The organism is Nocardioides sp. NPDC023903, assembly GCF_040639295.1.
Classification (GTDB): domain Bacteria; phylum Actinomycetota; class Actinomycetes; order Propionibacteriales; family Nocardioidaceae; genus Nocardioides.
In genome coordinates this window covers 1-57,671 of sequence record NZ_JBEZZS010000033.1, presented here as the reverse complement: position 1 = coordinate 57,671, position 57,671 = coordinate 1, and the positions used below count along the sequence as shown (strand labels likewise).

Below are 57,671 nucleotides of genomic sequence, written 5' to 3'. Positions count from 1 at the left end.
GGTCTCTGTGCTCCACAACGCTGCTCATATGGTCAACGCAGCCCAGCAGAGACATGGCGTGGCAAAGACGCACGTGCTGATCATTGTCCAGAACCTTCCCGTGCCTTTGGACCGACGTGTCTGGCTGGAGTGCCAGGCGCTGGTCGCGCGCGGTTACGAGGTCAGCGTGATCTGCCCGAAGGGCCCCGGCGATCCGGGGCGGCAGCAGCTCGGCGGCGTACGCATCTACAAGTACCGGCCCGCACCGCAGGCCAGCGGCGTGCTCGGCTATCTGCTCGAGTTCGTCTACTGCTGGATCCGCACGGCGCTGCTGGCCAAGAAGGTCTGGCGGGACCGCCCGTTCGCGATCATGCAGGCGTGCAACCCGCCCGACACCTACTGGCTGCTGGCCCGCATCTGGAAGCGCCGCGGCGTCCGGTTCGTCTTCGACCAGCACGATCTCAACCCCGAGCTCTTCCTCTCCCGGTTCGGCGCTCCGACGTCCCTGTCCGGTCGCGCCCAGCTGGCTGCGCTGCGCTGGCTCGAGAAGCAGACGTACGCCACCGCCGACCAGGTCATCTCGACCAACGAGTCCTACCGGAAGGTCGCGATCACCCGCGGCGGGATGGCCCCCGCGGACGTGACCGTGGTCCGCAGCGGACCGGACACCTCGGTGATGCGCCCGGTGCGGCCTCACGACGCGGCGCCCAACGCGAACCGACACACTCTGGTCTACCTCGGGATCATGGGTCCCCAGGACGGCGTCGACACGGTGCTGGAGGTCATGGAGGAGCTCGTCCACCGGCGCGGCCGCAGCGATGTCGACGCGGTGCTGATGGGCTTCGGCGATTGCCTCGAGGACCTCAAGCGCCGCAGCACCGAGCTGGGCCTCGACGATGTCGTCACCTTCACCGGGCGGGCCGGCTCGGCGCTGATCGCCCAGCACCTCAGCGCCGCCACCGTCGGCCTGTGCCCTGACCTGAAGACGCCGCTCAACGACGTCTCGACGATGAACAAGACGATGGAGTACATGGCGTACGCCCTGCCGTCGGTCTCCTTCGACCTGGTCGAGACGCGGGTCTCCGCCGAGGACGCCGCGCTCTTCGTTCCCTCCGGGGACGTGGCCGCGTTCACCGACGCAGTCGAGTCGCTGCTGGACGATCCCGAGCTGCGGGTCGAGCTGGCTCTGCGGGCGCGGGAGCGCGCGGCGAAGGTGCTCGACTGGGGCCCGCAGTCGGCGGCGTACGTGCAGGTCTACGACTCCATGTGCGCGATCGGCGAGGCGCCGGCGGCGGTCGACGGGTTCGAGTACGTCGATCTGGACGATCCGGACGCGCTGCGCCAGTTCGTGCTCACTCGCGGACCTGCGGTGACGTAACCGATTTGGGGTATATGACCCCGACTTCGGGACCGCGGTCCACGCGGATCCCCTTGGATGGCTCCTTGTGCTGAAAATAGGAGCCATCGGCTCCTAGAATCTAGGAGTCAACCCCACGTGACCCCAACTGTACGGATGCTCGGCACCCGTGGCGTGCCCGCAGCCCACGGCGGTTTCGAGACCGCGGTGGAGAACATCGGTCTTGACCTGGTCGACCGCGGCTGGCGCGTCGTCGTCTACTGCCAGGACGACGAGCCCTCCGCGGATCTGCGCATCGACTCGTGGAAGGGCATCGAGCGCGTGCACGTGCCGGCCCGGCACGACGGCCCGCGCGGGACGATCGAGTTCGACGTCGGCGCGGTTCGGCACGCCGCCCGAGAGGCCGAGCAGGACGGCAGCGTGTGCGTGACATTCGGCTACAACACCGGCGCGCTCAACGCGGTGCTGCGCTCCCGCCGCGTCCCCAACATCATCAACATGGACGGCATCGAGTGGAAGCGGGCCCGCTGGTCGGGCCCGGAGAAGGCGTTCCTGTGGACCCAGGAGCGGGCCGCCTGCTGGCTGGGCGACCACCTCATCGCCGACCACCCCGAGATCGCCCGACACCTGGCGACCCGGGTGCCGGCCGAGAAGATCACCACGATCGCCTATGGCGCGCCGCGTGTTGTCGACGCACCGGACTGGGCCGTGCTCGATCACGGGCTCGAGCCGGGTTCCTACCTCACCCTGGTCGCCCGGCCGGTGCCGGAGAACAGCATCCTCGAGGTCGTCCGGGCCTTCTCCAGCCGCCGCTGGGGCCGGCAGCTGGTCGTCCTGGGTGACTACGACCCCGCCGACGACTACCAGCGCGCCGTCCTCGAGGCGGCCAGCGACGAGGTCGTCTTCCTCGGCGCGATCTACGACACCGACATCGTCTCCGCCCTCCGCTTCCACTCGGTGGCGTACGTCCACGGCCACCAGGTCGGCGGCACCAACCCCTCCCTGGTCGAAGCGCTCGGCTGCGGCAACGCCGTGATCGCCCACGACAACCGCTACAACCGCTGGGTCGCCGACGAGGCCGCTCTCTACTTCTCCGACGAGGCCGGCGTCGTCTCCGCGCTGGAGCGGCTCTTGTCCGAGCCCGAGCTGGCGGCGTCGCTGTCCGGCCACGCCCGCGCCCGCCACTCCGCCGAGTTCACCTGGAGCCGGATCACCGACCAGTACGAGCAGCTCATCCGCGCCCACCTGCGCTGATCCGTCCTAGACGTCGGTGGCGATGTCCGCGGTCGGTGGAGCGGGCTCGCGGGCGGTGTAGGCGCGGTAGGCGAGGACGCAGGCGACGGTGAGGACCGCGGCGGTGACGGCACAGGCTGTGAAGAGGGTGTGCCACTGGTTGTGGTCCGCGGCCGGGCCGGCGATGACGGCGGCGATGGAGCTGCCGATGAAGAGCGAGGCGGCGAAGCAGGCGACGACGGTGCCGCGGGCCTCGGGGACGATCGAGGTGGCCCAGGTCTGCAGCGAGGTGTGCAGGAAGGCCCAGGTGATCCCGAGCATCACGACGATGCCGATGATGGTGGGCACCGAGACCGTCACGGTCGCGGCGGCGTACCCGGCAGTCAGGGCGATGCCTCCGATCGCCATCAGCGCCCAGCGCGGGAGCCGTCGGGTGAGAGCCTTGAGGACCTGCGAGGAGAGCAGGACCGCGATGCCGTACGCAGCCGCCGCCAGCCCCGCTCGCGCCGCATCGACCCCTTGGGCCTGCAGCGCGGGGGCGAGGAGGGTGAGTACGCCCAGGACCAGGCCGCCCTCGACGAAGACGAGCAGCCCGACCACCAGCACCCAGCGGTTGCTCAGCGCCGCCCGGAACGATGCCTTGATCCCGCTGCTCGTGGCCCGCGGCGGCTCGGCGAGCGAGCGCAGGCCCCAGGCGCTGATCAGCGCCACGACCGCCGGCACCGCGAACACGACCCGCCACCCGGCCAGCTGACCGGTGATCCCCGCCGCCGCTGCCGCCAGCGCCGTCCCCACCGCCATCGCGGCCATCAGGTCCGAGAGCGCTCGTTGCCGGTGGGTCGCGGAGACGGTGTCCCCCACGTACGTCAATGACGTCGGCACGATCGCCCCGAAGAACGCTCCCGCAACGACTCGCACCACCACCAGGGTGATCAGGTTGGGGGCCGCCGCCGAAACCAGCCCGGCAATTCCCGCCCCGACGAGCGCACCCTGCATCAGTCGCACCCGGCCGAATCTGTCCGAGAGGGCGCCCCACAACGGCTGACAGAGTCCGTACGCCAGGTAGTAACCGCTCGCGATCGCCACTGCCTGCCCGACCGAGACCTCGAACGTTGCTGCGACCAGGACCAGGATCGGGCTCACCACGAACCTGTCGAAGCTGCTCACGAACGAGGCTATGGAGATCCAGACCGGTGGGCGCTGTGGGGACGAGTCCGGGGTGTGGGGCACTCGGTCAGGTTAGTAAAGGACTGGTGTCTCCGTTGGTCGAGCTTGTCGAGACCTCCCTTCTCCGATGGTCGAGCCGCCGGAGCCGCTAGGCGGAGGCGTGTCGAGACCAACACAGGAGCCTCCGGTGGTCGAGCTTGTCGAGATCTCCCTGCCGGAACGTCTCGCCCAAGGCCGGTGAGGGCCGCCGACCCGACTTCGAGGGTCTCTCGATCTGGACCGGCGTCAAGGACGCCCTTCGGGCGCCGGCTTTGCCGGCCGCCTTCGGCGGTCCTGGACTCCGGACCAGATCGAGAAAAGATTTGGCTGGCTATCGGGGCGGCGGCCCGGGTGTGGCGCAGCGGATTCTTGTTTGGGACGGGTGAGGTTGATGCGGTGGAAGGGCGGCCCTTCGGGCCACTTACCATCCACAGGATCGAGGCCGTTCGCTCACCGCGAAAATAGCGTTTGACCTGCATATATAGGTGGTCTCAAGGGGGCTTCGGGCGTAGAATTAGAGCTATCACAGCACACCTCTGAAGGGGAGATGGCGATGAGTCTCGGCCGCTCGATCGACCACTGGGGCACCAACCCCGGCGACGCGATCGACGCCGCCTTGAAGGCCATCGAGACCGCCCTCCAAGAACTCCTCGCCACCGACCCCACCTACTGGCCCACCGGGCAGAAGAAGGACCTGCTGGAGCGGCTGGAGAAGCTCCAGGCCCAACAAGCCGCGTTGAAGCTGAGGGTGCTCGCCTCTTCCGGCGACATCGCCGAGGAGACCGGCGCGAAGGACGCCTCCGGGTGGATGCGCACTGAGCTGCTGATCGACAAGGGCGAGGCCCGCTCGCAGATCAAACTTGCCACCAGTGTCGCGAAGTACGAGCTCGTCGCCGCCGGTCTCGCCGAGGGTGTCGTGTCCCAGGACAAGGCCCGGGCGATCACGAAGGCGCTCGACAAGATCGAGGCCGACCCCGTCGCCAGCAGCGAGGACCTGATCCTGGCGGAGAAGCTCTTGATCGACTACGCCACCCACCTGACCGCCACCGAACTCCGGATCGTCGGGAAGCGGATCCTGCGGGAGGTCGATCCGGTCCGGTTCGAGGACGCTGAGGCCAAAGCCCTCCTGGCTGAGGAGGAGCGTGCCCAGCAGAAGACCGTGTTGCGGGTGTGGGACAACCACGACGGCACCATCGGCTTCGACGGGGTCCTCCCGACCTCGATGGGGAGGAGGTTCAAGCGGCTGGTCGAGGCCTGGGCCCAGCCCCGCAAACAACAGCTTGTCGCCAAGGGTGCCCCGATGCCGCCGTGGGAGCGACTGATGAGCCAAGGCTTCGCCCGGCTCCTCGAGACCATGGACCCGGCCGCGTTGCCGCGTCACGGCGGTGACGCGACCACGGTCAATGTGGTGATCAGCCTCGAGGAGCTCCGCAAGGACCTCGGGATCGCCACCCTGGGCTACGACGAGACCAACGGCACCACCATCTCGGCCGCGGAGGCCCGGCGGTTGGCGTGCAACGCCACCATCATCCCCTGGGTCCTCGGGGGAGACAGCGAGGTCCTCGACGCCGGCCGAGGCAGCAGGTTCTTCCAGCCCATCCAACGCAAAGCGCTCCGGCTCCAGCAGAAGTGCTGCCAAGCCGAGGGCTGCGACATGCCGCCGGAATGGTGCGATGCCCACCACCTAGAACCATGGGCCGCGGGCGGAAGACAAACCTCAAGGACGGTGCCTTGTTGTGCCCGCACCATCACCGCCTGGCACACAACCCCGCGTACATCCATAAGCGACTACCCGACGGCACGATCCGGTTCACCCGTCGCCCCTGACCAATGGGACCACCGTGCACACCGGTCTGAGCTGACGCTTCGACAGGAGCATGACTACGAGAGTCAGCGCGGTGAGGCCGGCCGCGACCCATACGGGCGCGAGTTCGCCCACTCCGGTGGCGAGTCCGAGCGCGCCGAGAACGGGTCCTGCTGCGGCTCCGACGTTGAGTGCAGCGGTCGCGTAAGAACCGCCCATCGTCGGTGCGCCCAACGCGGCGTAGAGCACGCGCGCGATCAGGGTGCTGCCCACGCCGAACGACAACATCCCCTGGAAGAGGACCAGGACGACAAGGAGCGCGGGAACCGACGCGAACAGGGCTAGCGCGATCCATCCCAACAGCAGCAACGGGCCGCCGATCGCGAGCACGAGGCCCGGGCTGTTGTCCGACAGTCGCCCTGCGAGCGTGACACCGAGGAACGATCCGATCCCGAACATCACGAGCACCACGGAGATCCATGCTTCCGTCAACCCTGCCGTATCGGTCACTACCGGTGCCAGGAAGGTGAAGGCCGCGAAGGTGCCACCGTTGACCAGCGCGCCGAGGATCATTGCGAGGAGGAGACGGTGCGAGCGCAGCTGGCCCAGCTCGGCGCGGAGACTCGGCGAACCGGTGCTGGCATCGGACCGGCTCCGCCTGTCCGCGACGCCCCGCAGGATTCCGATCGCGGCGGGCACGCACAGCAGGGAGATGGCCCAGAACGTCGTGCGCCACCCGGCCGCGGCGCCGAGCAACGCTCCTGCAGGAACGCCGGCGACCGTGGCAATCGTCGTACCTGACAGCAGGATTGCAAGGGCGCGCCCCTTTCGGTCTTCGGGCACGAGCGTGGTTGCTGTAGCCAGAGCGACCGCGAGGAAGCCTGCGTTGGCGAGGGCGCTGAGTACGCGGGCGGCGAGAAGGAGGGAGAAGACGGGCGTGACCGCGGCGATCACATGGCATGCGGCGAACAGAAGCAGACAGACGAGCAGCGCCGCCCGCGGGGGCCAGCGGCGGGCGAAGGCAGCCATCAGCGGCGCGCCGATGACCATTCCGATGGCGAACGCGGAGGTCAGCAGACCCGCGGTACCGACGGTGACGTCGAGATCGGTGGCGATCGCGGGCAGCAAGCCCGCGAGCATGAACTCCGAGGTGCCCATGACGAAGACCGCCAGGGCAAGCATGTAGAGGGCGAAGGGCATCGAGTACTCCGAGGTGAGTGGTCAGAAGATGGTTCTTCTGGTCACCACGGCCAGCGGACCGGAGGATGCCGAACGGGCCCGCGCTGATCGCGGGCCGGCGTGCTCAGTCGTTCACGGGGCTGGCGGTGTGACCGGCAGCCCCTGACCTGTCTGATTCGGGACTCGACATGCCCCAGATGCTAACCCAAGCGCTTCAGGGCAGCAGCGCAGCCCGGAACGCTGCGGCGTGGAGCGATGCAGACTCCGGCCACTCCCGCGCGGACAGATCGGGCCGACCGCCGGGCGGGTTGGCGGTAACTGCCTTCAACGCACGCTCGAGGTCTTCGATGGTGAGGGTGCCCTCGAACAGGTGGAGCCAGCCTTCGCCGACCTCCTCGGCCAGGCGACGGTTGACCTCGTTGTCGGGGGCGAGGACCGGGGTGTCGAGGGAGAGTGCGAGCAGGAGGGCGCCGGAGTTGTGCATCGCCTTATAGGGCAGTACGACCAACGTTGCGGCGGCGATCTCGGCGGCCAGGGTGGCGTCGTCGGCGTAGGTCAGGTCGGCGCTCACCCGGGCATCGGCCGCTACCGCGGCGCGGACCTGGTCGGCGAGGGCGGGGTCGGAGGGGGAGCCGACCAGGCGTACGTCCAGGTCTGCCTCGGGGCTGTCGGCGACCGCCTCCAGGAGCTGCTCGACGCCCTTGTAGGGCTTGATCAGGCCGAAGTAGAGCACCCGCCTCTCGACGGTCTCGACGGGCCCGACTGTCTCGGTCAACGCCTCGATGACCGGCTCGAACCAGTCGCGGTAGTGGGCGTGGACGATCGTCGAGGTCGGTACGTCGAGCGGGGGAGCGGTCTGGTCGGTGAGCCGGATGACGTGCCTGGTGCGGCGCTCGAGGGCGTCGAGGAGCCGATCGTCCCAGCGGCTCAGGCCGTCGGGTCGGACGAGGTTGTGCCAGGTGCGTACGACCGGTGTCCCGGTCAGTCGGAGCCGGATGATGAACGCAGTGGTGAGCAGGCGGCGGGCGAGCCGGCGCAGCGGCGTACGTGCCGAGGTCAGCAGCAGCTCGGGCCAGTGCACATGGAAGACGTCGTAGCGGCCCACGATGGCGCGGGCGAAGCCGAACAGCAGGACCTCGGTGTCGTCCCGCCGGTCCAGGGTCTCGACGAGCTGGACGATGTAGGGGTTGGTCGTCGCGCGCAGCTCCCGGGCCGATTCCAGGACCCGGACCGGCCGGGCGCGGCGCCCGCCGCGCAGCCCACGCAGGACCGCGGAGACCGGTCGCACCGGGTGCAGGAGCTGTCGGCGGCCACCTCGCATCAAGATCTCGTACGCTGCCCCGAAGGCTCCACGACGCCAGGCCCGTTGCCGCTCCCGGCTGAGCCAGGTCCGCGCGAAGAGGGCACGGTTGCGGATGTTGAAGTAGTAGTAGGCCGGCGACTTGGCGCGGGAGCCCTCCGCGCGCTGGGTGCCGCCGCCGGAGTGGATCGCCGTGGCACCGTCGATGACCGCGACCCGGCCACCGAGCGCCTGGACCTGGGCGCACAGGTCGACGTCCTCCCAGTAGAGGAAGTAGCGCTCGTCGAAGCCGGACAGCCGCTCCCACAGCTCCCGGGTGACCGCGAAGCAGGCCCCGGTGACCCACGGCAGCGTCTCGGCTTCGGGGTGCTCGGCGCGGCGCCGCCAGGGGCGCATCATCCCGGTGTCGAGGTCGAGATCGAGGCCCGCGGAGGTGACCTCGCCACCCGCGCCGAGCACCGTCGGCCCGGCGAGCAGGAGCGGCTCGGCGTCGACGGCGGCCATGAGGCGTACGGCCGACTCGGCGTCGATCGTGGCATCCGGGTTGAGGAAGAGCAGCACCTCGGCGCCCTCGGCCAGCGCAGCCGCGGCGCCCAGGTTGCAGCCGGCGCCGAAGCCGGTGTTGGTGCCGGGGAAGACGCCGGTCCAGCCTTCGCGGTCGCAGAGGGCTCGGACCGCGTCGCGATTGGCGTCGGTCGAGTGGTTGTCGACCACGACGATCTGCGCGGGCCGGAGCGCGGCAGCGACCTGGGTCGTGTGCCGCTCCAGCAGGGCGGGATCGCCATAGCTGACCACCACCACGGCCAGCCGGGAGAGCTCGCTCACGACGAGACCTCGACCGAGCCGTCGAGCACGCGCAGCTCACGCCACCACTTGCGCAGCGCGATGGCCAGCGCGGCGGCGTTGCAGACGAAGACCAGGGCGTAGATCCAGGAGAAGACCACCCCGAAACCGAGCAGTACGAACATCCAGCACTGCGCGCCGTAGTCCATCGGCAGCAGCGCCCACTTGCGCAGCGGGTTCTCGTGGACCGCCATGGGCGACCCGGGAGGCTCGGTCATGGGGGCCGGGCGCAGCGTCGGCATCAGGATCAGCCCGAAGTACGTCACCACAGCAACCACCTCGAAGCCCAGCGGCACCAGCAGCCACCCGTCGGTGACCGGACCGAAGCGATACCAGGACACGAGCACAGCCAGATGCAGGCTGGCGGTCTTGAAGCAGTCGATGGTGTGGTCGAGCCACTCACCCGAGCGCGATCCGCCGCCGCGCAGCCGGGCGAGCTGCCCGTCGGAGGAGTCGAGCACATAGCCCGCGGCCAGCAGCACCGCGACCAGGATCCCGGTCCACCAGCGCGGTTCGACCAGCGCGAGCACGGCCAGCCCGGCGGCCGAGAGCGTCGCGCTCACCGCCGTCGCCTGGTTGGGGCTCGCACCGACGGTGTGCGCCGCCGCGGCGACGACCCTGCCGGCGGGCCGGTTGACGAGCCGCGAGTAGGCCGCGGTGTTGAGCGAGGGCTTCTGCGCCTGAGCCAGTGCCTCCAGATGTGCACGGAACCCGCCTGGGGCGCGTTCGGCGCCGGTCGCGGCCATGCTCGATCCTGTTTCGCTCATACGTGGGGGTTGGACATGCGGACCCTAGATGAGCCCCGATCGGCGCAGGGCACGAAGAGCGTCCACTCCCCAGATCTGGGTAGGACTTTGTCAGGACCTTCGGCCCGGGTCGTCCCGGTGACATACCGTTGCCCATCATGCGTTTGTTGGTCGCCCACCCGTCGCCGGACGTCTACGGTTCCGATCTTCAGCTGGTCGAGACGGTGCGTGGGCTGCACCAGGCGGGGCAGCGGGTCACCGTCGTCGTACCCGAGCACGGACCGCTCCTCCCGCTGCTCGAGGCGGCCGGTGCGAGTGTCGAGGTGATGGCGTTCCCGGTGCTGCGCAAGGCGTATCTCAGCCCCACCGGGCTGGTCCGGCTGGCCGCGGCGCTGATGGTCTTCTGGGTGCGTGCGGCGCGGCTGTGGCGGCGGGTCCGGCCGAGCCGGCTGCTGGTCAACACCGTGACGATCCCGTGGTGGATCGTCGTCGCGCGCGCGGCCCGGGTCCCCGTGGTCTGTCACGTGCATGAGGCTGAGGACGACCAGCCGAAGCCCGTACGCCTGGCCCTGACCGCTCCGCTCCTGCTGGCCACCCGCGTGGTGGCCAACTCGCGGGCTTCGCGCGACGTTCTCGTGCGCACGGTGAAGGTGCTGGAGCGGCGTACGACCGTCGTCTACAACGGGGTGCCGGGGCCGGAGTCAGTGGCGGCCCGCAGCCGGACGCCGAACGAGATTCTGCGGCTGGTGCTCGTCGGGCGGCTCTCGCCGCGCAAGGGGACCGACGTGGCTCTCGATGCGCTCGCCGAGGTGCGCCGACGCGGGATCGACGCCCGCCTGCGGGTGTGTGGGTCGGTGTTCGCGGGCTATGAGTGGTTCGAGCAGGAGCTCCGCTCTCGTGCCTCAGACAGCGACCTCGCCGGCAACGTCGAGTTCCTCGGTTACGTCGCCGAGCCCGCCCGCGAGCTCGAGCGGGCCGACGTCGTACTGGTGCCGTCTCGCGTCGAGCCCTTCGGCAACGTCGCGGTCGAGGCGCTGCTCGCCGAGCGGCCGCTGATCGCGAGCCGCGTGCAGGGGCTGGCCGAGATCGTGACCGACAGCGAGACCGGGCTCCTCGTGACCCCTGGCGACGCGCACGACCTCGCCGACGCGATCCAGCGGCTCGCCACCGACCCCGCCTTGGCAGCCGAGCTCGCCTCCGCCGGCCGCAAGGACGCCGAGGAGCGCTTCGGCGCCGAGCGCTACCGCGAGGAGATCGCGGCCGAGGTCCTCGGTTGAGCGTGGAGGACACCGAGCGACGCGGCCTCGGCAGGAGCGCTGCCCGCGGCGGGATGGTGGTGCTCGGCGGCCAGGGCGTACGCATCCTGGTCCAGATCGCCTCGGTCGTGGTGCTGTCTCGGCTGCTCACGCCGCGCGACTACGGCCTGGTCGCGATGGTGCTGGCGGTCGTCGCGGTCGCCGAGATCTTCCGCGACTTCGGGCTCTCGACCGCGGCGGTCCAGGCCGAGGTGCTCACCCGGGCGCAGCAGACGAACCTGTGGTGGCTCAACACCGCCCTGGGCGTCGGCCTCGCGCTCATCGCCATCGCGGCCGCCCCGCTCGTCGCAGTCCTCTACGGCGAGCCGGCCCTGACGACCCTGACCGCCGCGATGGCGGGCATGTTCGTCCTCAACGGCATGGCCGCGCAGTATCGCGCCGACCTCACCCGCCGGATGCTCTTCACCCGGCTCGCCGCCGCCGCAAGTCTGGCGCCGCTGGTGGCCCTCGGGATCGCGGCGTACGCAGCGGCCAACGGCGCCGGCTACTGGGCCCTCGTCGTCCAGCAGCTCGTTCAGGGCGTTGTCGGGCTGGTGGTCGCCGGCGCGTTCGCCGGCTGGCTCCCCGGCCGTCCGCGACGCGGCGTCGAGATGGGCGGATTCCTGCGTTTCGGCTGGTCACTGGCGGGTACGCAACTGATCAACTACGCCGCCAGCAACATCGACTCGGTCCTCATCGGCACCCGCCTGGGCGCCCACGAGCTGGGCACGTACAACCGCGCCTGGCAGCTGCTGATGAACCCGCTGGTCCAGCTGCGCAGCCCCACCACGACGGTCGCGTTGCCGGTGCTGAGCCGGATCCGCGACAACCCGGCGTTGACCCAGCGGTTCGTGCAGCGCGGGCAGGTCGCGCTCGGCTACAGCCTCGGCGCCGGGCTCGGGCTGGTGGCGGGCGCCGCGGCACCGGTCTGCGCGCTCCTGCTCGGCCCGGGCTGGGACGTCGCCGGCATCGTCGCCCTGCTCGCCTGCGCGGGCCTGTTCCAGACGCTGGCCTACGTCGGCTACTGGGTCTACCTCGCCCACGGGCTGACCACGGAGCTGCGCCACTACACCCTGGTCGCCTCGGTGCTGAAGGTCCTCTGCGTGCTCGTCGGAGTGCGCTACGGAGTCACCGGCGTCGCGGTCGGCTACGCGACCGCCCACCTACTGGAGTGGCCGCTGTCGCTGTGGTGGATCTCCCGACGCACCCGACTCCGGGTCGGCCCTCTCTACCTCGGCGCCGCCCGCATCCTGCTGGTCGCCGGGGCGGTCGCCGCCGCTGCGTACGCCACCGCCCAGGCCCTCCACGGGCAGCACCCCGCGGTGACGGTGCCGGTCTGCGTGGTGGCCGCGGCCGCGGCGTACGCGCTTCTTCTGCTCGTCCCGCCGATCCGCCGCGACGTGATGGCGCTGGTGGTGACCGTGAGGGGCGCGCTGGCCCAGAAGGTCAGCCGCGGCTGAGGGCCACCGGACGGCCGGAGTCGTCCCAGACGTTGCCGGAGTGGCTGACCTTCGTCGATGAGGGTCGGATGATCGCGCAGCCGTCGATGCGCTGGTCGCTGAGGAACCGGTTGTCGTGGATCTCCACGCCGCGGATCGGGCCGCGGCGGGTCTCGGCGATGTTGACGGTGCAGCCGCCTCCGCCGAGCAGGTTGTCGCGGATCGTGACCCCGCTGACGTCGTTGATGCTCTGGGTGATCTGCACCCCGGCGTTGTAGGCGCCGGTGAACCGGTTGTCCGCGATCGTGATGTTGCTGCCACCGATGATCTGGATCGAGTCGTCGTGGGATGCGCCGTCCTGGTACGGATCGTTCTCGAAGTGGTAGTTGTCGTGAAACCAGTTGTCGCGCACGGTCACGTTGCTGCCGGTGATGTGGACCTGGTCGGTGACGTGGTGGATCTCGGAGTCCTCCAGGGTGAAGTCATGGCCGACCACGCCGTTGACGCCCGGCGCGGCGTTCTCGGCCAGCACCTCGACGTTGCTGACGAGCATCCCCGCGCCGTTGCCGTTGTTGTTGGAGATCCCGGCGGTCTCCGAGCCGGTCGGCACGATCACCTTGGTGTTGCGGATCGTCACGTTCGGCGCCTCGACACTGACCCGGCCGTGCACCTCGAGGTCGTCGACCACCTTCCCAGGGGTCCTGATGATCAGGTCGCCGCGGTGGACGCGCAGCTTCTTCTTCGGAGGTACGCCGGTGTCCCTCGACCCTGGAGCGCCGCCCGCCGGCGGTGGTGAGCTCAGCGGCTCACCCTCGCGCGGTCCTTGCTCGCCCGGCCGATCGCCGGAGCGGTTCGGCTTCCCCGAGTCCGTGGGCCGCTTCTTCGGATCCGCACCGTCCGAGGGCTTGGCCGAGCGCGTCGAGGAGGCAGAGGGAGTGACCGACGGGGAGGGGGACGGTGTCAATGTCACCGGCCCGCCGAAGTCGTCGGGTGGCAGCTCGCCGTAGTTCCTCTCCGCATGCGGCTTGGGCTCCTCGGCGGGGCCGTTGGTCAGCGCGTAGGTCGAGGTCAACGCGACCACGGTGGCAACCGCGGAGATACCAAGGAGAAGGACCCGGGACGGGACAGCCAAGAGACGTACGCCTTCCTGTGGACTCTGCATCCAACTGATCGTGTGGGAGTCTGCCCCCTGAACCCCGCAGTTTGCGAGCGTTGGGTGCTTGCGTCGCCACACATACCCGATTCAGGGGATCGAGCACGTGACCGGGCGAGTTTGTGGTGCGGCGGCGCGGTCGTCTCGGTCATCGAAGCAGCCTGTCACCTGAGTCGAGGCGCTAATCGGAGGGCTGTTGAGGGCGTAGGCGACGTCACTGGACCGTGCTGAATCGTGGCACCGATTGCCACAGACTGGTAACGGAAAGCGGATTCACCAGATGTATGGATGCCCCCCGGGGCTAGCGTCTGGTTTCGCTAAACCGGCTCGGGACCGGAGAAGCAAGATTCGCTGGTCCGATCGCCATTTGGAGGCGCCGCAATGTCCCGGGTTCTCGGTTTTGTCCTGTCGTCCTTCCTCCGCGCAACTGCTGGCACGTTGGTGCTGACGCTGGTCGCGGGTCTGTTCGCACTTGCGGTGGTGTTCACACCGTCTTCGGCTCAGGCGCGGTCACTGTCCGCGAAAGATGGCTTGGCCGCCGGCTCGATCGCGCAGGCGATGGCGTTGGCGGCAAAGTCGGGTGAGCCTACGACAGTCGATTCGTTGACGACCGAAAACACCTTGGTGACGGCGACGCCTGAGGGTCCGTTGCGGGCGGTGGTGTCGTTGGAGCCCGTGAGGGTTCGTGAGGGTGGCGATGGCGACTGGGTCGACATCGAGACGGACCTTGTTGACGGTCCGGATGGGATGTTGAAGGCTGCATCGGTCAATGGCACTGTCGTCGTCTCTGACGGTGGCGCGAAGGGGTCGGTCGTTGCGTCGTACGCCCCGTTCCGAGCAAAGGGCTCTGAGGGCGACCGTGCGGCGTATGAGCTGCTCGCGCCGTTTGACCTGCCGGAGCCATCGGTGGATGGTCCGGCCGCTACCTATGTCGATGTGATCCCCGGCGTCGACATGGTGGTCGAGGCGAAGTCAGCGGGATTCTCGTACTTCTTTGTGGTGAACACCCGTGCGGCGGCGAAGTCTCCGAAGTTGGCGGAGTTGCGGATTCCGTTGCGGTTGAATGGCTTGAAGCCGAAGGCGTCAGCTGGTGGCACGGCGTTTGTGGACGACGATGGCCGTCGGGTGGTGTGGTCAGGCACGCCGATGATGTGGGATGCCAAAGGTGGTGAGGTCGCTCGGGACTCGGGTGAGGAGGCCACGGATGGTCCGGCCCCGTCTGATCAGGTCGCTGTGTTTGATGCGGTGGCGTCGGCCACGGAGATGGTGCTGAAGCCGGACGTGTCGTTGCTGGCCTCTAAGAAAACGACACTGCCGGTGGTCATCGACCCGGCGTCTTCTCAGCCGGCACGGAACGGTTGGACCGCAGTGTGGTCCAACTACCCGACGAAGTCGTTCTGGCAGACCGAGCACTCGCTGGGTGCAGGATATGAGGGTTGGGAGCAGAACAAGAAGGTCCGTTCCTACTTCCGCTTCCCGATCACTTCCGCGCTGAAGGGAACCCGTGTCCTGTCGGCGGCGATGAACGTCAAGCAGGTCCACGCGGCGCAGTGCGCGGAGCACCCGACCGATGTGTACCGCACAGATCCGATCGGCACAGCGACGACGTGGGATCGGCAGCCGGCACGTGGTGCGCTGCAGGACACTAGGTATTCGTATGCCGGGTGTGGATCCGGTTCGAACTGGGTCGGCTGGAACGTGAAGTACGGGATGCAGAACATCGCGGACCAGGGCGTTTCGTCGGGCACGTTCATGATTCGGGGGAGGGACGAGTCGAACAAGTACGCGTGGAAGCAGTTCGATGATGACGGCGCACATCTCGAGATCAGCTACATGCCGTACCCGAACACCTCCACGACGTACTTGAAGGATTCTTCGGGGTCCGTAGCGTGTGGCAGCTCGACAGATCCGGCAATCGTGACGTCGACCGACATCCAGTTGGGTGCGAAGGTGTCGATCCGGTCGGCGACTGACAAGCTGTATGGGGCGTTCCGAATTGAGAACACCGGCACCGGCGGCACGGCATCTCAGGTCGCGTCCACGGGTAAGGAATCGGGTGAGATCTCGTGGGTTGCGAGGACGGTGTCGAACGGGCACAAGTATCGGATCTATTCGCGTGCCCGCGTCTATTTGAATTCTGCGAAGTCGTCGTACCTGGAGTCGAAGTCGACTGCCGGCTGGTGTTACTTCCGGGTGGACACCTCGGCTCCGAAGGCACCGACTCTGACGAGCAGCAACTTCCCTGAGTGCGCCGCTGAGGCGTCGCCATCGACGTGTCCGCACACCGGCACTCGTGTGGGGGGCACGGGCACTTTCACGGTCGATGCACCAGATTCTGACGTGGTGAAGTACCAGTGGTGGGTCGTCGGACCGGCGTCGGGTGAGCCGACGTCCAAGACGACGGTCACTACCACAGGCGGTGCCGCGAAGACGTTCTCGTTTACGCCGAAGAAGACGGGCTTGCGAAAGATCCAGGCCCAGGCCTTTGATGAAGCGGGCTTTGGTGGCGCGGCGAAAACGTATGAGTTCTACGTCGCAGCGAACGCACCTGTAGCGGACTGGACCTTCGACAACGAGGCTGCGCGTGGCGCGAACACGGGTCGTGACCCATCGACCGGAACGTTGACGTTGGGTGGCGCGACGATCAGCAACTTTGGCCGCGCCGATGACGGACTGAGATTCACTGGTGGAGCCCCGTCAACGACGACGGTTGCTGGTGTGAGCACGACGCAGGACTTCTCGGTGGCAGCGTGGGTTCGCGTGTCGACGTCCGAGTCAGCGACGCTGGTTGCGGGCAAGTCCGCAACGGGAGACGCGTTCGAACTCGGCTTTGACTCCAGTTCACGGAAGTGGGTGGCGGGCCGGCGCGGTAGCACGGAGACACGGTACGCATCCTCGAGCGCAGTCGCGGATGTCGGCCAATGGGCGCATCTGGCGGCGACCTATCAGGCTTCGACGAAGACGGTGACGCTGTACGTCAACGGCGTGAAGAACGGAACGGTCGTATATACAACAGCCGCAGAGACTGTCACCGGTTGGCAGTTGGGCTGCGGTAACTCGGCGCTCCCTGCGCCTGGGTGCGTGAACGGGATGGTGGACCAGGTCGGGATCTGGGATATCGCGATCGGTGCGCCCGATGTGGACGCGCGGCTCAAGCTTGATTCTGAGACGCGTGAGGAGACCTCGACCGTAGCGGACTGGGACATGGCCGCCGACACCTCGGCGTCTGGGGTGATCACGGACCGTTCCTTCGGGTCCAAGCTCTCGGTTTCTGGCGCGGGGTCTGCCTATCTGGCCGGCGCGCTTGATGGTGCTGCGACGGTTCCGGCCTTGACATTGCCTGGTGAAGCGGGACAACAGGTCAAGATGACCTGGTCTCCGGTGGCATCTTCGACCTCGTTCACTGTCGGCGCGTTGGTACGGATTCCCGATGCCAGCCATGCGGCTGTGATTGCTCAGCAGGCGAGTGCGAACACCGCGGCGTGGACGCTGGGATTCCGACCAACCGACGACGGGGTCATGCAGTTCTACTTCCGGATGGCTGCCTCTGATTCGGCTTCGGCTGGCGTGTCCGAGGTCCGACTGAATGTGGACTCGCTCAATGACTTCAACGCGGTGACCGCGGTATACGACGCGACGAACAACGTCATCAAGCTCTATCTCAACGGTCAGGCGTTCGCCGATGATGACGGCAGCGAGTTCTCGCCACGGGCCGAGGACGCGTTCACAACTCCTTGGCAGGCTCGAGGTGCGTTCAGCCTCGGGAACGGCACCGTCAATCAGTCCTTGGGAGGAACCCAAGCACCGTTCGAGGGTGATATCGCCCGGATCAAGCTGTTCGCCGGTGCTTTGACTGCCGACGCTATCGAGAAGGGAGAGGACGGAGTCACGCCTCCCTTTGAGGCCCCGGTCATCCCGCCGCTTGATACCGCGAAGGTCCTCGATGTCGACTTCGCTGATGGTGTGATCAACGAGCGAGTTGCAGGTCTGGCGGCACGGATCTCGGGTGCACCCGGCTTCGGCACCGACGGGACGGTGTCCTCTGCGGGGCCGACCAGCGTGATGCAGGTTGATGGTGTCAGTGACGCGATCTCGTTCGCGGTTGACCCCTGGGCGCAGATGAGTGGTGGGTTCACGATGGAGTGCGTCTTCAAGATCGAGACGACCCTGCCAGTCTCCAGCGAGCGGGACCTGTGCTCGAACAAGGAAACCGGCGGGTTCGGGATCTATGTCCAGGGCTCCGAGCTGCGCACCAGCGCCTATATCGGTGGCGCCTACCAGATCGTGTCCACGCCTGCAGAGTCCGACCGCTGGTATCACGCCCTGTCGGTGTGGGACGGCACGACCTTGGTGTTCTACGTCAACGGGGTCCGGGTCGGGGAGACGGCTGCGGGGGGTGCTCTGGGTGCACCGGCCACGACGGCTAGAAGCTTCGTGATTGGTGGCGACTCCGCGCCCAACAACGCTGTTCAGTTCCCGTCCCCACCGGCGTCGTTCGCGCACGTAGCGGTGTATTCGCGGGGCGTGTCGGCCTCTGAGGCAACCACGATGGCTGCGAGTTGGAAGACGCCGCCTCCTGCCGATGCGGTGGTGGCTCCGCTCGAGGCGACTAAGCAGCTCGACGTCGACTTCGCTGGAAGCGTTCCGAACGAACGCGCTCAGTCACTTGAGCCAAGGCTCTGGGGCACACCGGCTTATTGGACCGACGAGACGATCATTTCCGAAGGGCCGACGCAGGTGATGCGGGTCGATGGTGTCGACGACGCGGTCTCCTTCGAGAGCGATCCGTGGGCCGAGCTGTCCTCTGGGTTCACCTTCGAGTGTGTGTTCCGGATCGAGACGACGTTGCCGGTCAGCAGTCAGCGTGACCTGTGCTCGAGCAAGGAGAACGGCGGGTTCTCGATCTCTGTTGAAGGCTCTGAGATCCGCGCGGCGGCACATATCGGTGGGACTTACCGGAGGGCTGCGATGCCGGCGGATGCTCCGGCTGTCTCGAATCGCTGGTATCACGTGGCTTCGGTGTGGGACGGCACCACGCTGGCGTTGTACGTCAACGGGACGCGGGTTGCGGAGACTGCGGCGACGGGCCCGTTGACGCCGCCGGCCGAGGTCGCACGGAAGATCATGATCGGCGGCGACCCCGGTGCTGGCGGAGGAGTCTCCTTCCCTGCCCCGCCGGCGTCGTTTGCTCACGCAGGTTTGTATGCGCGGGCTGCCTCGGCCACTGAGGTCGCTGAGATCGCGGGGAAGTGGGAGACGCCGGATGCTCCGGTCGTTCCTCCGCTCGAGACCACGAAGAAGCTTGATGTCGACTTCGCCGGCGATACACCGAACGAGCACGCCCAGGGCCTACCGGCTCAGGTTTGGGGTGCGCCCACGTATTGGACCGATGACCAGGTCTCAGATGGCGGTCCGATGCGCGTGATGCGGGTCGATGGTGTCGACGATGCGGTGTCCTTCGCGGATAACCCGTGGCCTGCTCTTGCAGGTGGGTTCACCTTCGAGTGTGTGTTCCGGATCGAGACGACGTTGCCGGTCAGCAGTCAGCGTGACCTGTGCTCGAGCAAGGAGAACGGCGGCTTCGGGATCTCTGTCGAAGGTTCTGTGATCCGTGCGGCGGCATATATCGGTGGCGCCTATCGGAGGGCTGCGATGCCGGCGGATGCTCCGGCTGTCTCGAATCGTTGGTATCACGTCGCCGCGGTGTGGGACGGGGCCACGCTGGCGTTGTACGTCAACGGGACGCGGGTTGCGGAGACTGCGGCGACGGGTGCGTTGACGCCGCCGGCCGAGGTCGCACGGAAGATCATGATCGGCGGCGACCCCGGTGCTGGCGGAGGTGTCTCCTTCCCTGCCCCGCCGGCGTCGTTTGCTCACGCAGGTTTGTATGCGCGGGCTGCTTCGGCCACTGAGGTCGCTGAGATCGCGGGTACGTGGAACACCGCACCCGCTGCCGCGCCAAACCAGGAGGGCGCCGGCTAACCCGGACTGCGCCGTGGCTCCCGCAGTGGTCGCTCGTCGAAGGGGCGAGCGACCACGGGAAGACCCAGCCCTGAACCAGCCCGAAGAACGTTCGCCCCATCAGCCCTCCTTTTCTGCTCGCTTGGCTTGATCTCGGAAGGACCCCACGCATGGCATTCAGCAACCGACCCGACGGCGAAAAATCCGCAACCCAACGACACAGCGTCAGTTACCGGATCGGCGTTTCGCTGATGCGTCACGTCGGTCGCGGTAAGGCGCGGCGGCGTGGGGGTGTCGGGCTCGCGATCACGGGTCTCGCCGCGAGCCTGTGCGTCACGTTGACCCTGCCGGCCGCAGCAGCGCCAGCAGGGTTCGACAAGCCGAAGCTGGAGGCGACCAAGCCGGTCAAGGTCACCGACCACCAACCGGTCAAGAAGTCCGGCCTGACAAAGAAGCAGCAGGCAGACGTCGTCCGCGCCCGAGGAGCCGGGAAAGAGAAGGTCACCTGGCCGGCGGCGAAGGCTGCCAAGCTCGCGGCGCCAGCCACAACGGCGTCCGACCACGCCAGCGCTGCGGCGAGTAGTGACAGTGGCGCCGACTCCGTCTCGGCGGACCTCGGCCCGGTCGAGGTCTCCGCCGGACCTGATTGGACGGACCTGAAAGCCGAGGTCGTCGCACATGCTGAGTCCGCAAAGGCAGGCGTCGATGGTGTCGCGGTTCGCCTTGCCCCCACGACGGCGCAACAGCAAGGCGCGGAGGCTGCAGCCAGTTCCGACAAGTCGAGTAAGAAGTCGATCAAGGCCGCTTCGGTCGAGGTGCGGTTGGACTACACCGCGATCGAAGCCGCCCATGGTGCCGACTGGGCTGGCCGGGTCTCACCTCGGCTGTATCCCGAGTGCGTCCTGACGACTCCGGAGAAACAGGCCTGCCAGGACTTCACGACCTTGGGCGCAGACCGCGACACCAAGACCAAGTCGATCACCGCAGAGGTCCCGGAGGCCGGCTTTACCGATTCGGGCGTAGTGCTGTTCGCCGCGACGAGCGCATCTGCGACCGGCTCTGGTGACTTCGGCGCCACCCCTCTCGCGGCTTCCTCGTCGTGGTCGGTTGGAGGCTCATCGGGTGGATTCTCTTGGTCCCACCCGTTCACGTTGACGGCACCGGCAGCAGGGTCAGCGCCGTCGCTGGCGGTGGAGTACTCCTCACAGACGGTCGATGGGATGACCTCGACCACCAACAACCAGTCCTCGGTGCTGGGGGAGGGCTTCGACCTGTCTCAGGCCTTCATCGAGCGCTCCTACCTGGTGTGTGACACCGACGGCCGCGACAACAAGGCCGACATGTGCTGGAAGAGCGACAACGCCACCCTCGCGATGGCGGGCGCCGGCGGGGAGTTGGTCAAGGCTGGAGACGGCACGTGGAAGCTCACCAACGATGACGGCACCCGGGTCCGGCGCATCGCGACCGCTGCGGACTCCACGAATACGCGCGTGGAGAGCAACGCCACGTTGGCAGCAGCAAACCCCGACAACAACAACGAATACTGGGAAGTCACTCGCCCCGACGGCACCCGGCTCTACTTCGGTCGTTCCCGGGTTCCTGGTCAAACCGAGCCAACGAACTCGGTGTGGACGACGCCGGTCTACGGCAACAACGAGGGCGAGCCCTGCTACGACGCCTCGTCGGGCTCGGAGAGCTTCTGTGCGAAGCAGGCTTGGCGGTGGAACCTCGACTATGTCGTCGACACGTCCGGCAACGGCACCGCCTACCGGTACGCCGAAGACGTCAACCATTACCGCCGCAACAACACCACCCCGACCGAGTACACCCGAGGTGGACGCCTGACCCAGGTCGACTACGGCCTGCGCAACGGCGCCGACGGCGGCACCACCAACGACACCCCGCCCTATCGAGTCGCGCTCAACTACGCCACCCGCTGCTTGGCGACGACCGGATGTGAGACCTACACCCAGTCGAACTGGCCCGACACCCCGTACGACCAGCTCTGCGCCGCAGGCGCGGAATGCACCGGCAAGGTCTCGCCCACCTACTTCACCCGCCACCGGTTGAACACCGTTACGGCACATGCCCGCGTTGGAGGCGCCTACACGCCGGTGGATGAGTGGGCATTCGACTACACCTGGGTCAATCCCGACAACCAGCAGGAAAGCGTGCTGTGGCTGAGCAAGATCACCCGCACTGGCAAGGCCGGCGACGGCGCTGACATCACGCTCCCTCCGACCACGTTCAGCTGGTCCAGTCACGACAACCGCGTCAACACCGCCGCTGACGGGATCTCCCCGCTCACTCGCTACCGGCTCCAGGGCATCACCACCGAGACCGGTGCCCACACCTCGGTGTTCTACAGCGACCCGAACTGCACTCCTGGTGACCTGCCCGCTGCAGCCGAGTCGAACGCGCGGCGCTGCTACCCGGTGAAGTGGACCCCCGAAGGGGTGACCCAGGAGCGCACCGACTGGTTCCACAAGTACGTCGTGACCCAGGTCGACCAGATCGACCGCACCGGTGACGGTGACCCGATCACCACCTTCTACAACTACGAAGGTGGCGCCGCATGGGCCTACAACAACTCCCGGCTCGTCCCGGAGAAGTACCGCACCTGGTCACAGTGGCGTGGCTACGAAACAGTCCGGACCACGACCGGTGACCCTGATATCACCGACACCCAAACTCAATCGGTCGCGACCTATTTCCGAGGCATGGATGGCGATCGAGCCAACGCTGACGGGGGCACCAAGAACGTCACCGTCGCCGACTCGACGGGTGTCTCTCATGCCGACAACAGCCACTTGGCTGGGACCGCCCTGGAGACCAAGACGCTGACCGGCGCCGGAGGCGCGCTGCACACGAGCACGATCAACCAGCCCTGGGTCCACGTCACCGCCGGCAGCGGTCTGAACTCGGCCGCGTTCACCGGCACAGCCACCACTCTGACAAGGCAGGCGTCTTCGGCTGGCGGTTACCGCACCCGGCAGATCGACTACAGCCACGACAACACCACTGGCGTTGTGACCCGGGTCTCTGACCTCGGCGATACCGCGGTCTCGACCGACCAAACCTGTACCGCGACCGAGTATGTCGGCACCCGGACAGTCGATGCGGCTTGGATGGTCGGGTTCGCGTCTCGCCAGGTCACCTCCAAGGGCGCCTGTGGCGTTACCGCTCTGAATCCGTCCGAGGCCAACACGATCTCCCACACCCGCACCCGTTATGACGGCGGCACCCAGGGCCAAGCCCCCACCAAAGGCCTGCCCACCGAGACGGACCGTGTGAAGTCGTTCAACACCACGCCGGCGCCGGTCTTCCAGACCACCGCGACCAGCACCTTCGACGCGTACGGACGCCAGGTCAGCGTGAAGGTGCCGGCAGGCAACGGCGCGACCAGTACCGATACAACCGTCTACACCCACACCGCTGACGGGACGCTCGCGAGCGTCGCGCAGACGCAGGACTCGACCGGCAAGGCGTTCAAGACGACCACCTCGTACACGCCGGAGCGTTCGATGGCGGTGAAGATCACGGACCCGAACAGCAAGAACACCTCCGCCGCCTACGACGCTCTCGGCCGGACGGTGTCCTTGTGGAAGACCAACCGGTCCGCCTCCGCCACCCCGTCGGTCAAGTACAGCTACAAGATCAGCCCCACCGAACCGATCGCGGTCACCACCAGCACGTTGAACCGGCTCGGCGACGGCTACCGGGTCAGCACTGAGATCTACGACTCCCTCCTCCGGCCCCGCCAGACCCAGACCGCATCACCCGGCGGGCGCCTGATCACCGGTGTCCTCTACGACGCTCTCGGCAACGCTGACCGGTCCTATGACCGGCTCTTCACCACCGGCACCCCGACCGACACCATGGCCGACGTCCTTCTAGGGACGGCCTCGCACTCGGTCAAGACCGGCTTCGACGGCCTTGCCCGACCGACCAAGGTGACCGAGTACAGCCACACCGACGAGCTCTGGTCGACCAACCTCACATATGCCGGTGTCGACAAGGCAACTGTCGACCCGCCTCAAGGGGCACCCACGACGACCGGATACACCGATATCCGCGGTCAGCAGATCAAGCACGTCGAGCACGGCTCCACCGATGCCCGGGACCTGACCACGACGTACGACTACGACCTGGCCGGGCAGACGGTCGCCATGCACTCACCCGCGGGCGAGTTCGAGTGGGACTACGACCTCAGGGGCCGCAAGATCTCCCAGTCTGACCCCGAGGCCGGCACCACCAGGTTCACCTACACCGAGAACGACCTCCTCGCCTCGACGACCGACGCACGTGGCAGAGCAACCTCCACGATCTACGACCAGCTCAACCGGTCCACTGCCCATTATGACGGCACGACCGCCGACGCCACGAAGATGTTGACGTCGTGGACCTACGACACCCCGATGAAGGGCCTCCCGAGCTCGACCAGTCGCTATGTGGGCGGCCAGAGCGGCGCGAAGTTCACCCACACCATTGCGAGCTACAACACCGCGTACAACGTCTCGTCCGAGAACTTCACCGTCACAGGCGCCGCCACCGGCGACGAGACGCTCACCAGCCTCGACAACGGGCTCCCCGCGTCGCTTTTGCATCAGGTCCAATACAACGTCGACCAGTCCGTGTCGATCGACTACGTCCCCGGCGTCACCGTCGGCACCACCAGCGTGCTCGCCAAGGAGGCCGTCGACTACACCTACGACGAGCTCGGCAACCCGATCACGATGGGCGGGACGAACTGGATCGTCCAGGACATCGACTACGACGGCTGGAACCAGCCATCGGTCATCCACCTCGGTCAAGGCCCCGGCCAGTCGCTATACCTGTCCAACAGCTACCAGGAAGCCACTGGTCGACTGACTCGGACACTCGCAACCACAAGCCTGTCCGAGACCGTCGTCTCAGACCACCATTACACCTACGACCCGGCGGGGAACCCGACCAAAGACCACGACCGCGCCAACGGTGACGCTCAGTGCTACACCTACGACGATCACCAGCGTCTCGCCGTTGCATGGACGCCTGCCGACGCAAACTGTGAGACCGACCCGGCCACGGCACTGCTCGGCGGACCGTCGCCTTACCGCCAGTCCTGGACCTACACAGGCAGCGGCCTGCGCAAGACACAGACCAGCTACCTGCCCGCGGTCGGAACGACGACTCCGGCCAGCGAGGTGACCGACACCTACACCTACCCGGCGGCGGGATCAGCGCACGCGAACTTCCCGACTGCGGTCACCCGCACTAACACTGCCACTGGCGAGGCCATCGAGACCAGCCCCTATGACGTGGACGACGCCGGCAACACGACCGCTCGTCCAGGTGCGGTTGCAGGCACCACCCAGGATCTGACCTGGAACAGCGAAGGCAACCTCGCTTCGCTCACGGTCAAGGGCGACGGCCCGGATAAGGCGACGACGTACGTCTACGGTGCCGACGGCACCCTTCTGGTCAAAGACTCGCCGTCCGAGAAGACCCTGATGGCCTTCGGCCTCGAGATCACCGTCGACAAGACGGCCAGTCCGTGGGTCACCTCGGCGGCGCGTCACTATGACACTCCGGTTGGTCAGGTCGCGGTCCGTCACAGTGACGGTTCGCTGGACTTCCAGATCCCAGACGCTCACGGAACAGCCCAAACCAGCCTCGACGCCGCCAGCCTTACTGCGACGCGGCGCTACATGACCCCGTTCGGTGAAGACCGAGCGACGATCACGGGGGCGGACCCGGACGAGGAAACCGACGCCTGGCCGACCAGCCGCGGGTTCTTGAACATGCAGGTCGACGACAACACCGGGTTGACCTCGGTCGGTGCGCGGCAATACGACGCCGGAATCGGCAGGTTCATCTCGGTCGATCCACTCCTGTACACCGCTGACTCATCCCAGGCGCTGGGTTACGTTTACGCCAACAACAATCCGTTGACCTGGTCTGATCCGACCGGGCTGGGCCCCACCTGCGCGTCAGATGCAGGTGGCTCCGCTGGATCATGCGGCTACGACGGCAACCAGATCACCTGGTACGACAGCGACGACGACGGTGACTGGCACAACACGCCAGGTACCCCAGGCCGAGACACCGACCCGGATGGTGCCAAGGGCACCAAGGGAGGGACGAAGAACGTCTCCGGCGAGCAGACCGGCCCGACCAGAGAAGAGCTCGAAGCAGCCGAAGAAGCAAAGGCGACCCTGAACCGTTCGATCGGCGAGGTTGCTCTCAAGGTGGGCTGGGAGGTCCTGAAGGACTTCATCGGCTACAACGACCTGGTCTCGTGTCTGGACAAGGACTACAAGGCCTGCGTTGGTCTGGTGCTCGGGAGTATCCCGTGGGGCAAGGCATTCAAGGCTGGTAAGGCGCTCTACAAGATCGGGAAGGCTGCTGCTGAGTTCATCGGACAGCAAAAGGCGGCCAGCAAGCTGCTAGCCACGATGCGGTCGAAGTACTCGCCAGGCTGCAACTCGTTCACCGGTGACACTCTAGTGCTCTTGGCTGACGGGCGACGGATCCCGATCCGGGATGTACGCATCGGTGACCGGGTGTGGGCGACGAACCCGGTGACTGGGGTGGAAGGTCCGCGCCCGGTGACCAACTTGATCCGGCATTCGGGCCCACACACGATGGCGTCGGTGCAGACCGCGGACGGCCGCTGGATCGACGCGACGGACAATCACCCGTTCTGGGTCGACAACAGGGGGCCGGGAGCGTGGGTGCCAGCAATCGATCTCGCGGTTGGGGATCTGCTCCAGACCAGGGCGGGAACGCGGGTCCAGATCACAGCGGTGAATGTTTGGGCCGGTGATCTGACGGCTTACAACCTGACGGTTGATGGGATCCACACCTACCACGTCGGTGTCGGCGACATCCTCGTTCACAACACCAACAACGACGCCTGTGATCTCTCCTCTGTCGACTGGAACAAGCAGGAGAAGCACTTCCCAGGGCATCCAAACTTCCTGCCGGGACGCAGCACCACGACGGAGGACCCACGTGTCCTTGCTCGGAAAGCTGGCACGGGGACCCAGTTGGGTAAGGCGCCGGTGGGAGAGCCGGGGTCAAAGGAACGCGTCGATTACGGCGAGGTCATCGGAAAGTACGCTGACCGCGGCACGGGCGAACTCACGCCGACCACCGTTGCGGTCCTTCATTACAGTAAGAACGGCGTACACGCAGTTCCTGCGCGACCGAACGGATTGGGCTGATGGACTTCAGGGTCAGTGTCCTTCTTTCGATGCAGCGAGCCCTTTGGGACCTCGTGACGCCGAACCTCCGTGGCGTGGCAATTCGGATTGCCCCGGTCCGCGTCGAGGCGCGGTTTCTGCTGGAGAACGAACCGACAGATGAGGACCTTGAAAACATTTCAGAGGCGGAGACGGCCATGATGGCCGACGTCCGGAACGACGTGGCGGTCTCCTTCACCGCATCATGGGTCCCGAACTCATTGCCGCGCGACCTAGAACAGAGCGAGGAGTGGGTCTACCTCCGCAAGGAGTCGTGACATCAGTGCGATTTAGCTGGTGATACTCGGAGGGCCGCCGCCTCAGGGGGCACCGCTGTCTTCGTGACTGTGCATCGGGGTGGTCACGATTGAGAAGATCGTGACCTCGGTGTCGGCCAGGGACGATGCGGGAGTTAATACCGCGCAGTTGTGCGGGGACTTCTTGGTCCAAGGTATACCCGATTCAGGGGATGGGGGGCCGATTAACGGGAGGAACACCGCGCATGTCCGCGACACTGCCGTGTCGCGGCCGAGGTGGCCGCCTTGTGCAGGGATGGATGATGACGCGGATTCACGACAACTGGCGTCTGCTGGCGGCGGGTGCAGTCGCAGCTGTTCTCGGGGTGAGCAGCCTGGTCATGTCGGGAGGGGCGACGGCGGACACGGCTCCGATCGACCCGGAGCTGCCGGAGACGGTCTCGGCCGACGTACTCCCGACGGTGCAGATCAACGGGGTCGCCTGGAAGCAGGTGATCGTCGGCGACATCGTCTATGTCGGTGGCAACTTCAGCTCGGCCCGTCCGGCGGGCGCCGCGGCCGGCTCCGATGAGACGCCGCGGTCCAACATGCTCGCCTACCGGCTCTCGACCGGCGAGCTGATCCCCGGCTTCGCGCCGAGCTTCAACGGCCAGGTCAAGGACATGGCGCTCTCGCCCGACAAGACGCTGCTCTACGTCGCCGGCAGCTTCACGCAGGTCAACGGGGTGAACCGCTACCGCGGCGCCGCGATCAACCTGGCCACCGGCGCGCTGGCCAGCTTCCGCCCGATCTTCAACTCGACCACCAACGCGGTCGCGGCGACCGCCGACGCGGTCTTCTACGGCGGCGTGTTCACCTCGGCCGACAACACCGCGCGTACGAAGCTGGCCGCCGTCCGGCCGGGCGACACCGGCACCCAGCAGCTGCCGATGAACCCGACGGTCTCCAACGGTTCCGTGCAGGACATCGTGGTCTCGCCCGACGGCGCCGACATCGTGATCGCGGGCAACTTCACCCGGGTCAACGGCCTCTCCAACCCCGGCTACGGCCTGGCCCGGATCAAGGTCGCGACCGGCGCCTCGATGGCGCTCCCGGTCAACTCCGAGGTCCGCAACGGTGGATCCAACTCCGCGATCCTCTCCCTGGAGAGCGACGGCACCAGCTTCTACGGCACCGGCTACCACTACGGCAGCGGCGGCAACGTCGAGGGCTCCTTCAAGGCCGACTGGGCCACCGGCAAGCTGACCTGGCTCGAGGACTGCCACGGCGACACCTACTCGATCTGGCCGACCGCCGACGTGGTCTACCAGGCCAGCCACAAGCACTACTGCGGCAACTCCGGCGGGTTCCCGGAGACCAACCCGCGCAGCTTCCAGCACTCCACTGCGGTCACCCAGGACGTACGCGGCACCAACACCCGCGACATCTACGGTTACCCCGACCACCCCGGCACCCCGCGTCCGGAGTTTCTGGAGTGGTACCCGAAGTGGACCCCCGGCACCTTCACCGGTGCCAACCAGGCGCCCTGGACGGTGACGGCCAACGCCGCCTACGTCGTCTACGGCGGCGAGTTCCTCAAGATCAACGGGATCGCCCAGCAGGGTCTGGCGCGGTTCGCGGTCAACACGATCGCCCCCAACGACGTCGGTCCGGCCATGTCCGGCGCGGAGTTCGGGCTCACCGCGACCTCGCCGGCCGACGGACAGGTCAAGCTGACCTGGCCCGGCAACGCCGACATGGACAACGCGACCGTGACCTACAAGGTCTACCGCGGTTCGACCGATGTCGCCCCGATCCACACCAAGCCCGTCACCGCGGCGTTCTGGAAGCAGACCACGCAGAGCTTCCTCGACACCGCGGCGCCGCCGGGCACCACCCAGAGCTACCGTGTCGTCGCCGAGGACGCCTTCGGCAACCAGTCGCCCACCGAGTGGATCACCGTCGACGTCGCCGGCGAGCCGGCACCTCCGGCCGAGGGCGTCGTCGCCGCGGACACCTTCGGACGTGCCGAGGCGAGCGGCTGGGGCACGGCCGAGACCGGTGGCACCTGGACCCGCACCACCGGCACCGCCGGCAACTTCTCGGTCTCCGAGGGCCGCGGTTGGCACTCGGTCACCCCGAGTGGGACGACCGAGTCCCGGCTCGAGGAGGTCTCGGCCGGTGACGTCGACGCCACCGTCAGCGTCGGCGCCTCCCGCCTCCCGGACGCGGGCTACGTCTGGTCGATCCTCGGCGCCCGTGTCTCCGGCACCAACCACTACGCCTCGCGGCTCCGGTTCAACCCGGACGGCACCGTCGGCGTCCATCTCGTACGCAGCGGCACCCCGGTCGTCGGCGCCAACGTCGTCCCGGGCCTGAGCGTCGCGCCCGGCGACCGGCTGAAGGTACGCCTCCAGGTCACCGGCACCGCACCGGCGACCGTGCGCACCAAGGTGTGGCCGGCCGGTTCCGCGGAGCCGTCGGGCTGGACGTACGAGCTCACCGACTCGACCCTCGCCAACCAGATCCTCGGCGGAGTGATGCTGCGCAGCTTCGGCGCCTCGACGATCGGCACCACGCCGGTCCTGGTCGGCTACGACGACCTGAAGGTCATCGAGCCGTAGGAGGCATACCCGATCTTGGGGAGTAGGCGTCAGGATCCCCCCACGGGCGTCCGGGTTGGGCTTTAATCCAACGTCTTTGAATCGATGTCTTTGTCCGACCCGCCCGCGGAAGATCCCCCATGCTCAGTCAAGTCCCGCGCTCGAGGATGTACGTCGCGGCAGCCGTCGCTGCCGTCGTCCTCGTGAGCGTCGCGGCCGTGCTCATCGTGCGCAATCCGTCCGGCCCGGCCGACGCAGGGTCGGACTCGACGGCGGCCGCCGCACCCTCCTCGACGGCGACCCCGTCGGAGAAGGAGTCCGAGTCCTCCGAGTCGGAAGAGTCGGAGCCGGGAAAGCCGTCGGGCGACAACCGCGCGGTCGGTCTGAAGGCCGAGGCGACCTCGGCCCCGGGCGTGACGGCGCGGCTGGCCAGGATCGACTCGGTCCAGGCCACGGCGAGCCTGCCTGGCGAGATCGGCGGTCCGGCGCTCGCGATCACGGTGAAGGTGAAGAACCAGACCGGAAAGAAGCTCGACCTGGCGCTCGGTGTGGTCAACGCCTACTACGGGCCTGAGCGCACCCCAGCGGTGAGCGTCGCCTCCGACGGCGAGGTGCCGTTCCCGGCCTCGGTCGGGGACGGCGAATCCGCCAAGGGTGTCTACGTCTTCCAGATCCCCGAGGAAGCCCGCCCCGTACGCGTCGAGCTCGATCTTGGCAACGGCGCCGACGTGGTGGTCTTCAAGGGCCGTCCCCAGCGATAACCCTCCCCCCACGATGAGAGATGTGATGAAGCCGATCCTGGCTGTTCTGTTGCTCGCGGCAACGAGCCTGACCTTGACGACGACCTCCGCATCCGCGGACACCGCGCCGAGCGATCCCGACCTGCCGAAGACGGTCGCTGCCGACGTACTTCCCACCGTGCAGATCAACGGCGTCGCCTGGAAGCAGGTGATCGTCGGCGACATCGTCTACGTCGGTGGCAACTTCACCTCGGCGCGGCCGGCGGGCGCCGCGGCCGGCACCAGCGAGACCGCCCGGTCCAACATGCTGGCCTACCGGCTCTCGACCGGGAAGCTGGTCACCACGTTCGCACCGAAGTTCAACGGCCAGGTCAAGGACATGGCGCTCTCGCCCGACAAGAAGCTGCTGTACGTCGCGGGCGGCTTCACCCAGGTCGACGGCGTCAACCGCTACCGGGCCGCCGCGATCGACCTCGCGACCGGCAAGGCCACCGGCTTCCGGCCGATCTTCAACTCGACCACGAACGCGGTCGCGGCCACGTCGAGCGCGGTCTTCTATGGCGGCGTGTTCACCTCGGCCGACAAGACGGCGCGTACGAAGGTGGCCGCCGTCAAGCCCGGCGACACCGGCACCGGCCTGCTGCCGATGAACCCGAAGGTCGCCGGCGGCAACGTCAACGACATCGTGGCCTCCTCCGACGGCACCAAGATCGTGATCGGCGGGGCGTTCACCAGCGTCAACGGCTCCTCCAACCCGGGCTACGGCCTGGCCCGGATCGAGGTCTCCTCGGGCAAGTCGCTGGCGTTGCCGGTCAACTCCGAGATCCGCAACGGCGGCGCCGAGGCCGCGATCCTCTCGCTGGAGTCCGACGGCACCAGCTTCTACGGCACCGGCTACGACTACGGCAGCGGCGGCAACTCCGAGGGCTCCTTCAAGGCCGACTGGGCAACCGGCAAGCTGACCTGGCTCGAGGACTGCCACGGCGACACCTACGCCGTCTGGCCGACCGCCGAGACCGTCTACCAGGCCAGCCACAAGCACGGCTGCGACACCTCCGGTGGGTTCCCGGAGACCAAGCCGCGGGCGTGGTACCACGCCACCGCCACCACCCAGGACGTACGCGGCACCAACATCGCCGACGACAAGTACGGCTACCCCGACCATCCCGGCACCCCGCGCCCGGAGTTCCTGGAGTGGTACCCCAAGTGGACCAACGGCACCTACACCAGCGCCAAGCAGTCGACCTGGACCGTGACCGCCAACGGCAGCTACGTGCTGTACGGCGGTGAGTTCCTGAAGGTCAACGGCGTCGCGCAGCAGGGCCTGGTGCGGTTCGCCGTCAAGGACATCGCTCCCAACAAGGTCGGCCCGACGCTGAAGGGCGCCAAATGGGCGCTGACCGGCTCTTCACCCTCCGCGGGCAAGGCCACGCTGAAGTGGCCGGGCAACCCCGACAAGGACAACGCGACCGTCACCTACAAGCTCTACCGCGGCTCGCTCGACTCCACGCCGATCAAGACCGTGAAGGTCTCGGCCCCGTTCTGGAAGCACACCGCGATGACCTTCACCGACACCGGCCGTGCCAGCGGCTCGTCGCAGAAGTACAAGATCGAGGCAGTGGACCCGCTCGGCAACATCTCCCGCTCCGACTGGGTGACGGTCACGATCAGATGATGTCGCAGGGATGACAGGTCCGATGGCTCAGCCGGTCTGGGTCTGCATGCTCACCTACCGGCGACCCGAGGGGTTGGCCGAGGCGATCGGCATGCTCCGAGCCCAGCTCGACCTGGTTCCTGGCTCGCGGCTGCTCGTCGTCGACAACGACGAGCAGCCCAGCGCCGCCTCCGCTGTGACTGAGGCGGCCGGGGGCGACGTACGTGTGCGGTACGTGCATGAGCCGACCCCCGGCATTGCCGCTGCCCGCAACCGATCGTTGGACGAGGCCGGGCCAGAAGCGATCGTCGTCTTCATCGACGACGACGAGCAGCCCTCGGAGAAGTGGCTGTCGACCCTGCTGGCCTGCTGGGAGGAGACCGGCGCCGCTGCCGTCGTCGGGCCGGTGGTCTCGCGCTTTCCCGATGAGTTGGACCCCTGGATCGTCGCCGGATCCTTTGTGCGCCCGCGGCATGCGACCGGAACTCTTGTCACCACCGCCGCGACCAACAACCTTCTCCTCGATATGGCCCAGGTCGGCATGCTGCGCTTCGATCTCGGCTTCGGCATTTCCGGTGGCTCCGACACCGTCTTCACCCGCGCCCTCTCGGGCGCCGGTGGCCGGATCGTGTGGTGCGACGAGGCAACGGTCTACGATTTGGTCCCGGCCAGCCGTGCGACGCGGGAATGGTTGTGCGCCCGCTTCTCTCGCGTCGGCAACTCCGACTCCCGAGTGCGGGTCTATCTCGCGCCGTCCGGCAGGCGGGGCATCGTGCGGGCCCAGGAGACGGCGCGCGGCGTTGCTCGTGTCGCCTTGGGAGGTCTGCGCCTGCTTGGCGGTCAGCTGACCGGTTCCGTTGCCCACCAGGCGCGGGGGACCCGGTTGGTGTATCGGGGTGTCGGGATGGTTCGCGGCGCCTGGGGCTCACACATCAACGAGTATCTCCGGACGGAGATCCAGGTCAGTGGTCCCGGGGCACGTCACTGACCACGTACTTCAGCTTCGCACCGGTATAAGGCAGCGAGTCGACGTACTCGATCGTGACAGGAACCTCGTTGTCGATCCGGTTCCGCAGGAGGTCGATCTTCCGTTTCACGTGAGCTCGGGCGTCCGGAGCACTGCCCTCGACCACACGGAAGGTGACCGAGTAGTCCGCGTGCTGGTGGACCTGCATCTGGCGCACGGCCTCCGGAACATCACTGAAGATTCCCGTGACCTGACCGAGTGTGCGGCCGGTGGGGGTGTACAGCAGGTCCGTGGCGCGTCCTTCGGGCGGGGCCATGAGCGGGAGGCCGATGCCGCAAGGGCACTGCCGATCGAGCAGCCTCCCCCGATCGCCGAGCCGATAACGGATGATCGGGAATACCCGGTTGGTGAGATCGGTGACGACGATGTCACCGGTTTCGCCTGGCGGAAGCACTTGCCCCTGCTCATCGACGACTTCGATGACGCGGGCATCGGCGAACACGTGCAGGCCGTTGCGCTCGTGACACTCGCCTGCCATCCAGCCGACTTCTGCGCTCCGATACTCGTCGTGGACCGGTATCCCGAAGACCGATTCGAGGCGACCTCGGGTGGCTGGATCGAGCGGTGCGGCGGTCGTCGCGACCGCGCGCAGCGATGGCAGCCGGAGACCCTCGGCCTCGAGGAAGTCGGCATAAGCGGCAGTCGACACGACGTACCCCTCGAGCAGCGCTGGCCGAGCCCTGGTGAGCTCGGCATGGAACTGTCGCATCGACTCGGGGCTCATGAGTCCCGCATCCGCATAGCGCTGTTTCGACGGCCACCAAGCGACATCGTTCTTGAGCGTGTCGAAACGCCCGAAACCCCAACGGGCCATTCTGGCCAGGTTGTCCCATGGCTGAATACCCCACCATGTGTACATGCGCCAAGCGAGCGCGAGTGTCGGCACGCGGGAGTCATGCATCGCTCTGAGCGGCTCGCCGGTGCTTCCTCCCGTGAGCGCCCTACGTGAGTTTCGAGGCGTGGCTTCCGACGAGCTGACGTCGTCGGAGTGCTCCTTGAGCATCCTCCTGTTCAGCAGCGGCAGCCGGGTCCAGTCGTCCGGCGTCAGCGGTCGGCCTGGGTCGATGCCGGCGTCGGCGAAGTGCTTGGCGTAGAAGACCGTCTGGGTCCGGGCGAACTCGGCGATCTCGATGGCCCTGGTGCGCTGCATTTCGACGAGCACTGCTGGTTCGAGCTCCTGGTTGCGCAGCAGTTCCCTGTAGAGGCGTCCCGAGTCGCGCCGGACGGTGTGCAGCTTCATGTTGAAGGAGGTCTCGGACAGAGTCATGACGGCGTCCTCGGGGCTAGGTTCTCTGGAGGGAGGAGAGTGGTCGGTCGCGGGTTGCGCTTCGCGGCCCAGTGCGCGATCGGGAAGTCGAAGATGCCGCGGATGCGGCCGGTGACCAGCCGGTCGAGAGCCAGCGCCAGCAAGATCGCGGCGAGCGTCAACAGGGGCACGGCCACCAGGCCGGCGCCTGGGGGCCAGTCGATGTTGCGGCCGGTGAGCAGGGCCGCGGCGGCGGTGATCGGGAAGGCGTGAACGACGTAGATGGGGAGCGTGCGGGTGCCTAGGTGGCGTACGAAGCCGAGAGCCGGGAGTCGGGCGATCATCACCCCGAGCCCGCAGCCGGCGGCTACCGCGAGCAGGCCCAGTATCGGCCGCACGAAGATGATCCGGTCGTCGGAGACGTAGAGGAAGAACCCCAGCACCACGACGTACGCCACTCCTGCCCCGGCCACGTGCGCCGGCCGCATCCGTGGCACGACCGAGCGCACCGCGGGTGCGGCGCGGGAGGCGAGGACGAAGAAGAACCAGTAGCGGAATGTCTTGTCCCAGGGGACGTCGCCGGTGGAGACGAGCCCGGCGGCGAAGACCGCGGAGACGATCAGCGCGGTGCCGACGACGAGCCACGCGGGGAGCCGACGGGTCAGCCATCCCACGAGCGTGAACAGGCACAGCGTGTAGAGGAACCAGAGGTAGACGTTGGGCTCGATCAGCACCCGGGCAACCGCGGCGACGCCACCTGGTGGGGAGTGTGGCAGGAGCGCGCGGAAGGCGCCGAGGAGCAGGCACCACAGGACGTACAGGTAGATCAGGTTCAGGCACCGGGTGCGCAACACCTCCCGCAGCGGGCGGGCGAGCAGCGAAGGCGCGAGGAGTCCGGAGAGGAAGAAGAACAGCGGCATCCGGAACGTATCGAGGGTGTAGGCCAGCCGCGACCAGGGGCCGGCGAGGCCGACCAGGTCGAGGTTGATCACGGCATGGAAGAGCACCACGAGGATGATCGCCAGGCCGCGCGCGGAGTCGATCCAGCCTTCACGCACGCTGCGGACCCCCGGCGAGGTAGCGGCGGCGAGCGCGCTGGCCTTGACTGCCCTGGCGGCGCCGCGGCGCCGCCGGCTTTCGTGCCGTTGGGGCCGGCGGGGACGGCTCGACAGCAGCCTCCTTGCGCTGGAGCAGGAACACCCCGAGCGCCAACGCGAGCGGGGGCAGCGAGCTGATGATCGGGCCGAAGAACAGGTTCCAGCCGAGCTGCAGGGCGAGGAAGATGCCGAGCGCGGTGCCGGTGCGGTTGGCCATGCTGCGGCCGAGATAGATGGTGGCGAGCCACAGCAGCCACCCCGACAGCACCAGCCCGGCGAGCCCGAACCAGATCCACAGGTCGCCGATCAGCGAGTGCACCTCGATCCGGGTGCCGAACATGTAGTGCTCGACGTAGCCGTTGTCCGGGTCGTACCCCAGACGCGACATGCCCTGCTTGGCTGCCTGCATGTCGGTCGGCGTGGCCATGACGCCGGCGCCGTAACCGAGCGGCTCGTGGAGCATCAGTGCGACCGTGGCCCCGATCTCGGGTCTGCCGCCGAGGATGAGCGACCCGGCGGCCTGGGTCTGCTCCGCGGTGCGCTCCTGGGCCGACTGGCCTAGGTAGCCGTCGAGTGCGGCGCCCTCCAGCGCTCGGTAGAGCCCGAACCCCAGCGCCCCCACCAGCACCAGCGAGAGCAGGGCCGAGGTGGTTCGCTTGGCCGTTCTCGGCCGGTGCTGCCACAGCAGCAGCACGGCGGTCATGATCAGGAACGCGCTCATCGACCTGGCTCCGGACAGCGCGGTGACCGCGGTGATGATCCCGAGGACGGTCATGTCCGCGAGGAGCCTCTTGCGAGGACGCCGCCGGATGAGCATGCAGGCACCGAGCAGCAGCATCGTCGACGGCGTCGCGAACCCGAACCGCCACGGTTCGTCGGCGAAGCGCGAGCCCATAGTCGAGGTCATGAACGAGCCGATCGCGTAGAGGCACACCACGACCCCCGGCGACAGCACCTGCTGCGCCCACAGCAGAGCTCCGACGCACATCGCGGCCGAGACGACCGGCACCAACTCGAACAGCACGCCCGCCTCGGTCGGCGGGTGGGTCGCCGAGCGCCAGGTGGCGAGCGCCAGCGCGGAGAAGAGGCAGGCGAGAAGGAGTACGCCGCCCAGGGCCGCACCGCGGTAGCGGCTCGCCTCCCGGATCCAGACCGGTGCCAGGGCCGCCCCGATCAGCCCGCCCACGGTCAGGCCGCGGACGAGATCGAAGTCGGTCCCGGCGAGGAACGCCGCGGCACCGGCCAGGAGAGCGGTCAGCACCTCCCAGCCGGTGCGCTCGACGCGCTGGGTACGCCCGGATCGACCGGTGCGGACCCGGACCGCCGTCGCGACGGCCATGCTCAGCTCCCGGCGGCCGGGTAGCCCTGCTGGCGCGGTTCCCGGGGACGTACGAGACCGGAGAGGAGGCGGGCGAACCAGCCCTGCTCCGGCTGGCCGTAGTAGGTGTGCGCGGCGGTGTCACGGACCTGGTTGGCGACGATGCCGAGGCAGCGGGCATCGACGGCCTCGAGGCTGTCGATAGCCTCGAGCACCTGCGGGCGGTGGATCGTACGGCAGTTGGCGACCACCAGGGCACCGTCAGTGAGCCGGGATAGGATCGCGCCGTCGGCCACCGGGAGCAGCGGCGGGGAGTCGAGGATGACCACGTCGTAGCCGGCGCGCGCCTCCTCCAGCAGGTCGGCCATCCGCGGTGAGCCGATCAGCTGCGCGGGGTTCGGCGGGATCTCACCCATGGTGAGCACGTGCAGGTTGGCGTCGCCCCAGACCTGGACGACGTCGTCGAGCTCGGCCTTCCCGATCAGCACCGTCGTCAGCCCGGCCGCTCCCTCCAAGCCGCAGTAGTCGGCGACCGCCGGGCGGCGCATGTCGGCGTCGACCAGCAGCACGCGCTGACCCTGCTCCGCGATCGCCAGGGCCAGGTTGATCGAGGTGGTCGACTTGCCCTCGCCGCCGATCGAGGAGGTCACCACCATCGAGCGGACCGGCGAGGAGGCGTCGAGGAACTGCAGGTTGGTCTGCAGCCTTCGATAGGCCTCGGCGGCGACGTTGTGCGGGTCGATCGCGGTCACCGCGCCCCGCGAGCGCCGCTGGCCACGGCGCCGGGGGATCGCCCCCAGGAGCCCGACGTCGGTGAGCTGCTCGATCTCGGCAGCGGTCCTGACCCGGGTGTCCAGAAGGGCACGGACCACGGCGATCGCGACGCCGAGGCCGAAGCCGCCGGCGAAACCGACCAGAGCGGCCAGTCGCGTACGTGGTGCGAACGCCTCCTGGGGCGGGTCGGCGCGGGCGACCACGGTCACCTCGACCGCAGACTTCTTGTTGGAGCTGGGGGAGAGGTTCGTGATCGTGGTGGTGAGCTCGTCGGCGACCGAGTTGGCAAGGTCGGAGGCGCCGGTGCTGGTGGTGGCCACGGCGTCGATCTCGATGATCACGGTGTCGAGTGGGTTCTCGGCGGTGATCTCCTCGGCCAGAGCCTTGGGGGTCGTGTCGAGGTCGAGGTCGTAGATGACCTGGTCGAGCACCACCGGCATCGTCGCCAGCTTGGCGTACGACTGGACGATGTCCTGGGTGAACGTCGAGCCCTGGACCAGCTCCTGGGTCGTCGCGCCGCGCGCGATCGAGACGAAGACGGTGCTCTGCGCGCGGTACTGCGGCGGGCTCGCGTGCGCCTGCGCGAAGGCCGCGCCGGCGCCGATGATCGCGAGCACCGCGACGATGTACCAGCGCTTTCGCAGGGCAGCGACATAGTCGCGCAGGTCCAACGGTCACTCCATCCGATGTCTTTGCCAGGCTGCTTGTCCGGGACTCACCCGCCGAAGCGGAGCCCGAGGCAATGGGTGGCGCCGTCAGGGCAGGGCCACCGGGCCATCGCACATCCTCACCCCGTTTTGGGGATGACAGGGCCGGGTGTCCGGCTCGTTCACCCAAATGGGGGATTGATCCGCCGTCAGTTTCTGGAGCCGTACGCCGACTGCGTAATGTCTGTCCGTCACGTTCGGGGGGTTGGCCGCGTGGATGTGACGTCCACGCTCGAGAACCGGCAGGCAACTGTTTCGAAGGTAGGCAGGGATGGACACCGCGACGATCCTGGTCGTCTGCAGCGGGAACGTACGACGATCGCCGGCGATCGAGGCGATGCTCCGTGAGGGCGTCGGCCAGGTCGGTGGGCTCGCCCGCCACGGCATCACGGTGATCTCGGCCGGCAGCGAGGCGCTCGAGGGCTACGACATGGACCCGATGATCGCTTCCGAGGTGGCTCTTGCCGGGGTCCGGCTGACCAGGCACCAGGCCTACCCGCTCGACGTCGACGACATCGAGAGCGCCGACCTGATCATCACCGCCGAACGCTCCCATCGCAGCGAGGTCGCCAAGCTCGTGCCCGCGGCGGTCAAGCGCACCTTCACCCTCGTCGAGATCGCCGCGCTCGGGGACCTCCTGGGACGTACGGCCCTGGGTGGCCCCGCGGGTTCGGAGGCGGACGCGGCCACCCGGGTGCGTACGCTCGTCCAGCTCGCGCCGCTGCAGAAGGCTCGGCGGCGGGTCCGGCGGCCGGTCGACGACGACCTGCTCGACCTGAAGAAGCGGACCCCGCGCGAGGCCCGGCGGCTGGTGACCGAGGCCCGCGGCCACGTCGAGTCGCTGCTGCGGGTGCTCGAGCCGAGCCTGTCGCTGGTGACCAAGCCCCAGCGCCCCGCTCCCGCCATCCCCGCGCCGGCACTCCCTGCCGACGCCACCCAGCCCCGGTCCTCGCACTCCACCCGGTCGGCGGGCTGACCGCGGTTGGTTGACTGCGGCCGGTTTGCTGTGCTCCATTTGAGGGCAAGTTAGGGTTGCCTACATGAGCCGTCCCGCAAAGCCTGAGACCATCCTCGTCGTCACCGCCACCCAGCGGCTGAGCCCGACGATGATCCGGGTGAGCTTCCGCTCCGAGGACCTGAGCGCCTTCTCGTCCAGCGTCTTCACCGACCGCTACGTGAAGCTGGTCTTCCCGCAGGCGGACGGCGAGGTGGTCCGCACCTACACCGCTCTCAACCCCTCGGTCGAGAACGGCACCCTCGACATCGACTTCGTCGTCCACGGCACCGAGGGGTACGCCGGTCCCTGGGCCGCCGCGGCCAAGCCCGGCGACACCCTCGCGGCTCGCGGCCCCGGTGGCGCCTACTCGCCCGACCCCGAGGCCGACTGGCACCTGATCGCCGGCGACGAGACCGCTCTGCCCGCGATCCGCGCCGCGCTGGCCGCACTGCCCACCGACGCCCGGGGTTACGCCGTCATCGACGTCCCGGACCTCGGCCACGAGCAGCCCCTCGACCACCCCGACGGCGTCGAGGTGACCTGGCTGGTCACCGGCGGTCACACCCACCACGCCGCCGAGGACGCCGAGGGCCACGAGCAGCCCCTCGTCACCGCCATCCGCGACCTGAAGTGGCTCGACGGCCGTGTCCACGCCTTCGTCCACGGCGAGGCCGCGGTGACCATGCACGGCATCCGCCCCTATCTCCTCAAGGAGCGCGGCGTACCGAAGGCCGAGCTCTCCATCTCCGGCTACTGGCGCCGCGGCCGCACCGAAGAGACCTTCCGCGACTGGAAGCGCGAGCTCGCCGAGGCCGAGTCCGCCTGAGTCAGGTGCCGTTCTCGCTGAAGTGCTGGTAGTCCTTCAGTGAGTTCCAGTCGCCGCCCCACTCCCAGCCGATGTCGGCGAAGGCCTGGACGACCACATCGTTCGGGTGGATCATCCCGGGCGCCTTCCTGGACCGGTTCAGGTACCAGCGGGCGAGCTCGGGGATGACGCGGTCGCCCTTGACGTACGGGTTCTGGAAGGTGTTCAGGTCGATCGCCAGGCCATAGGCGTGCTGGGAGAAGGAGGTCTGGCCGACCGAGGGACGGCAGACGAAGCCGCCGGTGCCGTTGCCGTCGCCGGTCGGCGGCGCGTCCAGGGCCGCCTTCGTGGTGATGTCCATCTGCTCGATCGGGAACCTCGCGTCATAGAGCTGCCGGAAGACCCCGACGACGTCCTCGGCGACCCGGGCGTTGATCAGCATCTCGCCGGTGTGGCGGGCACCGTCGAAGCCCCAGAACGTCATCCGTACCCAGGCCAGCTCCTGCCGCGAGACCGGGCAGCCCGGCACCCAGGTCGAGCGCGCGATCACGTCGTCCGGCGCGATGTCGACCTCGGCCGCGAAGCCGTCACCGGGCAGCATCGGCATCATGTCCGGCAGCGTCCACGCCCGGTTGCGCAGCTCCTTCGGCGTCGGCCCGGCGATCCCGTAGCCCTCGGCGTCCTCCTTCAGCACCCGGGTGCCGAGCCACGGCGGCGGGACCGTACCTGGCTTCGCGACAGCCGGAGACGAAGACGAAGGTACGTCGCTGGGTGACGGCTCCGCCGAGGTCGAGGGAGCCACGGCGCTGGTCGTCGGCGACGGCTCGGCCTCGGGCGCCCCGCCGCACGCACCGAGCGTGAGCAGGAGGACCGCCGACCCGGCGACGTACGTCCTGGCTCTCGCCGATCCGTCCCGCGTCATCGTGGCCAAGCATCCATCGCGACCGTGGCGAGGCCGCGCAGCTCCTGCCGGGTGGCGCCGTCGATCGCCTGCACCGACATCCCCTGGATCACCGCGCCGAAGAGCCGGGCCAGGGCGCCCGCATCGGTCCCGGCGGGCAGCTCGCCCTCGGTGATCGCGGTCCGCAGCCGCTGCTCGATTCCGGCGAGCGTCTCGGAGCGCATCTTCGCCGGGCGGGTGGCGACGCCACGCTGGGCGGTGCCCAGCGCCAGCGCAGCCGTCGACACCATGCAGCCCGGCGGCAGCCCGTTCTCGCTGAACCGGTCGGCCGCCTCGTACAGGAACTCAGAGATGGCCTCGCGTGCCGGTCCGTCGGGCCGGAGCACGTTGCCGTGCTCGCGGGCGTAGCGCTTGAGGGCGGTCCGGTAGAGCACCTCCTTGGAGCCGAACGCCCCGTAGAGGCTGGGTGCCTTCAACCCGGTCGCGGCCTCGAGTGTCGCGACGCTCGTGCCTTCGTACCCGTGTTCCCAGAACGCCCGCATCACGGCGTCGAGCACCGCGTCCTCGTCGAAGGAGCGCGGTCGTCCGCGGGAGGGCTTGCGCATTTCCATAGTGATCCCTACATTAACTCCCAGAGCGTTATTTAGCGACTACTACAGAAATGAGACCGAGATGACCCGCAACGCACTCGTCACCGGAGCCTCCCGGGGGATCGGCCGCGCCATCGCCGTACGTCTGGCCGCCGACGGTGTCGGCCTCATGGGCATCCACTACGGCTCGAACCGCGCGGCCGCCGAGGAGACTGCGCGGCTCGTCGAGGCAGCCGGGGCCCGAGCAGTCCTGATCGAGGCGGACCTCGGCGAGGACGGCGCGAAGGCCGCCGCGGAGATCGCGGAGGCGTGGACCGCGGCCGCGGTCGAGGAGACGGTGCTCGATGAGGTTGCCGGGCTCGACATCCTTGTCAACAACGCCGGCATCAACGGCAACCAGGAGCTCCACGAGCTCGACCCGGTCACCGCGCGGCGCGTCCTCGAGGTGAACCTGATCGCGCCGATGTTCCTGACCCAGGCGATCACTCCGCACCTGCGCGAGGGCGGCCGGGTGATCAACGTGTCGACCGGCTACACCCGGGTGGCGGCGCCGACTCACCTGACGTACGCCGCGGCCAAGGCCGGCATCAACAACCTCACCCGCTCGCTGGCCGCGCCGCTCGCTGCACGTGGAGCGACGGTCAACGCGGTCCTCCCCGGCGTGATCGAGACCGACATCAACGCCGACTGGATCAACCTGCCCGGGCCGCGGGCGCAGGCCGACGCGCTGTCGGTCTTCGGCCGGATCGGCACGCCGGAGGACGTCGCCGACGCGGTCGGCTTCCTCGCCTCGCCCCAGGCGCGCTGGGTCACCGGCGAGACGCTCGATGTGACCGGCGGATCGGCCCTCTGAGTGGCTTGACTTCGAGTGCACTCGAACCAGGACACTGGGTCCATGACGACGCAGGCGCACAGCAACGGGCTCAGCATCGCCGAGGTGGCCGCGCGGACCGGCCTGACCGCGCACACGCTGCGTTACTACGAGCGTGACGGGCTGATGCTCGGGGTCGGCCGTAACGGTTCGGGCCACCGCGCCTACTCGGAGGGCGACCTCGGCTGGATCACGCTGATCACCAGGCTGCGGTCGACCGGGATGCCGATCCGCGAGATCCGGCGCTACGCCGAGATGGTCCGCGACGGCTCCGGCAACGAGGAAGCCCGCCTCGCCCTGCTGCGCGCACACCGCGACCGGGTGCGCGCGCAACTGGAGGAGACGGCCGCCCATCTCGACGCGATCGAGTTCAAGGTCTCCTACTACGCCGCGGCCGTGGGGGAGACCGATCCCGACGCCGAGCTCATCGCCCAGCAGCGTCGAGCCGAGCCCTCTGCTCCTCGCTGAGCTCCAGGTCGACCGCCGCCAGGCTCTCGTCGAGCTGGGCCACGGATGAGGCCCCGACCAGCGGGATCACCGGGAGCGCGTCGCCGAGCATCCAGGCCAGCACGACCTGGTTGCGGGTCGCGCCGGTCTCGGCCGCGACGTCGTCGAGCACCGCGAGGCGTTTGGGCGTCCCCGGGTGGTCATAGGCGGGATCGAGCGGCTTCGAAGGATTCGTGTAGGCCCCGGTGAGCAGCGGCGTGTAGGCCACCAGGGTCAGCCCCGGCGTCGCCCGCAGGTAGGCGAGCAGCGACGCGTCGGCGACGCCGATCTCGCCGTCGACCGAGAGCCGCGGGTTGGGGATGTCGGTGCGCATCCGCAGATAGGTGTGGTGATACTGCAGCACGCTCGGCCGCGCCTCCTCTGGGTTGACCGCCCGCGCCCGCTCGACCTGCCAGGACCAGTGGTTGCTCAGCCCGAACTGGCCGATGACACCGTCCTTCACGAGGGCGGCGAAGCCCGCGGCGTACTCCTCCAGCGGCACGCCGTTCGTGTCCGGCACGTGTGCGTAGTAGAGGTCGAGCCGCTCGACGCCGAGGCGTTCGCGGGAGCGGTCGGCCTGCTCGCGTACGTTCTCCGGTGCCAGCCCCTCCCAGGTGCGGTTGCGCTGGTTCATCCATCCGTTCTCGACGCGCTCGACGACGTCGGTCGGGCGCGCGCCGACCTTGGTGGAGATGACGAGCTCGTCGCCGATCCCGCGGTCGCGGCGCCACTGCCCGAGCACGGTCTCGCTCTCGCCGCCCTGGGTGCCGTTGGCCCAGTAGGCGTAGTTGTTGGAGGTGTCGACGAAGGTGCCGCCGGCCTCGACGAAGCGGTCGAGGATCGCGTACGACGTCTCGACGTCCGTGTCCGTCCCGAACCGCATCACGCCGAGCGCGAGCTTGCTGACGCGCCGCGATCCGGCGCCTGATCCGATGGTCGTGTATCTCATGCGATCCACGCTCAGGCCTCGCGTGCGCTCGAAGTCAAACGTCTTTACACACGTCTTCTAGACTGGTGCCAGCACCCCCTGTCTTTCCGGCCGGGGGCTCTCGTGCTTGCCTGTCTTTTTGGAGTCACCCGTGATCCTCGCCCCGCTCGCCGATCTCGTCCTGCGCGATGCTGCCCTGAGCGAGGTGATGGCGGAGGCCAAGGGCGGCCGGATGCTGGCGCTCGACGTCACCGGGCCGGAGGCGCTGCGCCCGTTCGTGGTCACCGGTCTCGTACGCCAGGAGCGCACCGTCCTCGCGGTCACCGCGACCTCCCGCGAGGCCGAGGACCTGGTCAACGACCTGACCGACCTGCTCCCGCCAGACTCGGTCGCTTACTACCCGAGCTGGGAGACGCTGCCGCACGAGCGGCTCTCCCCGCGGTCGGACACCGTGGGCCGTCGGCTCGCGGTGCTCCGCCGCCTCCGGCACCCGGACGCGGACGGTGCCCACGGACCGCTGAAGGTGGTCGTCGCCCCGGTGCGCAGCGTGCTGCAGCCGCAGGTCAAGGGCCTCGGCGACCTGGAGCCGGTCGAGCTGATCACCGGTCAGGAGGCGACCCTGGACGTCGTCGTGCAGAAGCTCGCCGACGCGGCCTACTCCCGCGTCGACCTGGTCGAGAAGCGCGGCGAGTTCGCCGTCCGAGGCGGCATCGTGGACGTGTTCCCGCCGACCGAGGAGCACCCCGTACGCGTGGAGTTCTGGGGCGACGAGGTCGACTCGATCCGCCACTTCGCGGTCGCCGACCAGCGCGCCATCCCTGCCGAGCACGGCGGCGAGACCGAGCGGCTGTGGGCACCGCCGTGCCGCGAGCTCCTGCTCACCCCGGAGGTCAGGGCGCGCGCCAAGGCGCTCGGCGAGGCCCACCCCACCCTGATCGAGCTCACCGACAAGATCGCCGCCGGGATCGCGGTCGACGGCATGGAGTCGCTCGCGCCCGCGCTCATCGACGACATGGAGCTGCTGCTCGACCTGATCCCCGAGGACAGCCACGTCCTGCTGCTCGACCCCGAGCGGATCCGCAGCCGCGCCCACGACCTGGTCGCCACCGCCGACGAGTTCCTCGGCGCCTCCTGGGCCGCCGCGGCCAGCGGGGGAGTCGCCCCGATCGACCTCTCCGCGGCCTCCTACCGCGACCTCGCCGACGTACGCGCCCACGCCATCTCCCTGGGCAAGCCGTGGTGGTCGGTCAGCCCGTTCGGCCTCGACGACGCCAACGCCGATCTTGCAGATCCGGACGTCGTCGGCGTTCCCGCCCGCAAGATCGACTGGCAGCCCGCGAATGCCTACCGCGGCGACACCGCTGCGGCCCTGACCGACATCGAGCGCTGGCGCGACGACTCCTACCGCGTGGTCGTGGTCCAGCCCGCGCACGGCACGGCGCAGCGTACGGTCGAAGCCTTGGGGGAGCGCGACGTCCCGGCCCGCCTGGCAGAGGGTGACGAAGAGACCGCCAAGCCCGTCCACAAGACGGTCACCGTCGTCCACGCCCGGCTCAACCACGGCTTCATCGACGAGGGCAACCAGCTCGTGGTGCTCACCGGTGAGGACATCTCCGGGCAGAAGTCGTCCACGCGCGACATGGTGAAGATGCCCGCGCGGCGCAAGAAGCAGATCGACCCGCTCGAGCTCAAGCCCGGCGACTACGTCGTCCACGAGCAGCACGGCGTCGGGCAGTTCATCGAGATGAAGCAGCGCGAGGTGCAGGGCGCGACCCGCGAATACCTCGTCCTGGAGTACGGCGCCTCCAAGCGCGGCGGACCGGCCGACCGGCTCTACGTCCCGGCCGATGCCCTCGACCAGGTCACCAGGTACGTCGGCGGCGAGCAGCCCAGCCTCGACCGGCTCGGCGGCGCCGACTGGCAGAAGCGCAAGGCCCGGGCGCGCAAGGCGGTCCGCGAGATCGCCGCCGAGCTGATCAAGCTCTACGCCGCGAGGCAGGCGACCAAGGGCTTCCAGTTCGGCCCCGACAACCCCTGGCAGCGCGAGCTCGAGGACGCCTTCCCGTTCCAGGAGACCGCCGACCAGCTCGCCGTCATCGACGAGGTCAAGCAGGACATGATGCGGCCGGTGCCGATGGACCGGCTGGTCTGCGGTGACGTCGGCTACGGCAAGACCGAGATCGCGGTGCGGGCGGCGTTCAAGGCGGTCCAGGACGGCAAGCAGGTCGCGGTGCTGGTGCCGACGACGCTGCTGGTCTCCCAGCACCTGTCGACGTTCATGGAGCGGATGTCGGGCTTCCCGGTCAACGTACGCGGGCTCTCCCGGTTCCAGACCGACAAGGAGGCGGCCGAGGTCATGGCCGGCCTCGCCGACGGCACGATCGACATCGTGGTCGGCACCCACCGCCTGTTCAACAAGGACATCCGGTTCAAGGACCTCGGCATGATCGTCGTCGACGAGGAGCAGCGCTTCGGCGTCGAGCACAAGGAGGCGATGAAGCGCCTGCGCACCTCCGTCGACTTCCTGTCCATGTCCGCGACCCCGATCCCGCGCACCCTGGAGATGTCGATCACCGGCATCCGGGAGATGTCCACGATCACCACACCGCCAGAGGAGCGACACCCGGTCCTGACGTACGTCGGGGCCTACGAGGATCGCCAGATCGTCGCCTCGGTACGGCGTGAGCTGCTCCGCGAGGGACAGGTCTTCTACATCCACAACCGGGTCAACTCGATCGAGAAGGCGGCCGCGCGGATCCGCGAGCTGGTGCCCGAGGCGCGGGTCGCGGTCGCCCACGGCCAGATGAACGAGAAACAGCTCGAGCAGGTGATGGTCGACTTCTGGGAGAAGGAGTTCGACGTGCTGGTGTGCACCACGCTGGTCGAGTCGGGCCTGGACGTCTCCAACGCCAACACGATGATCATCGAGCGCGCCGACACCTTGGGGTTGTCGCAGCTCCACCAGCTGCGCGGCCGTGTCGGCCGTTCGCGCGAGCGCGCCTACGCCTACTTCCTCTACCCCGGCGAGAAGCCGCTGACCGAGACCGCCCACGAGCGTCTGGCGACGCTGGCGCAGCACTCCGACCTCGGTGGCGGCATGGCGATCGCGATGAAGGACCTCGAGATCCGAGGCGCCGGCAACCTGCTCGGTGGCGAGCAGTCCGGCCACATCGCCGACGTCGGCTTCGACCTCTACGTGCGGTTGGTCGGTGAGGCCGTGGCCGAGTTCAAGGCCGGTCCGGACGGTGCCGCCGAGGAGTTCAACGAGGTACGCATCGAGCTCCCCGTCGACGCCCACCTGCCCCACGACTACATCCCCTCGGAGCGGTTGCGGCTCGAGATCTACAAGCGCTTGGCCGAGGTCCGCTCCGACGAGGACGTCGAGTCGGTCGCCGCCGAGCTCCTCGACCGCTACGGCAAGCCGCCGGCAGCGGTCTCCTCGCTGCTCCAGGTCGCCCGCTTCCGCGCCCGCGCCCGCCAGGCCGGCGTCTCCGAGGTCACCCTGGCCGGCAAGAACGTACGCTTCCACCCGGTCTCGCTGCCCGACTCCCGCGTCGTCCGACTGAACCGGATGTACCCGAAGTCCCTGGTCAAGCCGCAGTTGGACACCATCATGGTCCCGCGCCCGGTCTCCTCCGGCTTCCCCGCCAAGCCCCTAGACGGCCCCGACCTCCTCGACTGGGCCAGGGTCGTCATCGACGCGATCATCGACCCGCTGAAGTGATGCGGCGCCGGGACCGAGCAACACCCCACTCACCCGGATCTTTCCCACCTCGTCGGTAGGTTCCCCACGCCCCGGTGCGTGGGGAACCTACCTTTGGATGGGGAGATATCCCGGCCCGGCCTCGATGTCGGTGCTCAGATCTACGGTGGGCACATGACGGAGAAGCAGGAGCTTTCGAGGGAGCCGTCGTGGCAGGTCCTGGCGGTCTTTCACAACGAGGACGACAGTCGAGACTTCGCCTACACGGTCGGATTGGCCGAACGCGGGCTGCCTGAGGTGCACATGTGGGCGCGGCCGAATGCGGGCGAAGACCCCGGCCATGACTGGCGGTTCAGCGCCCACGATGCGGCTGTCATCCTCAATGAGCTCGCCTGGCGGCTGATCGATGGTCGTATCGCCCCGGGCGATACGTACAGCCAGCGGTTCGACGCCGGGATGGTGCAGGTCACGTTCGAGCTCGGCGCCCCCGTCGAGGCAGCCAGCCTCGACGCCTACCAGGCGGAGCCATCGAGCGTCATCCCCCTGCGTTGGTCGCTCCATCGTGTGCCCGAGGGGGCGCTCGTAGCGATGAACGATGATGCGATCGATGTTGCTGAGGCTGAGTATGTCGGGCACGGCGCGGGCTTGCGGCGCTCGGATGGCGCACCCGGTGGGATATGGGCACTGCCTTCCGTTCCATCCTGGGATCCGCACCAGCGGTGGGGACCGCGTACGCCGCTGGTGGCCGCCCATGCCGCCATGATCCGTGGGTTCTCGATAGAGGACATGATCGGGTTGGTGAACATCGCGTTTCCTTTGGAGGCGGCGAGAGCGTCCGGCCATCCGCAACTGGTGGCACGCGCAGCGGCGCGAAGCGTCGGGAGAAGTGCCGCGCTCGACCGCCTTGCCCAGGACACGTCGACGCTGGTCGACGGAATCGGTCTTACCTGGAGCCGCACCGCTTGGCCGGCTGCGCGCGACTGGTTGGACAGCGATAACAGCGACGACCCCTTCCCGGAGGAGAACCTTCGGCGGATGGTCAAGACGATCGTGACCAGTCATCTGTTGACGGTTGCGGTCGCGGACCAGCTCACCACGGACCAAGAGCTGACCGGGACAGGTCCGGTCGCGTTCGCTGCGACGATCGACGGCCTGCCGCCCGATGGACGATGGCATGCTGCCCCGCACATCGTCGACGTCGTGGTCGGGTTGTTGGCCGACGTCGACGAGGCTGTTGCGGCAGCCCGTGCTTGGCGCCTGGTGGACAACGAGCTGGTGATGGGAGCCCGTGGGGATCTCCAGGTCGCCGCCATCCATGGTCCATCGATGTTTCCCGACCTGTCGGTCGCGCTTCCTGCGCCATTGCTGGATGACGTACGTCAGGCGACACTCGCTCACCGTGTGACAGGGGCGGTCGTGCAGTCCTGGCTCAGTGTCCTTGCGACGGTGCTGACCCACCGTGCGCACCTTCGGGACGAGACTGTTGACGCGGTCATCCAGGTGGGGTCGGTGATGCCGGGCCTCGCGGCCACCCTGAACGCGCCTGTCGCCGCGTGAGTTCCGGGCCGAGGGTTTCGTATCCACAAAATGGAGGTTATTATCCATTTTGTGAGAAGTCAGGCTCCGGTGCTCGCGCCTCTGTTCCGGTCGGAGGCGCAGGCGCTGCTGCTCTCGGAGCTGTTGCTCCCGGCCGAGGAGATGAGCATGACCGACCTCGCCGAGCGCGCCGGGCTGCCCTATCCGACCGTTCATCGCGAGGTCGCGCGGCTGCTCGAGGCGGGTCTGCTCGTCGACCGTCGTGTCGGAAGGACCCGGCTGATCAGGGGAAACGAGCAGAGTCCGCTGCTGGCGCCGACGCGGGAGATCCTGCTGACGGTCACCGGCCCGGTCGTACTGCTCCGGGAGGCCCTCGAGGACCTCGACGGGATCGAGCGGGCGTTCCTCTTCGGGTCGTTCGCGGCCAGGGCGAAGGGCGAGCCGGGGCCGCCGCCGAACGACATCGATCTGATGGTGATCGGCAGCCCCGACGCGCGGGCCGTCTACCGCGTCTGCCGGGAGGTCTCTGACAGCGTCGGGCGCATCGTCAACCCGACGATCATGAGCCCGGAGGAGGCCGAGGAGCAGACCGGGTTCCTCGAGGAGGTCCGGGCCAGCCCGGTGATCGAGATCTATGGAGGAGGACCGGATGCCCGTGCCGCTGACCCCGGCGCAGCAGAAGGCGGTTGACGCGCTCGTACGCTCCGGCGCCCTGCGCGCCGTGAGACCGGATGAGAAGAAGGCCCGCGCCTTCCTCGCCGGCGCGGAGTCGGCCCTCGCCGACGTACCCAACGTCACCCGCACCGAGAACCGCTACAACCTCGCCTACAAGGCCGCGCACGACGTCGGCGAGGCCGTCCTTGCGGGCTATGGCTACAAGACGACGTACGGCGCAGGTGGCCATGTCAAGGTCGGCAGCTTCCTCGCCGCCATCTTCGACACTCCGCCACCGCGCGATGCGGCCGCCCATTACGACGTGATGCGCCTGGACCGCAACGCCAACAACTACCTCGGTAAGCCGGTGACGCACGCCGCCGCCGACGCGGCCGCGGAGGCAGCGCAGACGCTCTACGACGCCGCCGTGGCGCGGCTGGCCTGACCCGGCCCGTCAGCCCCGGTCGCCGGCCGCGCGGCGCAGCGCCGCCAGGGTCGTGTCCGGGCCGGCGTTGAAGGCGAAGCGGGCCTCGGGCGCGAGCTCGTGGACCAGGTTGACGATCGCCTCGAAGAGCTCGGTGTGGGCCGGGACGGCCCGGACACCCCCGCCGATCATGACGATGTCCCAGGGCTGCTTCTGGAGTGCCTCGCGCACCTGCGCGACGGCGTCGTCGACGCCGGTGCCGATCTCGCAGGAGAGCGCGTCGTAGCCGGCATCGGCGACTTCGGCGTTGCCGACGGCGATCCGCTCCTTCAATGTAGCCAGGTCGATCGGTGCGTCGGAGAGGTCGACTGCCTCGGGCGCCAGCCCGATGAGGAGGACTCGGTTCATGACAAGGACGCTACTCACCCCTCCCAGGCGCAAGAATGGCCGCGTGACCGGCGAGCCAGAGGTGCGCTACGCGCAGACCAGCGACGACATCGCGATCGCCTATCAGGCGGTCGGGAGCGGGCCGGTGACGATCTGGATGCCCTCGCTCAGCAACATCCGGGCGCAGTGGCGGGTGCCTGCGCTGCGGATGGCCTACGAACGACTGAGCCAGGACCTGACGCTCGTGCTCTACGACGGCCGCGGCACCGGCTCCTCGGACCGCCGGGCCGGCGACCTCGGCCTCGACGCGCACCTGCGCGACCTGGAAGCGGTGATCGAGGCGGTCGGTGCCGACCGGGTCAACCTGCTCGGTTACTACCACGCGGTCGCGGCGGCAGTGGCGTACGCAGCCGCCAACCCGCAACGCGTCGACCGGATGCTCCTGTTCGGCGGAGCGGCGCGGATGCGCGAGGCGATGAGCCCGGCGCAGACGCAGGCGCTGCTGTCGCTGGTCGAGCAGGACTGGGACCTCTTCGCCGATGCCGCCGCGACCGCCTGGCTGGGGTGGGGATCGGGTGAGAACGCCGGCCGCGTCGCCGAGGCGTTCCGCACCGCCGCGACGCCCGCGGTCGCCCGCGACTGGTTCGCGGAGGCCGCCCGGCTGGACGTCAGCGACCTCCTCGACCAGGTGGTGGCACCGACGCTCGTGCTGCACCGACAGGCGGCGAGCCAGATCCCGGTCGAGGTGTCCCGGCGCCTCGCCGACGGCGTACGCAACGGGACGCTGGTCGAGCTCGAGGGCAGCACGCCGACGCTGTTCGTCGAGGGCGGAGCCCGCGACCTCGCCATGGTGAGCCGCTGGTTCCTGACCGGCGAGGTGCACCGCGGGTCGGCGCTCGCCTCGGGGCAGGCCGCAACGGCACTGACCACCCGCGAGCACGAGGTGCTTAGGCTGATCGCCACCGGACGTACGAACGCTTCGATCGCCCGGGACCTCGGCATCGCCGAGCACACCGTCGAGCGCCACGCCGCCAATCTCTACCGCAAGCTCGGCGTACGCAGCCGCGCCGAGGCTACCGCCTGGGCGATCCGCAACGGCGCTGCCTGAGGATGGACTGACGGAAACCCGTCAGTGCGACTGCCCACTGTCCGGGAAGCGGCGACCCCGCGCTCCTGGGCACAGTGGGGAGCATGACGACGACGATCAGTCCCAGCAACGACTCCTGGCGGATGGCGAAAGCGACCGCCCCGATGATGCGGACCCTGGCCGGGCGCCGTCTGTTCCCGCTCTGGGCCGTGGTGCACCACCGGGGCCGCAAGACCGGGCGCGACCTGAGCCTCCCGGTCGCTCTGTTGCACACCGAGGACGTGTTCGTGATCACGCTCCCGTGGGGTGCCGGCACCAACTGGGTCCGCAACGTGCTGGCTGCCGGCGAGTGCACGATCACCTGGAAGGGCCGCGACCACGCCGCCACCCAGCCGCGGATCCTCGACCGCGACGAGGCGCGCCCCTACTACGACGGCTTCTCCTGGTGGATGGTCGAGAAGGCGTTCAAGGCCGACAGCTTCCTGCTGCTGCGTCGCTGAGAGTCCACTCTGCGGCGCCGTTGCTCCGTGACGTACGCCTGTGTCTGGCAGGATCGACGCATGACGATGGAGGCTTTCGGCGAGCAGTCCTTCCCTGAGGAGCCCTTCGGCAACGAGTGGGACACCGAGCCCGGGTGGCTCTCCGAGGAGGAGCTGGGCGAGACCCGCGGGCGCGTGCCCATCCTCTATGTGGAGGCGGTCCCGGTACGTGTCGACCCCGACGGCCGGGTCACCGAGGTCGGGCTGCTGCTGCGCGGCTCACCCACGACCGGGACGATCACCCGGTCGCTGGTCTCCGGCCGGGTGCTGCACGGTGAGCGGATCCGCGACGCGCTGATGCGCAACCTGGAGAAGGACCTCGGTCCGGTCGCCTTCCCGACCCTGCCCCTGACCACGGTGCCGGTGACCGTCGCCGAATACTTCCCGTGGCCCGGCGAGCGCTACCAGGACCCGCGCCAGCACGCGGTCTCCCTGGTCTACGTCATCCCTGTGACCGGCGAGTGCGAGCCGCGCCAGGACGCCCTGGAGCTGTCCTGGATGACCCCGACCGAGGCCGCCTCCGACGAGGTCGTCGGGGACATGGAGGGTGGTCGCGGCGCGCTGCTGCGGCAGTGCCTGAGCGCGTTCGGGGCGCTGGATTGAGCCCAGCCGACGACGAGGGCAGGACGTACGCATCGGGGGAGGGGCTCGTCGAGTTCCTCGAACTGATGCGGCTGATGCGTGAGCGGTGCGTGTGGAAGTCGTCGCAGACCCACGCGTCGCTGGCGCAGTATCTGCGCGAGGAGTCCGACGAGGTCCTCGAGGCCATCGACGAGGCCGACCCCGAGCATCTCAAGGAGGAGCTCGGCGACCTCCTGCTCCAGGTCTATTTCCACGCCGCTATCGCGGAGGAGGCCGGCGAGTTCACCATGGACGACGTCATCGCCGGCCTCACCGCCAAGATGAAGCGCCGCAACCCGCACGTCTTCGGCCCCGAGGCCGCCTCCGGCCGCCGCTACACCCTCGAAGAGGTCGAGCAGCTCTGGTCGGCGGCCAAGGCCGCCGAACGCGCCCACCCCGCCGAATAGGCACGTACGTCGGCCGAGACGTCAGTTACGTCGGCCGACATGGCATCTCGGTGCCATCTCGGCCGACGGGAGCGACGCCTCGGTTCGCGTACGTGACCTCTCGGCCGGCGGGGGCGACCTTTCGCGGAGCCAGGGGGATGAGCATGGCGGCGAGGGCCGCGCCGAGGGCGACGATGGTGAGGAAGCCGAAGCCGTTGATGTACCCCTGCTCGGTCGGGTAGCCCGACGGCAGGGTGTGGGCGGTGACCAGAGAGGTCATGACCGCGGTTCCGATGGTGCCGCCGACGGTGCGGATGTTGGCGTTCATCCCGGTGGCGACGCCGGTGTGCTCCGGTGGCACCGCGGCCACGACCGCGTTGGCGAGGTTGGCGAAGACCAGGCCGGTGCCGAAGCCGGAGAGCCCGGCGGCGACGCACATCTGCCACGGCTCGTCGTGGACGAAGGCGACCATGGCCAGGGAGACCGCGGTGAGCAGGCCGCCGATGACCAGGATGCGGCGCATCCCGATGAGGTCGGCGAGCCGGGCGCTGACGAGGCCGCACAGGAACGAGGTGATGGCCGTCGGGAGCATCAGGTAGCCGGCGACGGTGACCGACGCGCCGAAGCCGTAGCCGGCCGACGGCGGGGTCTGGGTCAGCTGCGGGATGAAGCCGAAGGAGGCATACATCGCGATGCCGATCAGCAGGGCGACCAGGTTGGCCGTCCAGACGCCGCGGCGGCCCATCAGGCGCAGGTCGACCAGCGGCTGTCGTACGGTCCACTCGACCCGGATCCAGGTGGCCAGGAGCACGACGGCAGCAACGAGCAGGCCGATGGTGGCGGGCGAGGTCCAGCCCCACGACGGTGCCCGGCTGACACCGAGGAGGAGCGCGACCAGCCAGCCGGCGAGGAGTACGGCGGGGAGCAGCGGGATCGGCTCACGGGTGAGCACCGGGGACTCGGGTACCAGCCACAGCGCGGCGATCGCGGCGCCGGCCGCGACCAGCGCGGGCAGCAGAAACAGCGCCCGGAAGCCGAGGGTCGCGGCAACCGGACCTGCCAGCACGATCCCGGCCGCGAAGCCCATCGAGAGCAGGGACGAGGTCACCGCGATCGCACCGGCGACGCGCTCCTTGGGCAGCTCATCACGCAGGATCGCGAAGGCCAGCGGCAGGGTGCCGCCACCCAGCCCCTGCAGGACTCGCGCGCCGATCATGACCTCGATGCTGGGGGCCGCGGCGGCGAGGAGGGCGCCCGACATGAGGGCGGCCAGGCTCCAGACGTACATCCGGCGCTTGCCGAACGAGTCGCCCATCCTGCCGATGATCGGGGTCGCGACCGAGGCCGAGAGCAGGAACGCGGTCAGGATCCAGGACCCTGTCGCCTGGTCGGTCTCCAGCTCGGTCTGGATCAGCGGCATCGTCGGGACGGAGACCGACTGCAGCAACGAGTAGGAGCAGACGCCGATGGCGACGATGGCGAAGGTGAGGCGGGGGCTGGTGTGAGTCACGGGCATCGAAGCAAAGTTTAGCTTGGCTAACTGTATTCCGTCGAAAACAAAAGGCGCTCGCCTGCCGTGGCGGCAGGCGAGCGCCTCAGACGCGCAGGTCAGCGGGTCAGGCCCACTTCACCGCGGCCTCGGTCTCCACGCGGGGGAGGCGGTCGAACCACGGGTTCTCGCCCGGGTGGCCGATGTTGACGATCATCTTGGTGGTCCAGTCACCCTCGGGGAAGAACTCCTTGTCGACGCCCGCGGTGTCGTAGCCAGCGATCGGGCCGGCGGCGAGACCGGCGGCGCGGACGGCGAGGATGAAGGCACCGGCCTGCAGGCCTGCGGACCAGCCGCCGGCACCGTGGCGGGCGTTCTCGTCAGACTCGAAGTAGTCCTTCATCTCCGGGCGGATCGGGAAGACGTTCGGGATCTCCTCGTGCCAGTTGTTGTCGTAGGCGACGATCGCGGTCGCCGGGGCGGCCTTGGTCTTCTCGAGGTTGCCCTCGGCGATGTGCGGGAGGAGGCGCTCCTTGCCCTCTCCCGTGCGCACGAACACGACCCGCAGCGGCTGGGTGTTGGCCATCGTCGGAGTCCAGCGGGTGAGCTCCCAGACGTCGGCGAGCTCATCGTCGGTGACGGGGGTGTCGGCGAAGGTGTTGGACGTGCGCGCACCGGTGAAGACGATCTGGCGGCCGCGGTCGTCCAGCTTCTCGAGGGCAGTGGTCTCGAGGGCAGTGGTCTCGGTCATGTTGCTCTGAACTCCGTGGTTACTAGGGATATTCCGGTTACTCCGAAAATAGTAGTACCTCGGGTTTCAGGCAACTCCTGTACGCTGGGATGCATGCCCGCGACGAAGCCCGCCCACGATCCGCAGGTGTGCAATGCCGCGCTCGTGCGGGCCTTCGACTTCCTCGGCAAGCGCTGGAACGGCGTGATCCTCGGCAGCCTGACCCAGGGCCCGCTCGGCTTCGCGGAGCTCAAGCGAGCGGTGGCCGGCATCAGCGACTCGATGCTCTCCGAGCGGCTCAGCGAGCTGGCCGGCCTGGGCCTGCTCGCCCGCGAGGTCGACCCAGGCCCGCCGGTGGCGGTCCGCTACGCGCTGACCGGGTCCGGTGCCGCGCTCGCGCCGACCCTCGGCGCGCTCACCGAGTGGGCCGGCACGCATCTTCCGGCCGACCGCTGCTCCGGGGACTGACCGGTCAGTGAAGTCAGACCGGCCCGCCACAGGCCGGGACGCCGACCTCGGCATGAACACCAGGTGGGCGTGGGTCGTAGAGGTCCTACCGACCGGTTAACGTTCCAATCGCCAGGCCCATCCGGCCGGGTAATAGGCTGACGGACGACACCCCGTCCCTGACCCAGGAGTAGTTCAGTGGCATCGATCGACGCCGTAGGCGCCCGCGAGATCCTCGATTCACGAGGCAACCCGACTGTGGAAGTTGAGGTCGTCCTCGACGACGGCACCTTCGCCCGCGCCCAGGTCCCGAGTGGCGCCTCGACCGGAGCCTTCGAGGCCGTCGAGCTGCGCGACGGTGGCGAGCGCTACGGCGGCAAGGGCGTGCAGAACGCCGTGACCGCCGTCGTGGAGACCCTCGCCCCCGCGATCGAGGGCTTCGACGCCGACGACCAGCGCGCCATCGACCAGGCGATGATCGAGGCCGACGCGACCCCCAACAAGGCCAAGGCCGGCGCCAACGCGATCCTCGGCGTCTCGCTCGCGGTCGCGAAGGCTGCCGCCGACTCGGCGGGCCTCTCCCTGTTCCGCTACGTCGGCGGCCCCAACGCCCACGTGCTCCCGGTGCCGATGCTCAACATCCTCAACGGTGGCTCCCACGCGGACTCCAACGTGGACATCCAGGAGTTCATGATCGCGCCGATCGGCGCGCCGACCTTCGCCGAGGCGCTGCGCGTCGGCGCCGAGGTCTACCACGCGCTCAAGTCCGTGCTGAAGGAGAAGGGCCTGGCCACCGGTCTCGGTGACGAGGGCGGCTTCGCGCCCAACCTCGAGTCCAACCGCGCCGCCCTCGACCTCATCGCCGAGGCGATCGGCAAGGCCGGCTACGAGCTCGGCAAGGACGTCGTCCTCGCGCTCGACGTGGCCGCCTCGGAGTTCTACGAGGACGGGGCGTACCTCTTCGAGGGCGCGAAGAAGACCGCCGAGGAGATGACCGCCTACTACGCGGAGCTCGTCTCGGCCTACCCGATCGTCTCCATCGAGGACCCCCTCGACGAGGAGGACTGGGACGGCTGGAAGGCGATCACCGACGCCATCGGCTCCAAGACCCAGCTCGTCGGCGACGACCTGTTCGTCACCAACGTCGAGCGCCTCGCCCGCGGCATCGAGGGCGGTCAGGGCAACGCGCTGCTGGTCAAGGTCAACCAGATCGGCACGCTCACCGAGACCCTCGACGCCGTCGACATGGCTCACCGCGCCGGCTTCAAGACGATGATGTCCCACCGCTCCGGCGAGACTGAGGACACCACCATCGCCGACCTCGCCGTCGCCGTCGGCTCCGGCCAGATCAAGACCGGCGCCCCGGCCCGCTCCGAGCGCGTCGCGAAGTACAACCAGCTCCTCCGCATCGAGGACGAGCTCGGCGAGGCCGCCCGCTACGCCGGCGCCTCCGCCTTCCCGCGCTACCAGGCCTGAGACAGACGCGAACTGCGGCCCGGTCCTCGGACCGGGCCGCAGTTCGTTAGGGTAGATCTACTTCATGGCATCGGAGGCGCACTTCTGGATGTCCTCGGAGAGGTCGTTGATGACGTCCTCGTCCTTCTCCTCGCGGGTGTTGTCCTTGCCCTCCATGAGGTTCGCCAGGGCCTCGTCGGAGATGTCGGAGTCGACGAGCTCCTCGGCGATGCAGTCCACGGCAGAGTCCGGCAAGGCGCTCGGAAGCTTGAGCACGTCGGCGGCCTTGCCGTTCTTGAGCGACTCTGACAGCTCGTCCGCGGACGGGCGCTCGGCGCCGCCACATGCGCTCAGCGCCAGCGCGCAGACGGCAGGAACGGCGATGACACGTGCCAGTCGTCGGGCGTTGATGTTCATGTCAAGTGCGCGACATACGCCGGACGACGGCGAGGAGCCCGTACTTCGATGAGCTGGAGGTCGGCCAGGAGTTCGTGACGGCACCGCCGGTGACG

At 68.4% G+C, this 57,671-nt stretch carries 41 protein-coding genes; 25 read left to right on the top strand and 16 right to left on the bottom strand.

What is annotated here, in order from left to right; genetic code table 11:
- The first annotated feature begins 58 nt into the window (after nucleotides 1–58).
- Both AB0F44_RS24780 and AB0F44_RS24775 read left to right on the top strand, forming a co-directional pair.
- Complete coding sequence (locus AB0F44_RS24780; RefSeq protein WP_357359325.1) at nucleotides 59–1,357, top strand: glycosyltransferase family 4 protein; 1,299 nt, start codon at nucleotides 59–61, stop codon at nucleotides 1,355–1,357.
- Between the two features lie 117 nt (nucleotides 1,358–1,474).
- Nucleotides 1,475–2,590, top strand: coding sequence for a DUF1972 domain-containing protein (locus AB0F44_RS24775; RefSeq protein WP_357359324.1), 1,116 nt, complete (start codon nucleotides 1,475–1,477; stop codon nucleotides 2,588–2,590).
- Between the two features lie 6 nt (nucleotides 2,591–2,596).
- On the opposite strand, the gene AB0F44_RS24770 is transcribed toward AB0F44_RS24775, so the two are convergent.
- From AB0F44_RS24770 to AB0F44_RS24755, 4 genes are all read right to left on the bottom strand, one after another.
- Nucleotides 2,597–3,799 carry an MFS transporter gene (locus AB0F44_RS24770; RefSeq protein ID WP_357359323.1) on the bottom strand — a complete coding sequence of 401 codons (1,203 nt, stop codon included), beginning with the start codon at nucleotides 3,797–3,799 and terminating at the stop codon, nucleotides 2,597–2,599.
- A gap of 1,786 nt (nucleotides 3,800–5,585) precedes the next feature.
- The gene (locus AB0F44_RS24765) at nucleotides 5,586–6,779 is read right to left on the bottom strand and encodes a Cmx/CmrA family chloramphenicol efflux MFS transporter (RefSeq protein WP_357359322.1); all 1,194 of its coding nucleotides are present in this window, start codon (nucleotides 6,777–6,779) and stop codon (nucleotides 5,586–5,588) included.
- Between the two features lie 193 nt (nucleotides 6,780–6,972).
- Nucleotides 6,973–8,883 carry a glycosyltransferase gene (locus AB0F44_RS24760; protein WP_357359321.1) on the bottom strand — a complete coding sequence of 637 codons (1,911 nt, stop codon included), beginning with the start codon at nucleotides 8,881–8,883 and terminating at the stop codon, nucleotides 6,973–6,975.
- On the bottom strand, nucleotides 8,880–9,647 hold the full coding sequence (locus AB0F44_RS24755; RefSeq protein WP_357359320.1) for a CDP-alcohol phosphatidyltransferase family protein: 768 nt from the start codon (nucleotides 9,645–9,647) through the stop codon (nucleotides 8,880–8,882). Before AB0F44_RS24755 ends, AB0F44_RS24760 begins: the two co-directional genes overlap by 4 nt.
- A gap of 158 nt (nucleotides 9,648–9,805) precedes the next feature.
- Between AB0F44_RS24755 and AB0F44_RS24750 the strand changes: the two genes are divergently transcribed.
- Together AB0F44_RS24750 and AB0F44_RS24745 are read left to right on the top strand one after the other, a co-directional pair.
- Entirely contained in the window at nucleotides 9,806–10,924 is a 1,119-nt protein-coding gene (locus AB0F44_RS24750; protein ID WP_357359319.1) for a glycosyltransferase family 4 protein, read from the top strand.
- A gap of 2 nt (nucleotides 10,925–10,926) precedes the next feature.
- A complete protein-coding gene (locus tag AB0F44_RS24745; protein WP_357359328.1) occupies nucleotides 10,927–12,402 on the top strand; it encodes a lipopolysaccharide biosynthesis protein in 1,476 nt (491 codons plus the stop codon).
- Here AB0F44_RS24745 and AB0F44_RS24740 read toward each other — a convergent pair.
- A complete protein-coding gene (locus AB0F44_RS24740) occupies nucleotides 12,389–13,543 on the bottom strand; it encodes a right-handed parallel beta-helix repeat-containing protein (protein ID WP_357359318.1) in 1,155 nt (384 codons plus the stop codon). The genes AB0F44_RS24745 and AB0F44_RS24740 overlap by 14 nt on opposite strands.
- Nucleotides 13,544–13,915: 372 nt before the next feature.
- Here AB0F44_RS24740 and AB0F44_RS24735 point away from each other — a divergent pair, with 372 nt between their 5' ends.
- The 7 genes from AB0F44_RS24735 to AB0F44_RS24705 all read left to right on the top strand — a co-directional run bounded on the left by AB0F44_RS24735 (nucleotide 13,916) and on the right by AB0F44_RS24705 (nucleotide 32,942).
- Nucleotides 13,916–19,516 carry a LamG-like jellyroll fold domain-containing protein gene (locus AB0F44_RS24735; RefSeq protein WP_357359317.1) on the top strand — a complete coding sequence of 1,867 codons (5,601 nt, stop codon included), beginning with the start codon at nucleotides 13,916–13,918 and terminating at the stop codon, nucleotides 19,514–19,516.
- Between the two features lie 230 nt (nucleotides 19,517–19,746).
- A complete protein-coding gene (locus tag AB0F44_RS24730; RefSeq protein ID WP_357359316.1) occupies nucleotides 19,747–26,703 on the top strand; it encodes a polymorphic toxin type 50 domain-containing protein in 6,957 nt (2,318 codons plus the stop codon).
- Nucleotides 26,703–26,999: a hypothetical protein gene (locus AB0F44_RS24725; protein WP_357359315.1), complete on the top strand. Its 297-nt coding sequence runs from the start codon at nucleotides 26,703–26,705 to the stop codon at nucleotides 26,997–26,999. The genes AB0F44_RS24730 and AB0F44_RS24725 overlap by 1 nt, the downstream gene beginning before the upstream one ends.
- Nucleotides 27,000–27,280: 281 nt before the next feature.
- The gene (locus tag AB0F44_RS24720; RefSeq protein ID WP_357359314.1) at nucleotides 27,281–29,581 is read left to right on the top strand and encodes a hypothetical protein; all 2,301 of its coding nucleotides are present in this window, start codon (nucleotides 27,281–27,283) and stop codon (nucleotides 29,579–29,581) included.
- A 119-nt stretch (nucleotides 29,582–29,700) separates the two neighbouring features.
- On the top strand, nucleotides 29,701–30,321 hold the full coding sequence (locus AB0F44_RS24715; protein WP_357359313.1) for a hypothetical protein: 621 nt from the start codon (nucleotides 29,701–29,703) through the stop codon (nucleotides 30,319–30,321).
- Nucleotides 30,322–30,346: 25 nt separating this feature from the next.
- Nucleotides 30,347–31,975, top strand: coding sequence for a hypothetical protein (locus AB0F44_RS24710; RefSeq protein ID WP_357359312.1), 1,629 nt, complete (start codon nucleotides 30,347–30,349; stop codon nucleotides 31,973–31,975).
- A 22-nt stretch (nucleotides 31,976–31,997) separates the two neighbouring features.
- Nucleotides 31,998–32,942 (top strand): glycosyltransferase family 2 protein, encoded by a 945-nt coding sequence (locus AB0F44_RS24705; protein WP_357359311.1) that lies wholly within the window; start codon nucleotides 31,998–32,000, stop codon nucleotides 32,940–32,942.
- On the opposite strand, the gene AB0F44_RS24700 is transcribed toward AB0F44_RS24705, so the two are convergent.
- From AB0F44_RS24700 to AB0F44_RS24685, 4 genes are read right to left on the bottom strand one after another with little or no spacing between them, the layout of a single operon-like run.
- Entirely contained in the window at nucleotides 32,917–34,221 is a 1,305-nt protein-coding gene (locus tag AB0F44_RS24700; RefSeq protein ID WP_357359310.1) for a hypothetical protein, read from the bottom strand. The two genes, AB0F44_RS24705 and AB0F44_RS24700, sit on opposite strands and share 26 nt — an antisense overlap.
- 23 nt (nucleotides 34,222–34,244) lie before the next feature.
- Nucleotides 34,245–35,285 carry an acyltransferase family protein gene (locus AB0F44_RS24695; RefSeq protein WP_357359309.1) on the bottom strand — a complete coding sequence of 347 codons (1,041 nt, stop codon included), beginning with the start codon at nucleotides 35,283–35,285 and terminating at the stop codon, nucleotides 34,245–34,247.
- Nucleotides 35,278–36,663: a hypothetical protein gene (locus tag AB0F44_RS24690; protein WP_357359308.1), complete on the bottom strand. Its 1,386-nt coding sequence runs from the start codon at nucleotides 36,661–36,663 to the stop codon at nucleotides 35,278–35,280. Before AB0F44_RS24690 ends, AB0F44_RS24695 begins: the two co-directional genes overlap by 8 nt.
- Before the next feature lie 2 nt (nucleotides 36,664–36,665).
- Complete coding sequence (locus tag AB0F44_RS24685) at nucleotides 36,666–38,087, bottom strand: polysaccharide biosynthesis tyrosine autokinase (protein ID WP_357359307.1); 1,422 nt, start codon at nucleotides 38,085–38,087, stop codon at nucleotides 36,666–36,668.
- A gap of 307 nt (nucleotides 38,088–38,394) precedes the next feature.
- Between AB0F44_RS24685 and AB0F44_RS24680 the strand changes: the two genes are divergently transcribed.
- Both AB0F44_RS24680 and AB0F44_RS24675 read left to right on the top strand, forming a co-directional pair.
- Nucleotides 38,395–39,099 (top strand): hypothetical protein, encoded by a 705-nt coding sequence (locus AB0F44_RS24680; RefSeq protein ID WP_357359306.1) that lies wholly within the window; start codon nucleotides 38,395–38,397, stop codon nucleotides 39,097–39,099.
- Between the two features lie 64 nt (nucleotides 39,100–39,163).
- Complete coding sequence (locus tag AB0F44_RS24675; protein ID WP_357359305.1) at nucleotides 39,164–39,946, top strand: siderophore-interacting protein; 783 nt, start codon at nucleotides 39,164–39,166, stop codon at nucleotides 39,944–39,946.
- A 1-nt stretch (nucleotide 39,947) separates the two neighbouring features.
- Here AB0F44_RS24675 and AB0F44_RS24670 read toward each other — a convergent pair whose 3' ends face one another.
- Both AB0F44_RS24670 and AB0F44_RS24665 read right to left on the bottom strand, forming a co-directional pair.
- Nucleotides 39,948–40,847, bottom strand: a complete 900-nt coding sequence (locus AB0F44_RS24670) for a M15 family metallopeptidase (RefSeq protein WP_357359304.1) — start codon at nucleotides 40,845–40,847, stop codon at nucleotides 39,948–39,950.
- Nucleotides 40,844–41,431 carry a TetR/AcrR family transcriptional regulator gene (locus AB0F44_RS24665; protein ID WP_357359303.1) on the bottom strand — a complete coding sequence of 196 codons (588 nt, stop codon included), beginning with the start codon at nucleotides 41,429–41,431 and terminating at the stop codon, nucleotides 40,844–40,846. Before AB0F44_RS24665 ends, AB0F44_RS24670 begins: the two co-directional genes overlap by 4 nt.
- Before the next feature lie 67 nt (nucleotides 41,432–41,498).
- Here AB0F44_RS24665 and AB0F44_RS24660 point away from each other — a divergent pair, with 67 nt between their 5' ends.
- Together AB0F44_RS24660 and AB0F44_RS24655 are read left to right on the top strand one after the other, a co-directional pair.
- Nucleotides 41,499–42,269 carry an SDR family oxidoreductase gene (locus AB0F44_RS24660; protein ID WP_357359302.1) on the top strand — a complete coding sequence of 257 codons (771 nt, stop codon included), beginning with the start codon at nucleotides 41,499–41,501 and terminating at the stop codon, nucleotides 42,267–42,269.
- Nucleotides 42,270–42,311: 42 nt separating this feature from the next.
- A complete protein-coding gene (locus tag AB0F44_RS24655; RefSeq protein WP_357359301.1) occupies nucleotides 42,312–42,755 on the top strand; it encodes a MerR family transcriptional regulator in 444 nt (147 codons plus the stop codon).
- On the opposite strand, the gene AB0F44_RS24650 is transcribed toward AB0F44_RS24655, so the two are convergent.
- On the bottom strand, nucleotides 42,712–43,722 hold the full coding sequence (locus AB0F44_RS24650; protein WP_357359300.1) for an aldo/keto reductase: 1,011 nt from the start codon (nucleotides 43,720–43,722) through the stop codon (nucleotides 42,712–42,714). The genes AB0F44_RS24655 and AB0F44_RS24650 overlap by 44 nt on opposite strands.
- Nucleotides 43,723–43,909: 187 nt before the next feature.
- Between AB0F44_RS24650 and mfd the strand changes: the two genes are divergently transcribed.
- The 4 genes from mfd (at nucleotide 43,910) to AB0F44_RS24630 (ending at nucleotide 50,039) form a co-directional block, all read left to right on the top strand.
- Complete coding sequence (gene mfd, locus AB0F44_RS24645) at nucleotides 43,910–47,425, top strand: transcription-repair coupling factor (protein ID WP_357359327.1); 3,516 nt, start codon at nucleotides 43,910–43,912, stop codon at nucleotides 47,423–47,425.
- A gap of 153 nt (nucleotides 47,426–47,578) precedes the next feature.
- Nucleotides 47,579–48,961 (top strand): hypothetical protein, encoded by a 1,383-nt coding sequence (locus tag AB0F44_RS24640; RefSeq protein WP_357359299.1) that lies wholly within the window; start codon nucleotides 47,579–47,581, stop codon nucleotides 48,959–48,961.
- A 51-nt stretch (nucleotides 48,962–49,012) separates the two neighbouring features.
- Nucleotides 49,013–49,630, top strand: coding sequence for a MarR family transcriptional regulator (locus AB0F44_RS24635; protein ID WP_357359298.1), 618 nt, complete (start codon nucleotides 49,013–49,015; stop codon nucleotides 49,628–49,630).
- A complete protein-coding gene (locus AB0F44_RS24630; protein ID WP_357359297.1) occupies nucleotides 49,590–50,039 on the top strand; it encodes a hypothetical protein in 450 nt (149 codons plus the stop codon). Before AB0F44_RS24635 ends, AB0F44_RS24630 begins: the two co-directional genes overlap by 41 nt.
- A gap of 9 nt (nucleotides 50,040–50,048) precedes the next feature.
- On the opposite strand, the gene AB0F44_RS24625 is transcribed toward AB0F44_RS24630, so the two are convergent.
- On the bottom strand, nucleotides 50,049–50,426 hold the full coding sequence (locus AB0F44_RS24625) for a hypothetical protein (RefSeq protein WP_357359296.1): 378 nt from the start codon (nucleotides 50,424–50,426) through the stop codon (nucleotides 50,049–50,051).
- A 43-nt stretch (nucleotides 50,427–50,469) separates the two neighbouring features.
- On the opposite strand from AB0F44_RS24625, the gene AB0F44_RS24620 reads away from it, so the two are divergent.
- The 4 genes from AB0F44_RS24620 (at nucleotide 50,470) to AB0F44_RS24605 (ending at nucleotide 53,059) form a co-directional block, all read left to right on the top strand.
- Entirely contained in the window at nucleotides 50,470–51,513 is a 1,044-nt protein-coding gene (locus AB0F44_RS24620; RefSeq protein WP_357359295.1) for an alpha/beta fold hydrolase, read from the top strand.
- Nucleotides 51,514–51,596: 83 nt separating this feature from the next.
- Nucleotides 51,597–51,992, top strand: a complete 396-nt coding sequence (locus AB0F44_RS24615) for a hypothetical protein (RefSeq protein ID WP_357359294.1) — start codon at nucleotides 51,597–51,599, stop codon at nucleotides 51,990–51,992.
- Nucleotides 51,993–52,052: 60 nt separating this feature from the next.
- The gene (locus AB0F44_RS24610) at nucleotides 52,053–52,634 is read left to right on the top strand and encodes an NUDIX hydrolase family protein (RefSeq protein ID WP_357359293.1); all 582 of its coding nucleotides are present in this window, start codon (nucleotides 52,053–52,055) and stop codon (nucleotides 52,632–52,634) included.
- Nucleotides 52,631–53,059: a MazG nucleotide pyrophosphohydrolase domain-containing protein gene (locus AB0F44_RS24605; RefSeq protein WP_357359292.1), complete on the top strand. Its 429-nt coding sequence runs from the start codon at nucleotides 52,631–52,633 to the stop codon at nucleotides 53,057–53,059. Before AB0F44_RS24610 ends, AB0F44_RS24605 begins: the two co-directional genes overlap by 4 nt.
- Before the next feature lie 25 nt (nucleotides 53,060–53,084).
- Here the strand turns inward: AB0F44_RS24605 and AB0F44_RS24600 are convergent, their stop codons facing one another.
- Together AB0F44_RS24600 and AB0F44_RS24595 are read right to left on the bottom strand one after the other, a co-directional pair.
- The gene (locus AB0F44_RS24600) at nucleotides 53,085–54,554 is read right to left on the bottom strand and encodes an MFS transporter (protein WP_357359291.1); all 1,470 of its coding nucleotides are present in this window, start codon (nucleotides 54,552–54,554) and stop codon (nucleotides 53,085–53,087) included.
- Between the two features lie 100 nt (nucleotides 54,555–54,654).
- On the bottom strand, nucleotides 54,655–55,278 hold the full coding sequence (locus tag AB0F44_RS24595) for a malonic semialdehyde reductase (protein ID WP_357359290.1): 624 nt from the start codon (nucleotides 55,276–55,278) through the stop codon (nucleotides 54,655–54,657).
- Between the two features lie 93 nt (nucleotides 55,279–55,371).
- Between AB0F44_RS24595 and AB0F44_RS24590 the strand changes: the two genes are divergently transcribed.
- Entirely contained in the window at nucleotides 55,372–55,725 is a 354-nt protein-coding gene (locus tag AB0F44_RS24590; RefSeq protein ID WP_357359289.1) for a helix-turn-helix domain-containing protein, read from the top strand.
- Between the two features lie 177 nt (nucleotides 55,726–55,902).
- Entirely contained in the window at nucleotides 55,903–57,180 is a 1,278-nt protein-coding gene (eno, locus tag AB0F44_RS24585) for a phosphopyruvate hydratase (protein WP_357359288.1), read from the top strand.
- 57 nt (nucleotides 57,181–57,237) lie between these two features.
- On the opposite strand, the gene AB0F44_RS24580 is transcribed toward eno, so the two are convergent.
- Entirely contained in the window at nucleotides 57,238–57,576 is a 339-nt protein-coding gene (locus AB0F44_RS24580; protein ID WP_350662081.1) for a hypothetical protein, read from the bottom strand.
- Between the last annotated feature and the right edge of the window lie 95 nt (nucleotides 57,577–57,671).

Excerpts from the sequence above, each read along its gene's own strand:
- AB0F44_RS24615 (WP_357359294.1), top strand. The coding sequence starts at position 51,597 with ATGACGACGACGATCAGTCCCAGCAACGACTCCTGGCGGATGGCGAAA.
- AB0F44_RS24590 (WP_357359289.1), top strand. The coding sequence starts at position 55,372 with ATGCCCGCGACGAAGCCCGCCCACGATCCGCAGGTGTGCAATGCCGCG.
- AB0F44_RS24630 (WP_357359297.1), top strand. The coding sequence starts at position 49,590 with ATGCCCGTGCCGCTGACCCCGGCGCAGCAGAAGGCGGTTGACGCGCTC.
- AB0F44_RS24690 (WP_357359308.1), bottom strand. The coding sequence starts at position 36,663 with ATGGCCGTCGCGACGGCGGTCCGGGTCCGCACCGGTCGATCCGGGCGT.
- AB0F44_RS24675 (WP_357359305.1), top strand. The coding sequence starts at position 39,164 with ATGAGCCGTCCCGCAAAGCCTGAGACCATCCTCGTCGTCACCGCCACC.
- AB0F44_RS24595 (WP_357359290.1), bottom strand. The coding sequence starts at position 55,278 with ATGACCGAGACCACTGCCCTCGAGACCACTGCCCTCGAGAAGCTGGAC.
- AB0F44_RS24580 (WP_350662081.1), bottom strand. The coding sequence starts at position 57,576 with ATGAACATCAACGCCCGACGACTGGCACGTGTCATCGCCGTTCCTGCC.
- AB0F44_RS24670 (WP_357359304.1), bottom strand. The coding sequence starts at position 40,847 with ATGACGCGGGACGGATCGGCGAGAGCCAGGACGTACGTCGCCGGGTCG.
- AB0F44_RS24680 (WP_357359306.1), top strand. The coding sequence starts at position 38,395 with ATGGACACCGCGACGATCCTGGTCGTCTGCAGCGGGAACGTACGACGA.
- AB0F44_RS24705 (WP_357359311.1), top strand. The coding sequence starts at position 31,998 with ATGGCTCAGCCGGTCTGGGTCTGCATGCTCACCTACCGGCGACCCGAG.
- AB0F44_RS24700 (WP_357359310.1), bottom strand. The coding sequence starts at position 34,221 with ATGAAGCTGCACACCGTCCGGCGCGACTCGGGACGCCTCTACAGGGAA.
- AB0F44_RS24710 (WP_357359312.1), top strand. The coding sequence starts at position 30,347 with ATGAAGCCGATCCTGGCTGTTCTGTTGCTCGCGGCAACGAGCCTGACC.
- AB0F44_RS24625 (WP_357359296.1), bottom strand. The coding sequence starts at position 50,426 with ATGAACCGAGTCCTCCTCATCGGGCTGGCGCCCGAGGCAGTCGACCTC.
- AB0F44_RS24735 (WP_357359317.1), top strand. The coding sequence starts at position 13,916 with ATGTCCCGGGTTCTCGGTTTTGTCCTGTCGTCCTTCCTCCGCGCAACT.
- AB0F44_RS24730 (WP_357359316.1), top strand. The coding sequence starts at position 19,747 with ATGCGTCACGTCGGTCGCGGTAAGGCGCGGCGGCGTGGGGGTGTCGGG.
- AB0F44_RS24750 (WP_357359319.1), top strand. The coding sequence starts at position 9,806 with ATGCGTTTGTTGGTCGCCCACCCGTCGCCGGACGTCTACGGTTCCGAT.
- AB0F44_RS24655 (WP_357359301.1), top strand. The coding sequence starts at position 42,312 with ATGACGACGCAGGCGCACAGCAACGGGCTCAGCATCGCCGAGGTGGCC.
- AB0F44_RS24660 (WP_357359302.1), top strand. The coding sequence starts at position 41,499 with ATGACCCGCAACGCACTCGTCACCGGAGCCTCCCGGGGGATCGGCCGC.
- AB0F44_RS24640 (WP_357359299.1), top strand. The coding sequence starts at position 47,579 with ATGACGGAGAAGCAGGAGCTTTCGAGGGAGCCGTCGTGGCAGGTCCTG.
- AB0F44_RS24720 (WP_357359314.1), top strand. The coding sequence starts at position 27,281 with ATGACGCGGATTCACGACAACTGGCGTCTGCTGGCGGCGGGTGCAGTC.
- AB0F44_RS24740 (WP_357359318.1), bottom strand. The coding sequence starts at position 13,543 with ATGCAGAGTCCACAGGAAGGCGTACGTCTCTTGGCTGTCCCGTCCCGG.
- AB0F44_RS24610 (WP_357359293.1), top strand. The coding sequence starts at position 52,053 with ATGACGATGGAGGCTTTCGGCGAGCAGTCCTTCCCTGAGGAGCCCTTC.
- AB0F44_RS24650 (WP_357359300.1), bottom strand. The coding sequence starts at position 43,722 with ATGAGATACACGACCATCGGATCAGGCGCCGGATCGCGGCGCGTCAGC.
- AB0F44_RS24725 (WP_357359315.1), top strand. The coding sequence starts at position 26,703 with ATGGACTTCAGGGTCAGTGTCCTTCTTTCGATGCAGCGAGCCCTTTGG.
- AB0F44_RS24755 (WP_357359320.1), bottom strand. The coding sequence starts at position 9,647 with ATGGCCGCGACCGGCGCCGAACGCGCCCCAGGCGGGTTCCGTGCACAT.
- AB0F44_RS24765 (WP_357359322.1), bottom strand. The coding sequence starts at position 6,779 with ATGCCCTTCGCCCTCTACATGCTTGCCCTGGCGGTCTTCGTCATGGGC.
- AB0F44_RS24715 (WP_357359313.1), top strand. The coding sequence starts at position 29,701 with ATGCTCAGTCAAGTCCCGCGCTCGAGGATGTACGTCGCGGCAGCCGTC.
- AB0F44_RS24600 (WP_357359291.1), bottom strand. The coding sequence starts at position 54,554 with ATGCCCGTGACTCACACCAGCCCCCGCCTCACCTTCGCCATCGTCGCC.
- AB0F44_RS24665 (WP_357359303.1), bottom strand. The coding sequence starts at position 41,431 with ATGCGCAAGCCCTCCCGCGGACGACCGCGCTCCTTCGACGAGGACGCG.
- mfd (WP_357359327.1), top strand. The coding sequence starts at position 43,910 with ATGGCGGAGGCCAAGGGCGGCCGGATGCTGGCGCTCGACGTCACCGGG.